The sequence below is a fragment of the Serratia sp. FGI94 genome (assembly GCF_000330865.1).
Lineage (GTDB): Bacteria > Pseudomonadota > Gammaproteobacteria > Enterobacterales > Enterobacteriaceae > Serratia_B > Serratia_B rubidaea.
The window spans coordinates 1,781,383-1,839,053 of record NC_020064.1 but is presented as its reverse complement, the minus strand read 5'-3'; the positions used below and the strand labels follow the sequence as shown (position 1 = coordinate 1,839,053).

The window sequence follows — 57,671 nt, the reverse complement described above, 5'->3', positions numbered from 1 at the left end:
CGTTCTTCCGACGGTGCCTTTCCAGATAATAAACCTTATCCATCGCTAAAATTCAGACAAAATTACTAGAATTAATCCCAACCATAACCGTTTACCCCATGAAATGTCAGTTAATGTCATTTTCGTGTATACTTCTCCGGCACTATTTTTCGGGCGTCCTGCGCCCATTTTCTCTGGAGTTGTTATTTCCAAGCAGTAGCTTTATCCCAAATAATTTGGACTTGCATCGCGACGGTAAGGGAGCGCATCTCAATAAATCAATCATTTGGGTGCAACCGTCGGTGACACAGATGCAGCTTCAAGCATAAAGGGGATATCACTCCCTAACGGACTAGAAGGTATTCTATGAGCCAAAACGACACTGAAAACGTGGCCCGTCGTAGCCATATCAATCCTCCGGTATTTTTCATTTCCGCCGCACTGATCATCGTCCTGGTGGCGTTTGCCGCGCTCTATCCCGAGCTGGCCGATCGTAAATTCAAAGCACTTCAACAGGGGATATTCACTAACGCCAGCTGGTTCTATATTCTGGCGGTCGCGCTGATCCTGCTCAGCGTCACCTATCTCGGCCTGTCGCGCTACGGCAACATCAAGCTGGGGCCGGATCACGCCCAGCCGGACTTCAGCTATGTCTCCTGGTTCGCCATGCTGTTTTCCGCCGGTATGGGCATCGGACTGATGTTCTTCGGCGTCGCCGAGCCGGTGATGCACTATCTTTCACCGCCGGTCGGCACGCCGGAAACGGTGGAAGCGGCCAAACAGGCGATGCGCCTGACCTTCTTCCACTGGGGCCTGCACGCCTGGGCGATTTACGCCATCGTGGCGCTGATCCTGGCGTTCTTCAGCTACCGTCACGGCCTGCCGTTAACGCTGCGCTCGGCGCTGTATCCGATTATCGGCGACCGCATCTACGGGCCGCTGGGCCATGCGGTGGATATCTTCGCCGTGATCGGCACCGTTTTCGGCGTCGCCACCTCGCTGGGCTACGGCGTGCTGCAGGTGAACGCCGGTCTGAACCATCTGTTCGGCCTGCCGATCAATGAAACGGTGCAGGTGGTGCTGATCGTGGTGATTACCGGGCTGGCGACGCTGTCGGTGGTGTCCGGTCTGGATAAGGGCATCCGCATTCTGTCCGAACTGAACCTCAGCCTGGCGATCCTGCTGCTGGTGCTGGTCGGCATCCTCGGCCCAACCGTGCTGCTGCTGAAATCCTTTGTGGAGAACACCGGCGGCTACCTGTCCGAGATCGTCAGTAAAACCTTTAACCTGTACGCCTACGAGCCGAAATCCAGCAACTGGCTGGGCGGCTGGACGCTGCTCTACTGGGGCTGGTGGCTCTCCTGGTCGCCGTTTGTCGGCATGTTTATCGCCCGCGTCTCCCGCGGCCGCACCATCCGCGAATTCGTCACCGGCGTGCTGTTTGTCCCGGCCGGCTTCACCCTGCTGTGGATGACCTTCTTCGGCAACAGCGCTATCAATCTGATTATGACCGAGGGCGCACGCGATCTGGCAACCACGGTGCAGACCGACGTTTCGCTGGCGCTGTTTAACTTCCTGGAGCACTTCCCGTTCGCCAATATTCTGTCGTTTATCGCCATGGCGATGGTGGTGGTGTTCTTCGTCACCTCGGCGGACTCCGGCGCCATGGTGGTGGATACGCTGGCCTCCGGCGGTTCCGACAAAACGCCGGTATGGCAGCGTATCTTCTGGGCTGCGCTGATGGGCGTGGTGGCGATCGCGCTGTTGATCGCCGGCGGCCTGAGCGCGCTGCAGACGGTCACCATCGCCAGCGCCCTGCCGTTCTCCGTGATTCTACTGATCTCGATTTACGGGCTGCTGAAAGCGCTACGGGTTGACGCCTATAAGCGCGACAGCCAGGTGATGACCACCATCGCACCGACCGCCGCACGCAATCCGATCTCCTGGCAGCGACGCCTGCGTAATATCGCCTACTTCCCGAAACGCTCGCACGTGAAGCGCTTTGTCAGCGAAGTGGTGCATCCGGCGATGACGCTGGTGGAAGCCGAGCTGATAAAGCAGGGAACCGAATCCACGATCGACGATTCGCAGGACGACCGTATCCGCTTTGAAGTGGATTTGGGCGATGACCTGAACTTCGTGTATGAAGTGCGCCTGCGCGCGTATATTCAGCCGGCCTTCGCCCTGGCGGGCCTGAACGATGAAGAGCGCGACGAAGAGCACAAGTACTACCGTGCGGAGATTCACCTGAAGGAAGGCGGCCAGGACTACGACGTGATGGGCTGGACGCAGGAACAGATCATCCACGATATTCTTGACCAGTACGAGAAGCACCTGCACTTCCTGCATCTGGTACGTTAAAACCGCTGCACTGACCGCCCTTCGGGGCGGTTTTTTTCGCCTCAACGCCTCTCTTTTATGTATCCCCCACAACACATCACCAATATCAATGTGTTGCATTGTTGTATTCATAACGCTGCGATAGGTTAAAAATACTGTAAATAAATACAGTGTTTTCTAACTTATTGAGGATACCACCATGCGTTTGAAACAGCTTTTCTCCCTGCTGGCCCTGCTCGTCAGCGCACAGAGCTTCGCCGTCGAGTCGATCGACAACTGCGCCGTCGGCTGTCCCACCGGCGGCAGCACCAACGTATCGATTGTCCGCCACGCCTACACGCTGAATAACAACAGCAGCACCAAGTTCGCCAACTGGGTGGCTTACCACATCACCAAAGATACGCTGGCCAGCGGTAAAACCCGCAGCTGGAAAACCGACCCGGTGCTGGATCCGCAGGATACCCTGGCTCCTGCCGACTACACCGGCGCCAATGCCGCCCTGCAGGTGGACCGCGGCCATCAGGCGCCGCTGGCCTCGCTGGCGAACGTGTCGGACTGGGAATCGCTGAACTATCTTTCCAACATCACGCCGCAAAAATCCGCGCTGAACCAAGGATCCTGGGCGGCGCTGGAAGATCAGGAGCGTAAACTTATCGCCCGCGCCGACGTCAGTTCGGTGTATACCGTTACCGGTCCGCTGTATGAGCGCGAGATCGGCAAACTGCCGGGCACCAGCAAGCCGCACACTATTCCCAGCGGCTACTGGAAGGTGATTTTTATCAACAGCAGTCCGGAGGTAAACCACTACGCCGCCTTTATCTTTGATCAAGATACCCCGCGTGACGCCGACTTCTGCCAGTTCCGCACCACCGTCAACGAGGTGGAAAAGCGCAGCGGCCTGATTCTGTGGGCCGGCCTGCCGGATGCGGTACAAGATAAACTGAAGAGTAAACCGGGCGTATTACCCGAGCTGATGGGCTGCCAAAACTAAGAATCACTGTACGACCCAGGCGGGGACAACGCTCCCCGCCTGACTGACCAATCGGCTAAATCTGGTAATCGATCGCTGCTTCAAGCTGTGCGGAAAACACCTTTTCTTTAATTTCCGTCAGCGTCAGCGTCGGATTGCACAGCTGAATAAAGCGCCAGGCGTAATTACGCTGCAGCTGGCTGCGTTTCAGCCCCAGCCAGACGGTATTCGGCTCGAACAGGTGTTCAGCATTCAGGCTGACCAGTCCGCGGTCACGCTCCTTCTCGTACGACATATCGGCCAGCACCCCCACGCCCAATCCCAGCTCCACATAGGTTTTAATCACGTCGGAGTCCTGCGCGCTGAGGGCAATGTCTGGCGTCAACCCCGCGGCCTTAAAGGCCGCATCCAGGCGCGACCGCCCGGTAATGCCCTGCCGGTAAGTGATCAACGGCTGGGTGCTCAGCTGCTCCAGCGTCAGCGGCCCGGCCTGCGTCAGCGGGTGGTTTTCTGGCACCAGAATCGCATGGTGCCAGCGATAGTAAGGAAACGCCGCCAGCGCGTCGTCGTTGATCAGCCGCTCGCTGGCGATGCCGATATCCGCCTCCCCAGAAGCCAGCATGGCGGCAATCTCCTCCGGCGTGCCCTGATTGAGCACCACTCGCACCCGCGGATACAGGGCGCGGAACTCCTTAATCACCCGCGGCAGACTGTAACGCGCCTGAGTATGGGTGGTGGCAATATGCAGCTGCCCGTCGTCATTGCTGCTGAACACATCCGCCAGCCGGCGAATATTGTTGGCATCGTTCAGAATGCGCTCGGCCACCACCAGCAGCTCTTTGCCGGGTTCAGTCATCCCCAGCAGGCGTTTACCGCGGCGAATAAATATTTCGATGCCCAGCTCTTCTTCCAGTTCGCGAATATGTCGGCTGACCCCCGACTGCGAAGTAAATAAGGTATTGGCTACTTCGGTCAGATTGTAATTACGACGGGCCGATTCCCGAATAATTTTTAATTGTTGGAAATTCATCCTGTCCCCCATTGCGCACAATTTCCTAATATTGATACGGGGACGATGGCAGGCTCACAAATAAAAAATAGCCTTTAGTTATGCTTTTTCACGATAAGACGTCGCCCAGGCGTCGCATTATGCCTACGCTCAGCGCGCTAGGAATTAAAATCAAATAAAAACAATAAGATGAATAACCACAAAACAAGAGCGGTTTATTTCCCGCCCTTGCTGACGGTTATTAAATAGAGGGATTGGGTATAACCATCGCGCTTTAGCCGGTAAGCGGCGCATGCTGCTGCAGCCATTGGCGCACGCTGCTGGCCAGCTCGCCGATAGCGTCATCATGCATGCCGTGGTTTCTCAATTCGCGGTCGAGCGCAAACAGATACTGGGCGTTGCTGCCCAGCGGGCCGCTGGCGCTGGCGATCAGCGGCGTCACCACCTGATGGCAGGTATCTTCCTCAAACAGCGGATGCTGCGCGTCCATCACAAACGCCAGCGCGGTGATGCGCCGGCCGCCGTCCAGCGTCAGCTCGCACCAGATCGGCAGGTAACAGCCGGTCACCATTTCGCGTTTCCACAGCAGCGCCAGCTCGTCTTCCAGCTGCGCCTGCGGCAGGCGAAAGGCCAGGCCGCGGGTCTGTCCGCCAGCTTTCAGCGCCAGCATGCGACCAGGCTGGTGCTGGGTGCCGCGCCCGGCGGTCAGGCGCAGGCAGAACGCCCGGTGCCAACCCTGCAGGGTGGCGGGCTGCACTTCTTCCGCTTCAAAAATCGGGTTCCACATCAGCGAGCCGTAGCCAAAGACCCAAACCGGGCCGCGGTCCGGCCGCTGCGCCAGTGTACTCGCCAGCGACGCCGCCCGCTGCTCCGGCGTCAGCAACAGCGTCTCTTCAATGGCACCAAATGCCGTTTTGCAATCTGCCTGCTGCAGAAAATCTCGCGTTAACACCGATCAACCTCCCGGGTAGCAGCGTCGCTGCTTCCCATCACCACTGATTTAAACCTATCACTCTCTGTAGCCTAATACTTCAAGGTACCGGCAGAATCCCGCTGAACTTACTCCGGTAACTGATTCATGCAGCCAACGCGCCTGTCACTTGAAGTATGACGGGTATATACGGAATTTTATTAGTTCACTATTTAACCGCCTAATGATGACACTATTCTTTTCCGCAGCGGCAATCAAGTCTCCGGCGCTTTTTAACCGGCAAAAGTATTTGTACCCAGCAGCAATAATATTTCCCTCTTTGTCAGCCGGACATATAAACCTTATATATTGGCTCACCCCAACCGGAGAAAATAACCACAATATTAGCCGGGAGATAAACCGCGACATTGGCAAACGGTGCGCCTTTAATTGGCAACGATTCTCATTATCAACCGACATGGTATACTGCCGCCACAACGACAACAGGAGAACGCCGTGACTACCGAAGCACCCCGTACCCGCGCCCCCTATTTAATCAGCGTTGCCCGCGTTGAGGACGTAACGCCGCACCTGCGTCGCATCACGTTTTATGCCGACGATTTACAGTACTACCCGGCCAACGCCGCCGCGGCGCATATCAAAGTCTTTCTGCCGCGCGCCGGGCAAAGCCAGCCTGACCTGCCGCGCCTGACGGAAAACGGCCCGGTCTGGGCGGCGGACGCCGTACGCCCGCTGGTGCGCACCTACTCCGTACGCGCCATTCGCCCGGAGCTGCGGGAAATCGACATCGAATTCGCCATGCACGATCATAACGGTCCGGCGGTCAGCTTCGCCCGCCACGCCAAAGCCGGCGACAAAATCGGCATCAGCAACCCCGGCGGGCCAAAACCGATGCTGCCGGACGCCGACTTTTACTGTCTGGCGGGCGATCCCTCATCGCTGCCGGCCATCGCCGCCCTGCTGGAAAACCTGCCGGCGCGCAGCGAAGGACACGCCTTTATCCGCGTCGACAGCAGCGCCGATGCCCTCGATCTGCGCAAGCCGGCCGGTTTTGAACTGAGCTGGATTATCGGCGGCACCGACAAAACCGCGGAGCTGGTCACCCAGTTTTGCGCGCAGCCGCTGCCCGCCGGCCGTACGCACTTCTGGCTGGCCGGCGAGGACCAGCTGGTGGTCACGCTGCGCCGCTACCTGCGTCGTGAACGTCAATGTGAGCGTAATCAGCTTTATGCGGTGCCTTACTGGCGTGAGGGGCTAAATGAAGAGGGTTATCATGAGACGCGCCATGAAATCATGGACAATATTGATTCCTGATCGACGCAAGCTGCGTGTATTCGCGAAGAAATTTGGCATTAACTGATTTTTTTAACGGGTTAATGATAAAAAATCGCTTAGCTGCGTAAAAGTAAGTAAAAAAAACCGCATCCCCTGCGGTTTTTTTGTTACTCTATGTCACATAAAGCAAGTTTTTTCTTGCTCATAACGCCACAACATCACCATTCCCAGGGTGCAATCCAGTCAGCATATCCTATGATTAAGTATCCTCCGCGATACGTGAAATCGTCGGTTATACAGGCGATTAGCGCTCAACCGGGAACCTGCAGTTCGAGAAAGGAGACGTACCATTCATGAAGTCGCAACACGATCCTGGCCGATCTAAATCCCGCCATACCGAATATTCCCTGATTTTCCCTATCGCTGCACTGGTTGTCCTGAACCTGTGGAGCGGCACCAGTAACTTTCCGTTGATCGTCGGCATCAATATTCTTGCGCTGTTCGGTATTCTGAGCAGCGCCTTCAGCGTCGTGCGCCATGCCGACGTGCTGGCCCACCGCCTGGGCGAACCCTACGGCTCGCTGATCCTCAGCCTGTCGGTGGTGATCCTGGAGGTCAGCCTGATCTCCGCACTGATGGCCACCGGCGACGCCGCGCCGGCCCTGATGCGCGACACTCTGTATTCCATCATTATGATCGTCACCGCCGGGCTGGTGGGCGTCGCCCTGCTGCTGGGCGGGCGCAAGTTCGCCACTCAGTACGTCAACCTCGGCGGCATCAAACAGTATCTGATGGCGATTTTCCCGCTGGCGGTGATCGTGCTGGTGCTGCCCAGCGCCCTGCCGGGCGGCAACTTCAGCACCGGTCAGTCACTGCTGGTCGCGATGATTTCCGCCGCCATGTACGGCGTTTTCCTGCTGATTCAGACCAAAACGCACCAAAATCTGTTTGTCTACGAACATGAAGACGACGATGGCGACCCGCACCACGGCAAGCCGTCCTCCCACAGCAGCCTGTGGCACGCCGCCTGGCTGGTGGTGCACCTGGTGGCGGTAATCGCGGTGACCAAATTCAACGCCGGCCCGCTGGAAGGCCTGCTGACCAAAGTGAACGCGCCGGCTCAGTTCACCGGCTTCCTGGTGGCGCTGCTGATCCTGTCGCCGGAAGGCCTGGGCGCCCTGCGCGCGGTGCTGAACAACCAGGTGCAGCGCGCCATGAACCTGTTCTTCGGTTCGGTGCTGGCGACCATTTCCCTGACGGTGCCGGCGGTAACCATTATCGCCACGCTGACCGGCCAGACGCTGATCTTCGGCCTGCAGGCGCCGCATATGGTGGTGATGCTGACGGTGCTGATCCTGTGCCAGATCTCCTTCTCCACCGGCCGCACCAACGTGCTGAACGGCACCGCCCACCTGGCGCTGTTCGCCGCCTATATGCTGACCATCTTCGCCTGATCCGGGCGGCAGCGGCATGAAAAAAGGGCTGAACCTGGGTTCAGCCCTTTTGTTTTCCGCCGGCTACAGGACGCAGAAAATCCCCACGGCGATACCGCCGAACAGCAGCCATTTGATAATGTAATACACCGTTTTATTCCAGGCCTTCAGCCGTTTCCCCACCCGGCGGACGGCGTAAATATACTTGAAGATCTTATTCACGCCGCCGGTACGGTCGCCTTCTTCATTCGGCGCGGTGGCGGCGCTCAGCAGATGGCGTCCCAACCAGTGGTTCACCCGCTGCGTCCAACGGTAGCGCATCGGCCGTTCAATATCGCAGAACAGAATCAGGCGGTTCTGCCCGCTTTGGTTCTCCGCATAGTGCAGATAGGTCTCGTCAAACAGCACGTCCTCGCCGTCGCGCCAGCTGTAGCGTTCACCGTCCACCTCGATAAAGCAGCGATCGTCATTCGGCGTAATCAGCCCCAGATGATAGCGCAGCGAACCGGCATACGGGTCGCGGTGACGCGGCAGGCGGCTGCCGTCCGGCAGTTCGGCAAACATCGCCGCCTTGACCGACGGCAGCGTGCGCAGCAGCGCGGTGGTCTGCGGGCACAGCGTCATTGCCGAAGGATGGCTGTCCTCATACCATTTCAGATAAAAGCGCTTCCAGCCGGTTTTAAAAAAGGAGTTAAATCCCGCATCGTTATAGGTATCGGACGCCTTGATCTGCCGGATCGCCATCAGCTGGCGCCCTTCGTCGCGAATCACCTGCCAGTTGTCGCGCAGCGCCTGTAATTCCGGGAACTGCGCCTGCGGCAGATACGGCGTGGTAGGCACGCGGGAAAAGAGATACATAAAGACGTTCAGCGGCGCGGTGAAGGTCGAATGGTCAGCCAGCTGGCGCCAGAAGCCGTAACGCACCCGACCGCGATAGTGCACATAAACCACGCATAAAATAAACAGAATTAAAACGATATATTTCATTGTTTTTCATCAGGATAATCATACATAGTCATCCCTGAGCCAGGCAGGCGCAGGACCCAGCGCCCCGCCGTGCGGCGGGGGTTACAGCAACCGATCATCAACAGTGTAGAAATGATTTTCTATACAATAAACCACAAAAACTTACACAAAAAGTCAACAAAGCGCAGATAGCATGCCGGCAATAAAAAAGGCCGCAGAGCGGCCTTTTCACACGGGTTTTACGGAAGGTTAACTGTAAGCGTGCAGCGTACGCTGACACAGTGCGGAACGTACGCAGTCCTGTTTATCAAAGCGAATAATGCCGACCATTTCGTCTTCCTCGAAACGCTGCAGCGCATCGTTCAGGCCCGATTCCACCCCGCGCGGCAAGTCGCACTGGGTGATATCGCCGTTGACGATCACCGTCACGTTCTCCCCCAGGCGGGTGAGGAACATTTTCATCTGGCTGGTGGTGACATTCTGCGCTTCGTCCAGAATCACCACCGCGTTTTCAAACGTCCGCCCGCGCATATAGGCAAAAGGCGCAATTTCGACCTTGCCGATTTCCGGCCGCAGACAATATTGCAGGAAGGACGATCCCAGCCGGCGCTGCAGAATGTCATAGACCGGGCGGAAATAAGGGGCAAACTTCTCGGAAATATCCCCCGGCAGGAAGCCGAGATCTTCATCCGCCTGCAGCACCGGACGGGTGACGATAATACGATCCACTTCTTTATGAATCAGCGCTTCCGCCGCTTTCGCCGCGCTGATAAAAGTTTTGCCGCACCCGGCTTCACCGGTGGCAAACACCAACTGTTTATTTTCTATGGCTAACAAATAATGACCCTGAGCCTCGGTTCGCGCCTCGATGGGTGAGCTATCGCGCTTATCCCGCGCCATGCCGATAGACTCAACGCCACCCATTTGCACCAGCGAAGTCACGCTTTCTTCTTCCAGCTGGCGATGACTGCGAGCGTCACGACGAATTACGCGTTTCGCTTCACGACGTGCTTTGATCACTGCTTTCTGTCTTCCCATAGTGGCACCTTACAGTTTGTTTCACCTACCGCAGCGTTATTCACGCGCGATGAATGTTTCACACACGTATTAGGTTCTGGCCTCCTTCAAGCCAATATATACCTCGGCGTTGCGGACGACGTTCCGCAAAACCTGGGGACAAGCCAATGGATAAAGTAAACCTGCGGCTGCGTTATTACGCCGAGATCCACCGGACGAAGAGACGAAATAAACGGAATCAGCGAGTATGGCGTTGCGCGTGACAGTGTAGAAAGTGGTGAGAAAAAGAGAGTCGGAGAGAGAACCCTCGTTACAACGAGAAATCAGGGAGGTGGTGTTATTTTTTCTTTGTAGCCCCAACCAGGACTTTACCATTAGCGATCCCCGCAGTGTTATTTACAGCCTCGGGCTGTGCACCGTGTGAAAACTACCGCCAGATGATTACAGTATAATGACAATGCGCCAGTCTGCGTTGCTTAAATGTAAAAAAATTTATTTTTTTACTTTCCTACGCGCTGCTCGCTTATTTTTTGAACTGGCACATTAATATAGCATGCCGGGCGCGCCGGCATGCCGTTGGTTATTATTCGAACGAATAGGCAACGCTGATGCCGCCGCCCCAATTGCGTCCCGGCGCCGGCTCATAGAAACGTCCGTTGCCCTCATTAACAATCACCGATCCTACGTAATCGCGGTCAAACAGGTTATCAACCCGGCCAAAAACGTTAACCAGCCAGTTGCCCAGCGGATAGCGGTAGCCGCTGTTCAGCCCGACGGTGGTGTAGGACGGCGCCTGGGCGCTGTTGGCGTCATTGACCTGAATATCGCTCATATAGCGCACCTCGGCGCCGGCATACCAGCCCTGCTCCGGCGCCCACGCCAGCGAGGCGTAGCCCATATTGCGGGCGATGCCCGGAATGCGGTTGCCGCGGCCGATAAACTTTTCCGCCGAACAGGCAACGTCGCCGCAAATATCGTCGCGATAGCGCGCGTCCAGCAGCGTCCAGGCCATATTTAACTGCCATGCCTCACCAAACTGCTGATCCAGCGCCAACTCAAGGCCACGACGCCGCGTCTGACCGGCGTTTTTGTAGCTACTGCGCCCATTATTGTTGTCAGCGGTAACAATCTCATTGCGGGTGTCGGTCTGGAACAGCGCCGCGGTCAGCAGCCCGTTGCCGATGCGCGTCTTACTGCCCACTTCCAGCGTATCGCTAACGGCCGGCTGCAGATCGAAGTTCATGCCGGCGCTGCCGTCCGGCCGGTAAGAGAGTTCGTTGATGGTTGGCGTCTCAAAGCCGCGTCCGGCGGCGGCGTAGATGTTCCAGCCATCCGCCAGCGCATAGCGCAGCGCGCCGGCAGGCAGCCACTGATGATAGCGGGCGTTGCCGCTGTCGTCACCGTTGCCGGCGGTAATAAAGTGGTCGTTGGAGTCAAAATTGACGGTGCTGAAGCGCACGCCGGCGTCCAGCGTCAGGCGCGGCGTCAGCTGCCAGGAAGTTTGCAGATACGGGTCAAGGTTCCACATCAGGTTACGCTCGTCACGACGCAGATTGCCCTTCACGCCCAGCTGCTGTTCGCCGTTCACCTCGGCAAAGTTTTCATAGCCCTTGCGCTTTTCCGTCATGGTTTCATAGTTCAGGCCGCCAGTCAGGGTATAGGGCACGGCGGCGATCGCGCCGCGGTGGGTCCAGCGCGTATCGACGCCCTGATAATGGCGCGCCAGCACAATCACACCGCCGGGCTGCTGGGGGCTGCGCTGCTGAACAAATACTGGGATCGACTGATACTGGGTGGTTTCCCGCTCGCCGGCGTACATCATCACGCTCAGATCGTCGCTGTCGCCAAACTGGCGCTGATAGTGCAGGCCGCCCTGGGTCTGCGACACGGTCTTGCGCGTGTTGAACTGTTCGGCGCGCGGCGACTGGCGCGGGTTATCCTGCCACTCCGCCCGCGTCAGACCGCCGGGATCGTCGGCATTGATATCGACGCTGTTAAACAGCAGCGTCAGGGTGCTGGCGTCATCCAGCCGCACGCCCAGTTTAGCGTTGCCCAGATTCTTACGCGCGCCGCTGTGGTCGCGGAAGCCTTCGGTGGTAAAGCGCGTCGCGGACACCGCGTAGTTGACGTCGCCGGCCTGGCTGCCGTCGCCGGTGGCGCCGCTGGCTTTGACGCCGTAACGCCAGGAACCATAGCTGCCGGCGTACATGCCCGCCTCCACGCGGTTCGGCTGACGGCCAGTCTGCGTTTCAACGTTGACCACCCCGCCCGAGGCGTTGCCATACAGCGCGGAAAACGGTCCGCGCAGCACTTCCACTTTATCCGCCGACGCCAGATCGATATTCGAGGTTTGCCCCTGTCCGTCCGGCATGGTAGCCGGAATGCCATCGACATAAATCCGCACGCCGCGCACGCCGTAAGTGGAGCGTGCGCCAAAACCGCGCACCGACAGCTGCAGATCCTGCGCGTAATTCTGGCGGTTTTGCACCTGCAGCCCGGGCACCACGCCAAGGCTCTCCGACAGGTTGATCTGCGGTTTGGCGTCGCGCAGCTGCTCACCGTTAACCACGCTGACCGCCGCCGGCGTACTCAGTTCAGACAGGCCGCTGCGTTTGGCGGTGACCACCACGGTCGCCTCGCCGTCAGCGCCTGGCGCCGCGCCGGCAAGCGCCGGCCATAAAACAGGCAGCAGCACCACCGCAGCGGCGCAGGTATTCCCGGATATAGGTTTCATAAACTTGATGCCGTTAAAAATAGAAGTAAGCCGTAACAATTAGACGCAAGCGGCAATATATACGAATATTGCCGCAAGCAGTGCACAAATCGTCTGGATCCCGCTATTTTCTGCCGACGCCGGCGCCTCAGCACTGATAGCCGCTACCGACGTCAAAATTCAGCACCACGCCCTGCCGCGGGTCGTAAGCCAACTGCAACAGCTGCGGCTTACGATGCTCCTCCAACCGCTGCAGCAGCTGGCGGGAAACCGTCGGCAAAATTTGCTGATTCAGCACGCTGTCGATATGGCGCACGCCGCCCTCCGCCTGCAGACCGACCGACACCAGCGCATCGCTCAGGCTGTCGTCGACCACGCAGCGCAGATCGTAACGCTGCCGCAGCCGCTGCATAATCTGCTGCAGCCTGCTGGCGACAATCCGCCGCAGCGCATCGACGTCCAGCGGACGGTAGATCAGCGCCTGCGCCTGAGCCAGCAGCGCCGGCTGAAAGCGTGCGCGCAGGATCGGCTGCAGCACGGCGTTTAGCTCGGCGTCCGTCGCGTCGGGCTGCGTGTCCAGCTGCTGCAGCAATCGCTCACGCCCCAGATCGCTGCTCATCAGGAACACCGTATGGTGAAAATCAATCAGCCGCCCTTTGCCATCGCGCAGCGAGCCGCGTTCAAACAGCCGGCAGAGCAGCTTCTGCACCTCGCCATGCGCCTTTTCCACCTCTTCCAGCAGCACCACGCTATACGGACGCAGGCGCACCGCTTCGGTTAGTGTCCCCTCCTCTTCCGCCTGCTCACCATGCCCGCCGATCAGATGCTTCACCGCGCACGCTTCCTGATACTCCGCCATATTCAGGGTCAGCAGTGAGGCGTCGTCCGCAAACAGGTTCTCGGCCAACGCCCGCGCGCTCGCCATTTTGCCGACGCCGGCCGGCCCCAGCAGCAAAAATACCCCCAGCGGCCCATTCTCTAGCCGCAACTGCATTGAGGCGGTATACAACCGCTGCGCCAACGCGCCCATCGCCGATTCCTGTCCAATAACCTGCTCGGTCAGGCGCTGCTCAAGCTGCAGCAAACAGCTGCGCTCATTCTTTAACAAACTGCTCAGCGCGATGCCGCGCCAGTCGGCAATAACCGTTGCGACCATGCGGGCGTCCACATCCAGCGACAGCAGAGGAACGGACGCCTGCAGCGCCGCCAATTGCTGCTGCAACGCCGCGCATTCATCGTCGCGCTCCGCCTGTCGGGCGCTCAGCAACCGCCGTGCCAGCTCCCGCTCCTGCTGCAGCTGCTGCTCCAGACTGACCCGCTGCTGCTGCAGCCACTGGCAGCGGTCACAGATATCCGCCAGCCGCGCCGGGTCGACCTCATCACTCTGCGCCTCATCCTGTTCAAGCGCCTGTTGCTCCATCGCCAGCGCCGCCAACTCCGCACGTATCTGCATTAATGGCTCGGGCTCAATTTCCAGGCTCATCCGCACCCGGGCGCTAGCAATATCCAACAGATCCACCGCCTTGTCGGGCAACTGACGGCCGCACAGATAGCGACGCGACAGCACCACCGCCGCCTTCAGCGCCGAGTCCTGGATATAGACGCCGTGGTGCTGGGCATAGCGCTCCTTGAGCGCCCGCAGCATCAGGCAGGCGGTCTCGTCATCCGGTTCATCGACGCAAACCTTCTGCAAGCAGTGCCCCAGCACCGTGTCCCACTCTACATGCTGCTGGTACTCCTGCCGGTTAGCGGTAATAATCAGGCGCAGTTCCCCGCGCATCAGCGCCGGCTTCAATACCTTGAGCACCTCCTCACTGCCGACCGACTCGCCGAGACCCAGCGGCGCGTACGCCTCGTCAAGCAGCAACAGTAGCGGCACCGGTGAACGGCGTATGGCGTCACCCACCTGCAACAGCCGCGCCACAAAAGCGCTACGGTCACTGCTCCCCGCCTGCAGCTGCGCCAAATCCAGCCTGCAGATACGCATATTTTTCAGGCCATCCGGCACATTGCCTTCCACAATACGCTGCGCCAACCCCTCCACCAGCGCACTTTTCCCGACGCCCGGCTCACCAACCAGGATCGGATTATTTTTACGCCGGCGAGAAAGCACATCCACGATCTGCCGCAGCTCGGCGTCACGCCCCAATACCGGATCGAGCTGTCTGGCCTGCGCTTTCGCGGTGATATCCAGGGTGAATTGATCCAACAGCGCTGAGAACTCACATTCCGTCATATCCGTAATCCTGGCAAAAGGTGACTGCATGGACGAAAAACCGCAGATCTGATCATCGCCCGCCGGCTCCTCCGGCCAAGGCGGCGCACACTTCAGCGGCATATCATCCAGACTCAACAGCGTCCCGGCAGCCGTCCGCATGCCGTCGGGGCTCAAGTGACTCAGCCAATAGGCTAAATGCGTTGTCATAATGTTCTTCCTTGTTTGCTGACGCCGGCCAGACCCCCTTACCAGCGCGTTTTGTTCGCGTAAATCCCATTCCATGGGGTACTCTCTGTATGGTTAAGCGGCGCTTCCCGCGGCTTAACCCAAGACATCGCAGGCCGAACGGTTGCCTGACCCGATAGGCCCAGCGTCTGCGGTCTGAAGTTTTGCGTGGGTAGGAGACATGAAGAGTAACAGCGGCCCAACGCCTGCTCGACGCCGTACACTCGGCCGCACGCGGCGCCCTGGCGAACAGAAAGCCATCCTGAGATAAAGCGGATGCATCAAGCCAATCACCTCTGGCAATAAACCGTACAACATGGGCGTATTTCCCCAATTCTGTATCTGATAAACTCGTCAGCCTGAGTGCAAACTGACTTATTACGCCAAAACGGCGCTCGCCCAAATACATTATTTATTTTTGCACGCCGGTGATAGCACCGATAAAGCTTTCATAAAAATTATGAATATCGGAAAATTGTTTCAGCCCGCGCGCAGAAGACAATTCAGACAAATACCTATAGACACAAGTTTAAAAAGCTATGACATATGAAAGGAATTGAAAATATGTAAGCAAGTATTTCACAACCGCCATTTTAACCGCAGGCATCAGTATTCTGATTATTAAGAATTTTCCCACACGGCAGCAGGCAGGGCGCATGGTGACAGGCGCCAAGAGCTTGTGTCAAGGTGGTAATAAACATTAACGGGCGCAGAAAAAAATGCCGAATGAGAACATTCCCATTTTTCCACCAGCCATCATTATGCGTTTTTATTGCCAGCTGAAAACTAAAAAAAACATTATATATTCCCTCACAAAATACACGAATTATATAAATCCGTTTTTTCTATAATTATGGCTAATACGCATTATCGATAATGCGTTAATAATTTATTGGCGCTACAAAAAACAGGAGGTTCGCCACGCCACTGATTGCCAACCAGGGGCCAAACGCTTGCGGCTGCGGTGTGCCGTCTTTATTCCAGCTACGCCGTAACAGCATATACGCCAGGCCGCCGCCTGCCGCCAGCAGCAGCAGGTTTGGCAGGCTTTGCCAGCCGCACCAGGCGCCCAGCGCCGCCGTCAGTTTAAAGTCGCCATAGCCCAGCGCCTCTTTGCCGCTGCCAAGCCTGAACAGCCAAAACAGCGCCCACAGCCCGACATAGCCGGCAACAGCGCCGATAACCGCCTGATCCAGCGGTACAAACCAGCCGTTCAGGTTGCACAGCAGGCCCAGCCACAGCAGAGGCAGCGTCAACGCATCCGGCAGCAGCATGGTGTTGAAATCAACCAGTGCCAGCGTTAACACCAGCGAGCAAAACAGCAGCAGCGCCAACAGCGGCAACCCCGGCGGCAGCCGCATCCCCGCCAGCAGAAATAGCAGCGCCAGCGCCGCCGACGGGTAGCGGTTCGCCGGCGCACGCGTAAACAGCGCCTGCCATTTTGTTGCATCCCCATCCGTCGCCGGCAGGTTCAGCTGCCGCTGCGCGGCGCGACGCCAGCGGCGCTCCAGCAGCGGCGGCAGCTGCAGCGCCACGCGGTGAAGCAGGCTGCCGACGGACCACCCCGCCAGCATCAGTAACCCTAGCCAACATGCCGGGTAGGCATCGACCAGGCGCATCAAGGCGTTCATCTGTTATCTCCCGTCAATCATCCTGCCTGCCATGCTGCCGCATTTTCCCCGCCGCCGGTACGGAGACAACTCAGCTCAGGCGCATCTTTTGCGGCAAATATCCTAGCCCCGACGCTGACGCCGGCCACACAATAGTGATTAATCAGGTAAACTGGTAGTTCAACGCAGCGCTGCGTGCCCGGTATCTGCAGCGCATTGTTAACCGACCGCGGCCGGGCCTGCGCCCCGCCGGATCAATATCACCACGGCAAGGAAGTCTGTATGGATTCGTCGTATCACCCTGCCCGCATGCCTTCCGGCGCGGCAGCACACGTGTGCCGCACGCTCGGCGCGCTGCAGCGCTCATCGCCGGACGGCGACGGGCTGTCCGCCTCTGCCTATCAACAGATCCTGCTGTACTGCGGCGTGCGGCCGGATCGCCCCGCCTGGCGTCGTTTTCTGCTGGCCGCGCTGACGCTGCTCGGCCTGCTGGCGCTGGTCAGCGGCGGTATTTTCTTTATCGCCTGGAACTGGGCAGCGATGCCCAAAATGGCCAAATTCGCCCTGGTGGAGGGCGGGATCCTGGCGCTGACGGTCGTCGTCTGGTGGCGCTGGCGACAGACGCTGGCGCGCATGGCGCTGCTGGCCATCGGCCTGAGCTTCGGCGGGTTGCTGGCGCTGTACGGGCAGACTTACCAGACCGGCGCCGACAGCTGGGAGCTATTCCGCGCCTGGACGCTGATACTGCTGCCGCTGGCGCTGCTGGGGCGGCAGAACGGCCTGTGGATCTGCACCTGGGCGGTCGCCAACCTGGCCTTTCAGTTCTATTACGCCAACCAGGCGCTGCTGCTGATGGGCGACGACGCCTGGCAGCCTTTCCCCTGGTCGGGCAACGGCCTGCTGTACGCCTACTTCGCCGCCCAGCTGCTGTGCCTGATGGTGCGCGAGGCGCTGGCGGACTACGCCTCCCGCCGGCAGCCGACGTCATGGCTGGCCAAACGCTGGCCGTCGCGCATCCTGGCCGGCTATCTGCTGCTGACCCTCACCGTCTGGGTGGCCGCCACGGTGCTGGACTGGAGCAACGCGGATGAGCGTCTGATTATCGTGCCCTGGGCGCTGTTGCTATTAATCGGCTACGGTGTTTACCGCCACCACCGACCGGATCTGTGCATGCTGACGCTCGGCATGAGCAGTCTGATGGTGGTGGGCTGCGTGGTGATTCTGCAGCTGCTGCATCTTTCCTGGGATGTCGGCAATCTGTTTTTGATCTGCAGCCTGATGGCGCTGTGGCTGGCGCTGTGCGGCGCGCGTCTGCTGCACTGGCGGCGTGAAATGTACCCGCAGCAGGCGCCGGACATCGCGCTGGATGAAGTCGGCGCACTGCTGCAGGCGCTGCAGCAGCGCCGGTTGCTGAACGACAGGCAGGCGGCGGCCGTGGCAAACTTCGACCATTCCGCACGGCTGCCGTGGTATTTACGCCTCGCGCTGACGCTGGGCGGCTGGCTGGCGGCGATGATTATCCTGACGTTGCTCGCTCTGGTGCTGTATGTGATCGGCCTGCTCGAATCGCTCAACGGCGTGTCGCTGGCATTCTATTCTGCCTTGCTGGCGGTGCCGGCCGCCCTGCTGCTGCGTAAGCCGACGCTCGGCCAGCAGCAGATCGGGCTGGCCTGGGCCATCGCCGCCACCTGCGGCTTTTACCTGGCGATTTTGCTGCTCGGCGACAATTATGCGCACTTCAGCATGATGCTGAGCGCGCTGTGTTTCCTGCCGGTGCTGGCGGTGATGGCATGGGCGATGCCGAACGCGCTGTATCGTCTGATGGCGGTCTGCGTCGGAGTCTTCCTGCTGGTGCAGTCGCTGGGCTACTTCAGCGGCCGCTATCTGCCGCCGACGCTGGCTATCGGCCTGACGGCGCTGCTGGTCGCACTGCTGCTGGCCGGCTGGCTACAGCAGGTTATCCGCAGCGCTGCGCAGCCGTCCACGGACGGCAACGCGTTGCGCTACGGCATTCCCGCCGGGCTGATGGCACTGTGTCTGGCCGCCATCCACCGCGGCCTGCTGAGCGATATTTTCGGTCCCTCTGCCGGCCACACTATGCTAGCGACCATGCTGGGCCTCGGCATCGCCGTCGGACTGGTCGGCAGCGCGCTGGCCTATACCCGGCGCACCGCCGCCGACGCGACGCCGGTTTACCTGCCCGCCGCCCTGTTCTGCGGCGTTATCGCCCTGTTCTCACCCGGGCTGGGACTGGGGCTGCTGCTGCTGCTCACCGCGCGCTATCTGGGCAGCCGCTCGCTGCTGGCGACGGCGGGCGCCTATCTGCTGCTCTACCTTGCCGACTGGTATTATTTCCTTGGCATCACGCTGCGGCACAAAGCGCTGCTGCTGATGCTCAGCGGCAGCGTGCTGTTGCTGCTGGCGCTGTGGGTCAAACAGTGGCAGACGCAGGGAGGCGACCATGCAGACTAATTCCGTGATCAAATGGCTGACCGGCGCGCTGGTGCTGGCAGCGCTGCTGCTGGTTAACCTGTCGATTTACCAAAAAGAGCAGCAGCTCACACAGGGCCGCGTGGCCATCCTGCAGCTGGCGCCGGTCGACCCGCGCTCGCTGATGCAGGGCGACTATATGGCGCTGGACTATGCGCTGGCCGCGCCGCTGCGGACGCAGATGCGCCAGCAACGGCAAGCCTGCCGGGCCGGTGACTGTCAGACGCCGGCGTCCCGCGGACAGCTGGTGATTGAACTGGATGCGCAGCAGCACGCGGTCAGCGCGCGCTTTTATCGCGGAGAACCGCTGAAGCCACAACAGATTCTGATGCAGTATCACCTGTCCGCCAGCGGGCTGCAGATCGGCACGCCAAGCTACTTTTTCCAGGAAGGGCACGCCGACAGGTTCGCCCGCGCGCGTTACGGCGAGTTCCGCGTCGCACAGGACGGCAGCGCGCTGCTGACCTATCTGCGCGATGCCGACGACCGGCGCATTCTGCCATAAGCCCATCCCTCTCCCGCGGCCGACGCCCCGTCAGCCGCGGGCCTAACATATAAACACCGCCAATAAAATACGCCTTAATATCCCTTCTTTTCCGGTCAATTCCCCACAAATCGTCAAGTTAATTAACGATTAGTTAACGTATTATCTCAAAAGCATACAACTCGATAAACTCAGCGCATTTTTTGCCCTGGCCGGCAGTGATGCCGGCATTTTTATTGACCAGGAAAATACCCAATGAACATCCAAATTAACGGACGGATGATACCGCTCGACGACAGTCTCCGAGATACCCCCCTGCTTTACATCCTGCGCAACGATCTGGCGCTGAACGGCCCGAAATACGGCTGCGGCCTCGGTGAATGCGGCGCCTGCACCGTGCTGATTGACGGCGTCGCCGCCCGCTCCTGCTCCGTCAACGCCGCCAGCGTCGTCGGTAAATCAGTTACCACGCTGGAAGGCATCGGCGACGCCGAGCATCTGCACCCGGTGCAGCAAGGCTTTATTGATGAACAGGCGGCCCAGTGCGGTTACTGCACCAACGGCATGATCATGACGCTGGTGGCGCTGTTTGAACGCGATCCGCAGGCCGACGAGCAGACCATCAAGCAGGAGCTGGCGTTCAACCTCTGCCGCTGCGGCACGCATATTGAGATCCTGCGGGCGGCGCAGCGCGCCAAACAGATTGTGGCCGAGCGGGGTAACGCGTGATGAACAGCCTTGAAATAACCCGCCGCCGTTTACTGCAGGCCGGCGGGCTGGTGATGGTCAGCAGCCTGTTGCCCCTGTCCTTCGACGCCCTGGCGACCGCGCCGGCCGGACGCCCGGCCTCGCCGCCGCCGGACCGCGTCGACAGTTTTATTGCGCTGTCCGCCGACGGCCAGGTCACCGCCTTTAACGGCCACGTCGATCTCGGCACCGGGGTGAAAACCGCCCTCAGCCAACTCGTCGCCGACGAGCTGGACGTCGATCTGGCCGCCGTCACCCTGATCCTCGGCGACACCCGCCGCACGCCGAATCAGGGGCCGACCATCGCCAGCGCCACCATTCAGGTCACCTCGATACCGCTGCGTCAGGCGGCGGCGCAGGTGCGTCAGCATCTGCTGCAGCTGGCGGCGCGGGCGTTCAACCTGCCGGAGAGCCGGCTGGCAACCGAAAACGGCTATGTGTTTGAGCGCGCCAACCGCGCACGTCGTCTGAGCTACGGCGAACTGGCGCGCGGCCAGGATCTGCATCTGCCGCTGAACAGCGCGGCGCCGCTGAAGACGCCGGCCCAAAGCCGCTATGTCGGCCGGCCCGTAGCGCGCGTGGATATCCCCGCCAAGGTCACCGGCGGCCTGAGCTACGTCCACGACGTGCGCGTGCCGGGTATGCTGCACGGCCGGGTGATCCGCCCACCCTATGCCGGCGCCGACAGCAGCGCGCCGCTGGGCAAGGCGCTGGTGGCCGTGGACGCCGCCTCCATCGCCCATCTGCCGGGCATCGTCAAACTGGTGGTGATTAACGATTTTATCGGCGTGGTCGCCGAGCGCGAAGAGCAGGCGATCGCGGCGATGAACCAGCTGCAGGTCACCTGGCGCGACTGGCAGGGGCTGCCCGATCTGGCCGCCGGACTGCACGATACGCTGGCGGCGCACCCGAAGCAGGACCGCATGCTGCAGGACGACGCCGAGATCGAACAAATTATCAGCGCGCTGCCCACGCCGGTTAACGCCGATTATCTGTGGCCTTTCCATCTGCACGCCTCCATCGGCCCCTCTTGCGCGGTCGCCGACGTACGCAGCGGCCAGGCGGAGATCTGGTCAGGCAGCCAGAACCCGCACGACCTGCGCAAAGACATCGCCAAACTGCTGGATCTGACGGAAGAGCAGGTGCATATCCAGCGGTTGGAAGCTTCCGGCTGCTATGGCCGCAACGGCGCCGACGACGTGTGCGCCGACGCCGCGCTGCTGTCGCAGGCAGTAGGCAAACCGGTGCGGGTGCAACTGATGCGCGAACAGGAAAACGGCTGGGAGCCGAAAGGCACCGCCCAGCTTATCCGGGTACGCGGCGGGCTGGACGCCGCCCGTCAGGTAGCCGCCTATGATTTTAAAACCTGCTACCCCTCCAACAACGCCGTGACGCTGGCACTGGTGCTGAGCGGCAAGGTTGCCAATCAGGCCGACGTGCAGCAAATGGGCGACCGCACCGCCATCCCGCAGTATCGCTACCCGCATATGCGCGTCGTGGCGCAGGACGCCGCGCCGATCGTGCGCGCCTCCTGGATGCGCGGCGTGTCGGCGCTGCCGAACGTGTTCGCCCATGAATCCTGGATCGATGAGTTGGCCTACCTGGCGGACGACGATCCCATCGCCTACCGTCTGCGCTATCTCGACGATCCGCGCGCGCTGACGCTGATCGAAGCGCTGAAAAAGCAGGCCGGCTGGCGGCCCGGGCGCGCGCACCGTCATCCGGCGCCCGCCTCGCAGGAGTGGGTCAGCGGCCGCGGCTTTGCCTACGCCCGTTATTTTCACAGTAAATTCCCCGGCTTCGGCGCCGCCTGGGCCGCCTGGGTGTGCGACTTAATGGTCAGCCGCCGCACCGGGCAGATAAAAGTGAAGAAGGTGTTCGTCGCCCATGACTGCGGCCGCATCGTCAACCCGGCCGGGGTGCGCCATCAGGTGCACGGCAACGTGATCCAGTCCACCAGCCGCGTGCTGAAGGAGTTCGCCACCTTTGACGCTGCGGGCACCACCTCGCTGGAATGGGGCGGCTACCCGATCCTGCGTTTTGACGAGCTGCCGGACGTCGATGTGCAATTGCTGGATAACCCCGATCGGCCGCCGATGGGCGCCGGCGAGTCCGCCTCGGTGCCCAGCGCCGCCGCCATCGGCAACGCGCTGTTTGACGCGCTGGGCGTCCGCCTGCGGGAAGTGCCGTTCACCCCTGAACGCATTCTGCAGGCCTTAACCTCCGCTCACTGACGCCCGACGGCAAGGAAACCACCATGAAGAGTAACCGTAAAAAAATTCTCGGCTGGAGCGCCGCGGCGGTCGCCGTCGCCCTGATCGGCGCCGGCATCGCCAGCTGGCAGCCGGCCATCGCCCCGCTGAGCGAGGCGGACCACCAGATCTTCAGTGCCGAGCAGATCGCCCGCGGCGCCAAGCTGGCCGCCCTCGGCGACTGCGCGGTTTGTCATACCCGCCCCGGCGGCGTGCGCAACACCGGCGGTCTGGCGATGGAGATCCCGTTCGGCACCCTCTATTCCACCAATATCACGCCGGACCGCGAAACCGGCATCGGCAGTTGGAGCTACCCGGCCTTTGAACGCGCCATGCGGCACGGCGTCGATCGCGAAGGTCACTACCTGTACCCGGCGTTCCCTTACACCTCCTTCACCCGCACCAGCGATGAGGATCTGCAGGCGCTGTACGCCTGGCTGATGTCGCAGCCGCCGGTGCGCTACCAGCCGCCGAAAACGGATTTGAACTTCCCGTTCAATATCCGTCAGGGGATCGCCGCCTGGAACTGGCTGGCGCTGCGGCCCGGCGCCATGCAGCCCGATCCGGCGCACGACGCGGTCTGGAACCGCGGCGCCTACCTGACCGAAGGGTTAGGCCACTGCAGCGCCTGCCACTCACCACGCAATATCCTGTTTGCCGAACAGGGCGGCAAGGCGCACCTGTCCGGCGGCGTCGCCGAAGGCTGGAGCGCGCCGGCGCTGACCGCGCACTCCAACGCGCCGATTAGCTGGAATTACGCCGATCTGCTGAGCTTTATGCGCAGCGGCTACGCCGCCAACCACGGCGTGGCCGCCGGTCCGATGGGGCCGGTGGTGAATGAGGGACTGTCACAGCTGCCGGAGGACGATCTGCGGGCGATGGCCGTCTATCTGGCCTCGTTCACCCCGCCGCAGCCGGACGACGAGGCGGCCGCGCTGAAACAGCGCCTGCTGCAGCGCGAAACGCAGGCGAAAACGCTGGCTTCGGAAGGCGCACGCCTCTATTCCGGCGCCTGCATGGCCTGCCATGCGCAGTCGGAAGGGCCGCAGCTGGCCGGGGTGCGTCCGGCGCTGGCGCTCAACAGCAACCTGAACGACGCCAGCCCCGACAACGCCATCCGCGTGGTGCTGAACGGCATCGCCGTCCCCGCCACGCCGGCGCTCGGCACCATGCCGCCGTTCGCCAACCACCTCAGCGACCGGCAAATCGCCGTGCTGCTGAACTACCTGCGCACCGAGCAGGCGGGCAAAGCCGCCTGGCCGGATCTGCAACAGCGCGTCACCGCGCTGCGCAGCGCGCAGTAAGCCGCCGTTCCCGGCCCGCTGCGGGCCGGGACGTTACTTTCCCTGCGCCAGATCCGTCACCACCTGACGGTAGGCGGCAATCGCCAGCGCCACATCCTGCGTCGTCACCGCTTCCGCCGGGTGATGGCTGACGCCCCCCTTGCAGCGCACAAACAGCATGCCGACCGGCCAGCGTTCCGCCATGGCGATGGCGTCATGCCCCGCGCCGCTCGGCAGCGACAGCGACCGCCCCTGCACCTGCTGCACCGCCTGCTCCAGCGCCGTCTGCAGCCGCGCGTCGCACGGCGTGGCGCCGATGTGGTAATACTCCTGCGCGTCAAACTGCAGCCGACGCCGCCCGGCGATCGCCTCGGCCTCGGCCAGCAGCGTCTGCAGCAGCGCCGCCAGCGGCGCATCCTGCGGCCCGCGAATATCCAGCGACAGCCTGACCTCGCCGGGGATAACGTTCACCGCGCCGGGCGCGCACTGCACGTCGCCGACCGTGGCCACCAGGTTGCCGCCCTGCCGGCCGGCGGTGCGCTCGACAAACACCATCCACTCGGCGGCGGCGGCCAGCGCGTCTTTACGGTGCTGCATCGGCACCGTACCCGCATGGCCGGCCTCGCCGGTAAAGCGGCAGTTGAGGCGGCGCGCGCCGTTGATCGCCTGCACCACCCCCAACGCCAGCCCCGCCTGCTCCAGGCAGGGGCCTTGTTCAATATGCAGCTCCAGATAGGCGGCAATCTCATCGGCGGCGCGCGCCGCCTGATGGATCTGCGCCGGATCCAGCCCGGCGTCACGCATCGCCTGCGCCACGCTGACGCCCTGCGCGTCGGTCTGCGCCAGCCACGTCTGCGGCCAACTGCCGGTCAGGCCGCGGCTGCCGAGCAGCGTAATGCCGAAACGCGTGCCCTCTTCGTCGCCAAAGCCGACCACCTCCAGCGCCAGCGGCAGACGCCGCCCCTGCTGCTGCAGCGCCTGCACCACTTCGATCGCCGTCAGCACCCCCAGCATGCCGTCGTAGCGCCCGGCGTTACGCACCGTGTCCAGGTGCGAACCGAGCAGCAGCGCCGGCGCGCCGGGCCGTTCGCCCTCGTAGCGCCCGCAGATATTGCCGACCGCATCCTGCCGCACCTGCATGCCCGCCTCCGCCATCCAGCTGCCCACCAGCCGGTTGGCCTGCAGATGCTGCGGCGACAGGTAGACGCGCGTCAGGCCGTCCGGCGTTTCGCTGAGCGCCGCCAGCTGGTCGGCGCGCGCCATAACGCGGGCGGCGGCCTGCTCGCTCGCCGCCTGCGGACTTAGCGTTTCACTCATGCCGCATCCCCGCTGCCGTAGTGATCCCACGCCGCCTGCAGCGCCGCGCCCTGAGTGGTGGCGAACTTCAGGTGGTTCAGCACCGACTCCAGCGCGCTCAGGGTGGTCATCACGCAGTCTTTGCGCGCGTTATAGCCCATGGTGCCGATGCGCCACACCTTGCCGTGCAGCGGCCCGAAGGAGGTGCCGATCTCGATGCCGAAGTCGTTAAGCAGCAGCTGACGCACCCGGTCGCCGTCAATCCCCGTCGGGATCACCACCCCCAGCACGTTATTCATCTTGTGGCGCAGGTCGCCGAAGGTCTCCAGCCCCATCGCCTGTACCCCCTTCAGCAGCGCATCGCCGTGCAGCTTGTGGCGGGCGATGCCGTTATCCAGCCCCTCCTCCAGAATCAGGCGGGCGCACTCGCGGGCGGCAAACAACGCCGAGGTGGCCTCGGTATGGTGGTTCAGCCGCTCCGGCCCCCAGTAATCCATCACCATGCCCAGATCAAAGTAGTTGGAGTAGATCATCTCCTCCTCGCCGTCCTGATGCGCCGCGGTGCGGATCCCCGCCTCGACGCACTTGCGGCGGCGGATCTCCGCCTCCATGCGCGCGCTGAGGGTGATCGGCGAGGTGCCGGACGGGCCGCCCAGGCATTTCTGCATCCCGGCCGACACCGCATCCAGCCCCCAGGCGTCACACTCCAGCGCATTGCCCGCCAGCGACGCGGTGGCGTCGGTATAGAACAGCACGTCGTAGCGGCGGCAGATGGCTCCCAGCTCCGCCAGAGGCTGCAGCATGGTGGTGGAGGTATCGCCCTGCACCGTCAGCAGCAGGCGCGGCCGCACGCGTTTGATGGCATCCTCAATCTGATCCGGCGTAAACACCTCGCCCCACGGCACCTCGATGGTGTGCACCTCGGCGCGGCAGCGGCGGGCGATTTCACACAGCAGATGGCCGAAACGACCGAACACCGGCACCAGCACTTTATCGCCGGGACGGATGGCCGACACCAGCAGCGCTTCGATCCCGGCGCGCGAGGTGCCGTCGACCAGCATCGTCCAGCGGTTTTCGGTGCGGAACACGCCGCGGTACAGCGCCATCACCTCATTCATATAGTGGGTCATCGCCGGATCGTACTGGCCAATCAGCTGGCTCGCCATGGCGCGCAGCACGCGCGGGTCGGCGTTGATCGGTCCCGGCCCCATCAGCAGGCGTTGCGGCGGGTTGATTTGCGGATATTGAGCGGTAGCCATCGTGTTTTCCTTTGGTTAGTTAAGACCGCGTACGGAGGAGATGAACTGTTTAAGTTCAGGAGTCTGCGGGTTGGCGAACAGGCTGTTGCCGTCGCCCTGCTCCCAGACGCGCCCCTGATGCATAAACACCACGCGGTCGCCCACTTCGCGGGCAAAATTCATTTCATGGGTCACCAGAATCAGCGTCATGCCTTCGGCCGCCAGCTGCTCCAGCACTTTCAGCACCTCGCCGACCAGCTCCGGATCCAGCGCTGAGGTAATTTCATCGCACAGCAGCACCTTCGGTGACATCGCCAGCGCGCGGGCGATCGCCACCCGCTGCTGCTGGCCGCCGGACAGGCTGGCGGGGGAGAAGTCCAGGCGGTCGCCCAGCCCGACCTTTTCCAACATGCGGGCGGCCAGTTCGCGGCACTCCACCGCGCTTTTCTTCAGCACCCGACGCGGTGCCAGCATCACGTTCTCCAGCGCCGTCATATGCGGGAACAGGTTGAAGCTCTGGAACACCATGCCCACCGAGCGGCTGATTTCCCGCGCCTGTGCATCGCGGTCGGTAATGGTCATGCCGCCCAGTTTGATGCTGCCCTCCTGGTAGCCCTCCAGCCCGTTGATGCAGCGCAGCAGCGTGCTTTTGCCGGAGCCGCTGCGGCCGATAATCGACACCACTTCCCCCATGGCGATATCCAGATCGACGCCCTTGAGCACGTGGTTGTCGCCGTAATACTTCTGCACCTGATTAATGGTGATGAGAGGCATTGAATTTATTCTCCAGATAGCGGCTGTAGCGCGACAGCGGGTAACACAAGACAAAGTAGCCCAGCGCCACCAGCGCAAAGACCTTGAACGGCTGATAGGTGACGTTGGTCAGCATGGTGCCGGCCTTGGTCAGCTCGACGAAGCCGATGATCGACGCCAGCGCCGTCCCCTTCACCACCTGCACGGCAAACCCCACCGTCGGCGCAATGGCGATGCGCAGCGCCTGCGGCGCCACCACCCGCCACAGCGTCTGGCCGAATGACAGGCCGAGACAGCGCGCGGCTTCCCACTGCCCCTTCGGCAGGGCGCGGATGCTGCCGTACCAGATATCCAGTAAAAACGCGCTGGTGTAAAACGTCAGCGCCAGCGACGCCGCCGTCCACGGCGACACGTCCACGCCGAACAGCGCGACGCCGAAGAACGCCAGAAACAGCTGCATCAGCAGCGGCGTGCCCTGAAACAGGGCGCTGTAGCCGCGGATCAGCATGCCGAGCCGGCGGCCGCCGTTCAGGCGCAGCAACAGCAGCGGCAGCGTCACCAGCGCGCCGCCGGCAAACGCCGTTAGCGACAGCAGCACCGTCCAGCGCCCGGCCAGCAGCAGGTTGCGCACAATATCCCAGTCGGTAAAAGAGGCCATCATGCCGTCACCCCCAGCCATTTACGCCCCGCCGCCATCATCAGCTGACGCATGGCGATGGACAGCAGCAGATAGATACCGGTTGTCACCAGATACACCTCAAAGCTGAGAAAAGTGCGCGACTGGATCAGACTGGCGGCGAAGGTCAGCTCTTCATACGAGACCTGCGACACCACCGATGAACCCAGCATCACGATAATGCACTGGCTGACCAGCGCCGGATAAATACGCTGCAGCGCCGGCGGCAGCACCACCCGCATAAAGGTCTGGCTGCGGCTCAGCCCCAGCACGCGCCCGGCCTCCCACTGCCCTTTCGCCGTCACCTGAATGCCGGCGCGGATAATCTCCGTGCTGTAAGCCCCCAGATTGACCACCATCGCCAGCAGCGCCGCCTCGCCCGCCGTCATTTTCAGCCCCAGGTTGGGCAGGCCGAAAACGATAAAGAACAGCTGCACCACAAACGGCGTATTGCGGATCAGCTCGACATAGGCGCCCCACAGGCGGCTCAGCCAGCCCGGTCGCCCGCTGCGGATCGCCGCGCCGACGATGCCGAGCACCAGCCCGCCGCAGGTCGCCAGCAGCGTCAGCTGCACGGTGACCCACAGCCCCGCCAGCAGCTCCGGCCAATACGGCCAGAGCGCGGAAAAATCCAGTTGTTGCGTCATGGCTGCGCGCCTTACAGCGCGAGGCTGGCTGGCAGCGGCGCTTTCAGCCACTTCTCGGACAGGGCGTTCAGCGTGCCGTCCTTGATGCCCTGTTCAATCAGCGCGTCAACCCTGGCCTTCAGCGCCGCTTCGCCCTTTCTCAGGCCGATAAAACAGGGCGAGTCTTTCAGCATAAAGCTCGCCACCGGCGCTTTGGCCGCGTTCTGTCGGCTGATGGCCGCCACCACCAGGTTGCCGGTGGCGACATACTGCACCTGGCCGGACAGATACGCCGACAGCGTGGTGTTGTTATCTTCGTAGCGCTTAATCTGCGCCGCCGCCGGTGCAATGGCGCTCAGCACCATGTCCTCCACCGCGCCGCGCGTCACGCCGACGCTGTGGCCGGCCAGCGCGGCCGCATCGCTCAGCGGCGCCGTTTTCGGCCCGAACACCCCGAGGAAGAACGGCGCATAGGCGCGGCTGAAGTCCATCACCTTTTCCCGCTCGGCATTTTTACCAAGGCTGGAAATCACCAGGTCGACCTTATCGGTCTGCAGATAAGGCACCCGGTTGGCGCTGCTGACCGGCACCAGCTGCAACTTCAGTTTCATCTGCTGCGCCAGATAGCGCGCCATATCGATGTCATAGCCCTGCGGTTGCAAATCGGTGCCCACCGAGCCGAACGGCGGAAAATCCTGCGGCACCGCAATGCGGATGACGCCGCGCTGCTCAATGCGCTGCCACTGGTCGGCCTGCGCCGCAGTCATGTTGGCCAACAGGCAGACGACGCCGGCCAGTGCGATGATGATTCTTCTCATTAGCGTTTCCCCGTAAAATTAGCATGAAACAAAAGGTTCCATAAAACCAATTCTGCAACTAATGTGCCAAATGCAGGCGGCGCAACGCCGACGCCGCAAAGAAACGGCGTCCGGGCGGTAACCGGCTGATTTTCAGTAAATCGGCAATATTATGGCAACGCGGTGGCGGCGACCGACGCGTCAGTCGCGCGCCGGGTGCGCACCAAAACAAGGCAAAGCACCATTCTGGCGCCCCGTCAGCGCTGTTCCAGCTCGTCCAGCTGCTGGTAAAGGGTGGCGATGTGATGGATGCGCGGCCGCCCGCTGTCCAGCAGCTGATGCAGCAGCGCGTTGGCCAGCAGATTAATCAGGCTGTTGGCCGCGGCGTAGCTGTCATAGGCGGAGACGCTGTCCAGCGGCGCGCACAGCTGCCAGCGCGCCAGCGGAAACAGCGCCTGCGCCTGCGGCTCGCACAGCAGCAGCACCGGCACGCCGTCCGCCTGCAGCTGCTGCAGCAGCGGGCGCACAATGCGCGGACGGCGACGGAACGCCACCATCACCACCAGATCCTCCGCCGAGGCGTCCACCAGCTCTTCGCTCAGGCTCTGCCCCGGCTGCGGCAGCAGCAGCACCTGTCCGCGCGCCTGCAGCAGCTGCTGACGCAGGTGCAAGGCGACGGGATAGGCATTGCGCATACCGATAATAATGATGCGCCGCGCGTTCGCCAGGCCGTCGATCGCCGCGGCAAACTGCTGCGCATCGATGGCGTTGACCCACTGGGTCAGGTTGGCCATTTCCTGCTTATAGTGGCGCGCCAGCAGCGTATTGCCCTGCACCGCATCGCGGTTGTCGGTCAGCGGCATGCCGCTCTGGCGCAGGGTGCGCAGCTCGTCGCGCATGTCTTTGTATTTGTCGTAGCCGAGCCGCTTGAACAGCCGGCTGACCGTCGCCTTCGACACCCCGCTCAGCCGCGCCAGCTCCGCGCTGTTATAGCTGATCAGGTCGTTGAAATGGTCGAAGATAAAATCCGCCACCCGCTGTTCCTGCGGCGACAGCGCGGCATACTGCGCCTTCAGGCGTTCATCAAGCTGTTGCATTACGGCCCCTGTAACTTTCGTTTCACCGGACTATAGCGTCAAACCCCGTCATCGTGCACACCGGCAGGCAAAAAATTTCGCGGACGCTGCCCGTCGGCAGATTTGGAACAACTTTTGCAACCTCGTCGGCAAGCGATAACCACGAGGACGATCCATGCAGAGTAATGTAGCGACCCACGGGATGGCGGTCACGCCGCACCACCTGGCCAGCCAGAGCGCGCTGGCGGTACTGCGGGAAGGCGGCAGCGCCATCGAAGCGATGGTGGCCGCCGCCGCCACCGTCGCGGTGGTCTACCCGCATATGAACGGTCTGGGGGGCGACGGTTTCTGGCTGATCGTGCCGCCGGACGGTGAACCGCTGGCCATCGACGCCAGCGGCGCAGCCGGCTCGCTCGCCACGCCGGCGGCCTATGCCGACCTGACGCAGATCCCGCACCGCGGCCCGCGTGCGGCGCTGACCGTCGCCGGCACCGTCAGCGGCTGGGATGAGGCGCTGCGCGTCTCCGCCGAGCTGTGCGGGCGTGCGCTGCCGCTGCCGCGCCTGCTGGCGGACGCCATCGACTACGCCGAAACGGGCATTCCCGTCACCGCCTCGCAGGCCGCCGCCAGCGCGGCCAAATACGCCGAACTGTGCGACCTGCCGGGCTTTGCCGCCGCCTTTCTGCCGGACGGCGCGCCGCCGCAGGCCGGCAGCCGTTTCTGCCAGCCGGCGCTGGCGGCTACCCTGCGGCAGCTGGCGCAGGAGGGGCTGGACAGTTTTTATCGCGGCCCGCTGGCCGAACGGCTGGCGGCCGGCATGGCGCAGCTGGACATGCCCGTCACGCTGGTGGATTTACAGCGGCACCGCGCGCGCCGCACCGTACCGCTGCGGCTGCAGCACCGGCAGGGCGAAGTCTGGAACCTGGCGCCGCCGACCCAGGGGCTGGCGTCGCTGGCGATCCTCGGCATCAGCGATCGGCTGGCGATGGCCGAGGCGGACGAGACGGAAACGGTGCACCGGCTGGTGGAGGCGACCAAACTGGCCTTTGGCCTGCGCGATGCGCATATCACCGACCCCGCCTGTCTGGCAGGCGACAGCCAGGCGCTGCTCGAACCGGCGGCGCTGCAGGCGCTGGCGGCGCGGGTGGATGAACGACGTGCTGCACCGTGGGGCGCGGGCAAAGGCCCGGGCGATACGGTGTGGATGGGCGTGATCGACAGCAGCGGCCTCGCCGTTTCATTTATTCAGAGCATCTATCATGAATTTGGCAGCGGCGTGGTGCTGCCGGACAGCGGCATCGTCTGGCAGAACCGCGGCGCCGCCTTCAGTCTGGATCCGGCGCATCTGCTGGCGCTGGCGCCGGGCAAACAGCCGTTCCACACCCTCAATCCCGCCGCCGCGCGCCTGCACGACGGCCGCGTGATGGTGTACGGCTCGATGGGCGGTGACGGCCAGCCGCAGACCCAGGCGGCCCTGTTCACCCGCTACGTGCTGCAAAACGCGCCGCTGCAGGAGAGCATCAGCCGCCCGCGCTGGCTGCTGGGACGCACCTGGGGACAAAGCTCAGAGTCGCTCAAACTGGAGGGCCGCTTTGCCCCGGAAACTATCGCGCGCCTGCGTGCGCTGGGCCATGAGGTGGAAGTCCTGGCCGACTTCACCGAGGCCATGGGACACGCCGGCGCAATTGTCCGCCACCCTGACGGCCTGCTGGAAGGGGCGTTTGACCCGCGCAGCAACGGCAGCGCCGCCGGTTTTTAAGGAGAACAGCATGACCCATTTACCCCCGGACTGGCGCGCCTACCTCGCCCAGATGGAGCAAATTCTGTCGCTGGAGCTGGACGACGCCCGGCGTGCCGAACTGCAGCGCCAGTTTATCCGCATCGCCGCGCTGGCGGAGCCGCTGATGGCGTTTCCGCTGGATGAGCGGCTGGAAGTGGCAGGAGTGTATCAGGCATGAAATTACATCAGTTAAGCATCCGCGCTATCCAGCGGGCGCTCGGCAACGGCGAACTCAGCGCCCAGGAGATCGCCCGCCGCACGCTGGAGGAGATCGCCCGCGTCAACCCGCAGATCAACGCCTGGACCGCGATCACCGAGCAGCGGATGCTGGCGGAAGCGGCGCAGATCGATACGCTGCGTCGGCAACGCCAGCCGCTGCCGCCGCTGGCGGGCGTGCCCTACGCGGTGAAAAACCTGTTTGACGTGGCCGGGCACACCACGCTGGCCGGCGCCCAGCTGTTCAGCGAGCGTCCGCCGGCCGCCGTCGACAGCTGGGCGGTGCGTCAGCTGCAGCAGGCCGGCGGCCTGTTGTCCGGCATGCTGAATATGGATGCCTACGCCTACGGCTTCACCACCGAGAACAGCCACTACGGCGCCACCCGCAATCCGCACGATCTGCAGCGTATCGCCGGCGGCTCCTCCGGCGGCTCTGCGGCGGCGGTCGCCGCCGGTACGGTGCACTTTTCTCTCGGCTCCGACACCAACGGCTCCATCCGCGTGCCGGCGTCGCTGTGCGGCATTTTCGGCCTGAAGCCGACCTTCGGCCGGCTGTCGCGCGCGGGCACCCAGCCGTTTGTCGCCAGCCTGGATCATATCGGCCCCTTTGCCCGCCGCTGCGGCGATCTGGCGACGGTGTACGACGCGCTGCAGGGCAGCGATCCGCAGGACGCCTTCCAGGCGGATCGCCCCGCCCAGCCGACCGCCATGCAGCTGCCGCGCGGCATGGCGGGCCTGCGCTGCGCGGTGCTCGGTGGCTATTTCACCACCTGGTGCGATGACGATGCCCGCGCCGCGCTGCAGCGCGCCGCCCGGGCGCTGGAGGCGCAGGAGGAGCTGATATTCCCCGAGGCCGAGCTGGCCCGCTCCGCAGCCTTTATTCTCAGCGCCTCCGAGGGCGGCAACCAGTATCTGCCCGCCCTGCGGCGCGAACCGGCGCGTTTTGAGCCGCACTCGCGCGAGCGCCTGCTGGCCGGCGCGATGATCCCCGCCGCCTGGTACGTGCAGGCGCAGCGCTTCCGCCGCCATGCGCAGCAGCAGTTTCTGGCGCTGTTCCGCCATGCCGACGTGCTGCTGGCGCCGGCGACGCCGTGCAGCGCAACGCCGATCGGCGCGCAGGAGATGGAGATTAACGGCCAGCCGCTGCCGATACGCGCCAGTATGGGCATGCTGACGCAGCCGATATCGTTTCTCGGGCTGCCGGTGGCGACCGCGCCGCTGCGCACCGCCGCCGGACGCCCGATCGGTCTGCAGCTGATTGCCGCGCCGTTTAACGAGCAGGCCTGCCTGCGCGCCGCCGCCGCGCTGGAACAGATGGGCATTGCGGTGGCCGACGCCGCGGAGGTGGCCGCATGATCGCTCCCCAGGAAATTAACCATCCCCTGACGCTGGCCGAAGTGACCGCTGCGTTTGACCGCTACGAACAGGCGCTGGTCAGCAACGATATCGCCGTGCTGGACGAGCTGTTCTGGCACAGCGAACGCACGGTGCGGCTGGGGGCCGGCGAGAACCTGTACGGCATCGGCGACATCCGCGCCTTTCGCGCGGCGCGTCCCGCCGCCGGGCTTTCTCGCCGACTGCAGAATACCCGGATCGTCACCTTCGGTGAGGATTACGCCGTCTGCAGCACCGAGTTCACCCGCGACGGCAGCACGCGCATCGGCCGTCAGCAGCAAACCTGGGTGCGCTTCCCCTGCGGCTGGCGGATCGTCGCGGCACAGGTGAGCTTAATGGAATAACGGGGGGAAACCTGTCGGTAAAATTTGATGGGAATTTATGCAAGAGCGGTGTAAATCGAATTGCCGTAAACGTGCGGTATTTCTCTGTCACTGAGGTGAACGGCAATTGCAGGGGCCGTAGGCGCGGCCCCTGCACCCGCGCCCGCGCTTAGGCACGTTCTGCCCGCTACGCGGGTGCCCTCTCTGCGTCACCGTCGCCGGGCGGGTCGGCTCTACAGGCATCCCTGCCTGTGCCGCCTCAACCGGACATCCCTGTCCGGTTGCCCCTGGCTCAGGTTCCTTGTTCGGCAGCCCGTGATGCGCGCTAAAGGTCAACACCCGAATCTGTCATCACCGGGCCATTTAGCTACGGCGTTGACATTCGTCATCCCCGGCTTTACCTCCCCTGCCAGGGATGCACCCGCCGCCAGTGGTCGGCGATCTGCTGCCGGGTGCAGACCCACACCCGGTCGTGCTGCTGGATATAATCCAGAAAACGCTGCAGCGCACGGAAACGCCCCGGACGCCCCAGCAGACGGCAGTGCATGCCGATCGACATCATCTTCGGCGCGCTCTCCCCCTCGGCATACAGCACGTCGAAACTGTCGCGCAGATAGGTGTAAAACTGCTCGGCGGTGTTAAAGCCCTGCGCGGTGGCAAAGCGCATATCGTTGGCGTCCAGCGTATACGGCACGATCAGGTGTGGCTTGCGCTCGCCGTCGCCGCACGTCACCTCGGTCCAGAACGGCAGATCGTCGCCGTAATAGTCGCTGTCGTAATCAAAGCCGCCGTGCTCCGCCACCAGCCGGCGGGTATTGGGGCTATCGCGGCCGGTATACCAGCCGGTGGGCGCTTTGCCGAACAGCTCGGTCAATACCTGCACCGCCTGCTGCAGATGACGCCGCTCCTCGTCGATCGCCATATCCTGATAGTGGATCCAGCGCCAGCCGTGGCTGACCACGTCGTAGTCGGCGGCCTTGATCGCCGCGACAATCTCCGGGTTGCGCGCCAGCGCCATCGCCACGCCGAACACGCTGAGCGGCAGCCCGCGGCGGCTGAACTCCTGATGAATGCGCCAGAACCCGGCGCGGCTGCCGTACTCATACAGCGAATCCATCGACATATGACGGTCCGGGTAGCTGGCGGCGCCGATAATATCGGACAGGAACTGCTCGGAACCCGCGTCGCCGTGCAGCACGTGGTTTTCCGCCCCCTCTTCAAAGTTCAGCACAAACTGAACGGCGATACGCGCCTCTCCCGGCCAGGCGGCATGCGGCGGCCGGCCGGCGTAGCCGCGCATCTCGCGCGGGTAGTCCGGGTTAATGGTGTCTGGCTGTTGATCCATACGCTGACCTGGTGCCTCCTGAGTAATTAACATGGATATAAGGACTGAAATTTTCCGCTGAGCGCCTTGCGCTCCGGCCAGGCCAGATCGCCGTGCTTGCTGGTCGACAGCCCCAGCGCCGCCAGCGATTCGACCATTTTCACCGCCGCGCCGACGCCGTCGATCACCGGTATGCGCAGCTCCTGCGTCAGCTCCCGCGCCAGGCTGGCCATGCCGCCGCAGCCCAGCACAATCGCGCCGCTGCCGTCCTGTCGCATAGCCTGAATGCAGCGTTCACGCACCATTTGCTGCGCCCGCCCGCTGCCGTCCTCCAGCGCCAGCACCGGCAGGTCGATGGCGTGCAGCGCGGCGCAGTGCTCGCTAAAGCCGTACTGACGCAGCAGATGGCGGGCGATAATCAGCGTGCGCGGCAGCGTGGTGACGATGGAAAAGCGCGTAGCCACCAGCGTCGCCATATGCATCGCGGCCTCGGCAATGCCGATCACCGGCGCCTGCGCCAGTTCGCGCGCCGCCAGCAGGCCGGGGTCGCCGAAGCAGGCGATCACGTGCCCGTCAACGCCCTGCTCGCGGCCGGCCCGCACCTGCTCCAGCACCCCGATGGCGGCGACCGCCTCATCAAAATGCCCCTCAATCGACGGCACGCCCTCCGCCGGGCATACCGCCAGAATCTCGCTGCCCGGCGCCGCCGCGGCGCGGGCGGCCGCGCCAATGGTTTCGGTCATGCCGGGATCGGTATTGGGATTGATCACTTGTATACGAACGGCGGACATCATTGCTCCTTATCGGCGGCAAACAGCCGGGCAAAATCGGGGTGGCCAAGCTCCTCACGCTCGAAGCGCAGGCTGGCGACAATATGGGAAAAATGGTGTTCGATGGCGGCGCTCAGCGCCGGCAGATCCCGCTGCCGCAGCAGTGCGATCAGCCGCTCATGATCGTGGCAGCGGCAGCCCTGCCGCCACGGCGCGCCCCAGACGGCGATCGCCAGCGAGGAGCGCTGGCACAGCCGGGTCACCATCTCGGTCAGCACGCTATTGCCGGAGATGGCCTGCAGCTGAATATGGAACGCGGCGGAAAGCCGGATCGCCGCCGGGCCGTCATGCGCCTCGTGCGCCTGCTGCTCGTCGCGGATAATCGTCTCCAGCGCCGCCAGATGCGGCGGCTGGCAGCGCGCCAGCACCTCCGGCAGGTTCGCCACCTCCAGCAGGGTGCGGGTGCGGAAAATATCCTGCGCTTCCTCCGCCGTCGGGCTGGCGACGTATGCACCGCGCTTGGGCGTCAGCTGCACCATCTGCACCACGGCGAGCCGCTGCAGCGCCCTGCGGATGCCGGTGCGGCTGACGCCGAACACCTCGGACAGCGCCTCTTCCGGCAGTTTGCTGCCCGGCGGCAGCTGATGTTCGACGATGGCGCTCAGCAGCGCCTGATAGATGGATTCATCCTTGTCAGGCCGGCCGGACGCCGTTTCCAGGCGGTTTTCGCTTTTCATCACCTCACTCCCAATTAACTCTTGCGCATCAAATCGTATACATAAAAATAATTTTTTGTATACAAATTTGCACATTCTGGCCTGGATCCTGCTTCAGCCTGTCTATCCCCGCGACAGGGTTTTCATCAGAGGAGCAGGTTTCATGCCAAACAGACAAACTACGCGTCAGGCGTACAGCCCGCGGCTGTGCAATGAGGATCTGGCGCCGACCCGCGATCAGAACTGGAGCTGGTACAATATCTTTTCATTCTGGATGTCGGACGTGCACAGCATGGGCGGCTACGTGGTCGCCGCCAGCTTCTTTACCCTCGGGCTGGCCAGTTGGCAGGTGCTGCTGTGTCTGCTGGCGGGCATCGGCATCGTGCAGCAGTGCGCCAACCTGGTAGCGAAGCCCAGCCAGATGGCGGGCGTGCCCTATGCGGTAATCTGCCGCCAGGCGTTCGGCGTGTTCGGCGCCAATATCCCGGCGGTGATCCGCGGGCTGATCGCCTTTGCCTGGTACGGCATTCAGACCTATCTGGCGGCCAACGCGCTGATGCTGGTGGCGCTGAAGTTCTGGCCGTCACTGGCGGCGCTGACCGCCGGCTCACTGCTCGGCCTCTCTTACCTCGGCTGGATCTGCTTTGCGCTGATGTGGCTGCTGCAGGCGATGGTGTTCTGGCACGGCATGAACGCCATCAAGCGCTTTATCGATATTGCCGGCCCGGCGGTGTACGTGGTGATGCTGGCGCTGGCGGGCTGGATTGTGTACCAGACCGGCCCGGACGGCATCTCCTTTACCCTGGCCGGCAAATCCCTGAGCGCCGGTGAGCAGGCGTGGCAGATGATCACCGCCACCGCGCTGGTGGTCTCTTACTTCTCCGGCCCGCTGCTCAACTTCGGCGACTTCTCGCGCTACGCGAAGAATATGAACGAAGTGCGCCGCGGCAACCGCTGGGGGCTGCCGTTCAACTTTGTGCTGTTTTCGCTGGTGACGGTGGTGATCGTTTCCGGCACCCAGTCGCTGTTCGGCCACATGATCACCGACCCGATTGAAACGGTCAGCCGCGTCGGCAACGACCTGGCGGTGGCGATCGGCCTGCTGACCATGATTACCGCCACCATCGGCATCAATATCGTGGCCAACTTCGTCTCGCCGGCGTTCGATTTCTCCAACTGTGCGCCGCAGAAAATCAGCTTCCGCACCGGCGGCATGATCGCCGCGGTGGGCTCGGTGCTGCTGACCCCGTGGAATCTGTTTAACTCGCCGGAGCTGATCCACTACACGCTGGACGTGCTGGGCGCGTTTGTCGGCCCGCTGTTCGGCATTCTGCTGGCGGATTTCTACCTGATTAAACGCCAGCAGCTGTCGGTGGACGATCTGTTCAATGACACGCCGGCGGGTAAATACTGGTATCGCCACGGCTTTAACCCGAAGGCCATCGCCGCCCTGCTGCCCTCCGTCGCCGTCGGCGTTACGATCAGCTTTATTCCAGCGCTGCATGCGGTGGCCAACTTCAGCTGGTTTATCGGCGTGGCGCTGGGGGCGCTGGCCTACCGCTGGCTGGCGCGCGATGAGCAGCAGGCCGCCGCGCCGCGCTTCAGTGCCAAGGCGCTGCTGCCGAAGGAGTAAGGAGTACGCCAGAACGTCAAAAGGCCGCTTGCGCGGCCTTTTTTTATCTGTCCATTTTATTGCTGACGCTCAGCTGCCGCGGTAGGTCGACCAACCGCCGGGGGCGATTAAAAACGGCAGGTGGTAGTGCTGTTCCTCGCTGAGCTGCAGCTCAATCTGCGCGTGCACATAGGGCGTTTCGCGCCCGGCGGCGCTAAACCAGGCGCCGATCTCCGCCGTCAGACGATAGCGCCCCGCCGGCAGCGCCGCCGGGGTAAACGCGCCGATGCGGCCGTTGGCGTCGGTATGGCAGCTCGCCAGCGGTTGATAGTCGCCCTGTTGATAGCGCGCCAGATGCACGGCGACGCCGGAGGCCGGACGGCCGGTAGAAATATCCAGAATATGGCTGCTCAGATTGCTCATGCGCCGATCACTCCTTCCAGTCTGAGTAAGGTAATTTCACGCAGCTGCGCCAGCGAAGCCTGCCGCTCCTGCGCCTCGTCATTGTGCAGGCGCTGGCGCAGCGCCTGCAAAATCTCCGCGCCGCTGCGCCCTTTGGCGCGGATCAGAAATACCCGACCAAAGCGCGCCTCATACTGCGCATTGGCGGTGCGCAGCGCCTCGGCAAGCTGCGCGTCATCGCGATCCACCGACGACTGCTCCTGCCGCGACAGCGCGGCGTGCGTCTGGTTGCCCGCCGGCCGTTCACCGATGCGCGGGTGGGCGCTCATCGCCTGCTGCAGTTCGGCCTCGCCCCAGCGCTGCATCAGCGCCTGCGCCCGCGCCAGCAGCGCGGCGCGATCGGCATAGGGCCGCGTCTGCGCCAGCGCCGGCGCCCAGGCCGGGATCGCCACGCAGGGGCTGAGCAGCGCGATGGCCTCATCAAGCGGTAAACGGTTAAAGCGTTCGAGCGCGTTCATCGTGACTCCTGTTGCTAACGACTGCGTCATGTTTCTCTTCCGGCATAATCAGGTTAAGGATAACCGCCACCAGACCGCCGCTGGTGGCCGCCGAGCCGAACAGATTGCCGACCAGCGGTGGGAAATGGGTCAGAAACGCCGGCACCGCCTCAATGCCGAGGCCGATGCCGAACGCCAGCCCGACGATCAGCATGGTGCGCCGCGTCAGCGGGGTCTGGGTAATGATACGGATGCCGGCGGCAACCACGCAGCCGAACATCACCATCGTCGCCCCGCCCAGCACCGGCGTCGGGATCTGCCGCAGCATTTCGCCAAACGGTGGGAACAGCCCCAGCAGGATCAGAATGACGCCCATATAGCGCCCGACATAGCGGCTGGCGACGCCGGTCATCTGAATCACACCGTTGTTCTGCGCAAAGGTGGTGTTCGGAAAGGCGCACAGCATGGCGGCGATCATACAGCTCACGCCGTCGGCCAGAATGCCGCCTTTCAGCCGGGCGCGGAAGGCGGCGTTATCGATCGGCTGCTGCGAGATCAGACTGTTGGCCGTCAGATCGCCCACCGCCTCCAGAATACACACCAGCGACACCAGGGCAATCGGCAAAAAGATTGCGCTGTTAAACTGGAAGCCGAACGGGAACAACGCCGGCAGCCGGAACCAGGTATCCCCCAGCGACACCGGGTGGAAGTTACCGGTCAGCGCCGCCGCCAGGCAGCCCGCGGCGATACCCACCACGATCGATGCCAGCCGCAGCCAGCGGTTGCCGGCGCAGCTCAACAGCACAATCACCCCCAGCGTCAGCCCGCCCAGGCCGATATTGCTGATGCTGCCGAAATCTTTCGCTCCTTCGCCACCGCACCAGTTGATCACGCTCACCTTAATCAGGCTGATGCCGATCAGCGCGATCACGCTGCCGGTGATCACCGGGGTAAAGATTTTCTTCAGCGGCTCAATAAAGCGGCTGACGACCACCGGCACCAGCGCGGCGACAAAGTTGACGCCGAACAGCATGGCCATAATGTCCTCCGGCCCGCCGCCCTGCTGCTTCACCCACAGCCCGCCGGCCACCGACACGCCAAGAAAGGCGAAGCTGGTGCCCTGCATGCAGATCATACCGGCGCCGATGCCCCACAGCCGGTTAGACTGTAAAAAGGTGCCGATGCCGGAGGCCAGCAGCGACATGCTGATCAGGTAAGGCATCCACGGCCCCAGCCCCAGCGTGGCGCCGATCAGCAGCGGCGGCGTAATAATGCTCACCAGCCCGGCCAGCACGTGCTGCAACGCGCTAAAAAATGCCGGCAGCGGCGGAATGCGTTGTTCAAGACCATAAAGCAGCGTGCTGTTTTTCTCGTCTGACATGCCATTATTCCTCAGTAAATGCGCTTTCCCCTGAGGCGTGCACAAAACAGGCCAGATCGTCGCCGGCGCGGCACATCAGGCGCAATAACACCAATTTTCCATTTATTATCAATTCATTAGCATCACCCCCGATCGATAACCCGCTTTTTCACCGCCGCTGAAACGTTGGATTCACAAAACAACATCAAGAAACTAATGATTCATAAAAAGGCAAAGCGGCCGCCGGAATGCTGCTTTATGGTGCAACACCGCCGCGCCTGCGTCGTCAACACGCCGCCGTGGCGGCAAATGCCGATGTGGTACGCAAATTGCTCGGGCCTATGACCAGATCCCTACAGGAGAGCATAATGAAAGCATTGGTCATCGGCGCCGGCATCGGCGGACTCAGCGCGGCGGTCGCACTGAAACAGGCAGGTATTGAGTGTGAGGTTTTTGAAGCGGTAGAGGAGATCAAACCGGTGGGGGCGGCCATTTCCATCTGGCCCAACGGGGTGAAATGCATGCAGCATCTGGGCATGGGAGAGATTATGGAGACCTACGGCGGCCCGATGCGCTCGATGGCCTATCAGGAATACCGCAGCGGCGCGATTATGACGCGCTTTAGCCTGGCGCCGCTGATTGAGCGCGTCGCCGGCCGCCCCTGTCCGGTGTCGCGCGCCGAACTGCAGCGGGAGATGCTGGATTTTTGGGGCCGCGACGGCGTGCAGTTCGGCAAACGCGTCACCGAAGCGCAGGAACACGCCGACGGCGTGACCGTCAGCTTCAGCGACGGCACCACGGCGCGCGGTGACGTGCTGATTGCCGCCGACGGCAGCCGTTCCGCGCTGCGCCCGGCGGTGCTGGGCTATACGCCGGAGCGGCGCTACGCCGGCTATGTCAACTGGAACGGCCTGGTGGAGATTGATGAAGCCATTGCGCCGGCCGACCAGTGGACGACCTTTGTCGGTGAGGGGAAGCGGGTATCGCTGATGCCGGTGGCCGACGGGCGCTTCTATTTCTTCTTTGACGTGCCGCTGCCGGCCGGGCTGGCGGAGGACCGCAGTACGCTGCGCGCCGATCTGCAGCGCTACTTCAGCGGCTGGGCGCCGCAGGTGCAGCGGCTGATCGCCGCGCTGGATCCGGCCACCACCAACCGCATTGAGATCCACGACATCGAGCCGTTCGAGCGGCTGACGCGCGGCAGAATCGTACTGCTGGGAGATGCCGCCCACAGCACCACGCCGGATATCGGCCAGGGCGGCTGCGCCGCCATGGAAGATGCGGTGGTGCTGGGCGACGCGTTCCGCACCCACGACGATATCGGTGCGGCGCTGCAGCAGTACGAGAGCCGGCGCTGTGAACGGGTGCGGGATCTGGTGCTCAAAGCGCGCAAACGCTGCGATATCACCCACGGCAAAGATATGGCGCTGACGCAGGCGTGGTATCAGGAGCTGCAGCAGGAGAGCGGCGAACACATTATCAACGGCCTGTGCGACACCATTCAGGGCGGGCCGCTCGGCTGAACTACCGCTGACGGCGGTGCACCACGCTGCCCGCCGTCAGCTCCCGCCGTTCCCAGACGTGCTTCTTCCTCGCCCGCCCTCAACAAAAAATAGCGTTTTTGTAGCTGTGCCAACGCCATTTCCGCCTGTTTCCGCTGCATCTCCGGCGCATCCGCCGAGTAACGACGCAGCAGTTCTGCGACGGGAGGCGCACGGTTAAACGTCTGCATAATGGCAAACACTTCCGACTTCAACTCGCTGACGGTCAGGTACTTGCCGCGCTTTTCATCCAGCGCATTTAACCGGTCGGTTAAGCGTTGTAGCTTTGTCATCCCGTCATGCCAGGCGCTTAACGCCGCCGGTGACAACGCATTCATATCCAGCTGCCGCCGCCACGCTTGCTGCAGCTGCGCCAGCGCGGGATCATCCGGCCGCTGCGCCCGCGCCTGCCCGATCAAACGCCAGGCATGCTGCAACGGCCAATCCGGCGGCAGCGCCGTCAGCCATTGCAACTGCTCACTGGCGCCTTCAGCCTGCGGCGGCAACGGTCGCAGCACGCCCAACTGCGTCTCTTGCCGCTCGCCAGACTGCAACTGCCGCTGTTCCGCCGCCGATGGCTGCGCCATGCGGCTCCAGCCCCACAACAGGGCGCCGCCGAGCAGCAGCGCGCTGCAGGCGCCGGCGATAAACCCGCCCAGTATGGAGCGCGTAGCGCGCGGCGGCGCATCGGCCGCCTGCGGCTTCTGCGAGGCGACGGCCGGCGGACGCTCCGGCGGCCCGGCTGATGCAACGGCGAGCGCCAGCGCCGGCAGCGTCACCGGTGCTGGCGGTGCTTCAGCATCAGGCATATTTTCCAGCCGGGTAATCGCCTGACGGATCCGCTGCTGTACGCCTTCCGTGCGGCTGACCTGCTGCAGCTCGTGGCGCGCTAGCGTCTCCGCCAGCCGCTTCAGGCTTTTTTCCAGCTGATACAGCCGTTCCAGCTCATCGCGATCGTCCAGCGCCAGCGTGCGCAACACGTTCTGCAGCCGCTGGTTAAGGCCGATAATAATCTCCATCCGCGTATGAACGCTGGCCGGCCACATCACCGACCACTGGTAGGCCGTCAGCGCATTGACCAGCGCCAGCCCCTCCTGGATGCCCGTCAGCCCGGCAAGATGCCCCCGCGCCAGCGTATACCAGGCCGCCGTCTGCAGATCGACGCCGTTATGTTCGAACAGCCGCAGGCACAGCGTCTCTACCGTGCGCCACTCAACGTCCGGCCGCGCCGGGTGCGACAATTTCAGCAGTTCATCGCGCAGCACGGCATAGTCCGGCAGCGCGCGCGGGTCGCCGCCGATTTTTAATTTACGTTCAGATAGGGATCCCATGGCGATAACTCATAGCAATGAAAAGATATGCGAGTCACATGTATGCAATGACCGAACGGTGAAATATCTCAGTCAGTGACAACTCGCCCGGTAGCGCGGTCTAAACAACGTTCGCTCGTCGTTTCCCAGTACGCATTGATGTTGTTGCTATTCATGCATCGCTCACGCATATCAGACGGCGATACGGCAGAGCGTAATGTGGAATCAGTACTCTTTCTTTCTGCCGTCGCTCTCCCGCCACCGGTTTTTTTCACCCCATTCATGGTTCTGCCCGTTCGGGATTGCGAAGCGCTATCGGCCGGAACAGATGCGGCTTTCTTTACCGGCCGCGCCTGCTCAATAGGCGGTACTCGCCGACTTTTTGTCCCATGGCAGTGATACTCGCCAGTTTTACGGTTGGTATGGCAGCCATTCGCATCAGTTCTGCCAGGATGCGCCATTGCAGACATGCTGACGCCGACGCAAAGTAATAGTGTTAATTTGATACTCGTTCGCCATTTCATTCCAAATGCCCTTATCAAGAACCAACATGATAATAATATTATTGATTATCCAGGTAGCGTTGCTGCTGCATATGCCGCAGCAGGACTTTGCCCTCCGGCATAAATTCGGTGCCGTAGCGCACCAGCCCGACGTCTTTCAGCTCGGCGTCGATGGCGTAGCGCAGTTCGCCGGGCGTCGCCTGCTCCAGCATCACCACGCTGATGCCTTTCAGGCGCGGCTCATACTTCAGCAGCACCTCAGAGAGCGTGGTCATCAGCTGGTGCGCCGTGCCGGGCATGCCCTGCAGAATTTTGCTCATATCCGGCAGGCCGTAGTCCGGCAGATGGGCCAGCGTACCGGCCCGGGCGTTGAGGATGCGCTGCAGATTATCCAGCACCGACAAAATCACCTGGTTTTCTTCGCTGACCAGGGGCAGATCGAGGCCGCCGCTAAAGTTGCCGTAGAGCATGTCGTATAACGAGGGGGCGTGGTGAAGGTGCGCCATTGCTTATCCTTACGGGTGACAAATCAGGTGAAGTAAAATCTGACAAGGTGAAAAAATACCGGCGCGGCGAAGCACAAAGAGTCGATGCGATCCATCATGCCGCCGTGGCCTTCTATCATTGCGCCGAAATCCTTGACGCCGCGGTCGCGCTTGATCGCCGACATACACAGCCCGCCGGCAAAGCCCAGCAGCGTGATCGCCAGCGAAATCAGCGCGGCCTGCCAGGGGGCAAACGGCGTGATCCACCACAGCAGCGTGCCCACCAGCGTCGCGCTGGCAATGCCGCCGACAAAGCCTTCCACCGTTTTGTTCGGACTCAGACGCGGTACAATCGCCCTTTTGCCCAACAGCTTACCGAACACGTACTGCAGCACGTCCGAAATCTGCACCACGATCATCAGAAACAGCAGCAGCTTGATGTTCTGATTCTCAAAGCCGGGAATCGACAGCATCAGCAGCGCCGGCGCGTGGCTGATGCAGTAGACCGCCACCATCATGCTCCACTGGATTTTGGCGCTGCGCTCCAGAAAGTGCCGGGTATCGCCCGCCAGCGCCATGCGCGTAGAGATAAACAGGAAGGCATATACCGGAATAAAGATGGCGAAAGTGCCGTACCACTGGACGCCCACCAGCAGATACTGCAGCGGCAGCAGCACAAAGAAGCACCAGAACAGCGCCTCATGGTCGCCCCGCCGCGTCGGCGTCAGGGTGACGCACTCCCGCAGCGCCAAAAATGACATCACGGCGAACAGCAGCACCGAACCCACCGGGCCGAACCACATCGCCGCCACGGAGATCATGCACATCCCCCACCAGGCGCGGATGCGCGCGTTCAGGTTTTCCACCACCGGCGTATTGCCCTTAAAGCGCGCAATCAGCAGGCCCGACACCGAGGCGACCAGCAGCAGGCCAAACAGAGCGCACAGCAGCATTACCAACGCCTTATCCTGAAAATTCATGGTTTCAACGCCTCCAATGCGTCTTTGAGCCGTGACAAAAAGGCCTGTTTATCCTCGTTTTCTCCCAGCGGTTCGACGGGCGCGCCAAATACGGCGGAGCACAGTATCGGCACCACCAGACGGGAACCTTTCGGCAGTACGCGGTTGAGATTTTCCAGATAAACGGGCACCAGCTCCGCCTGCGGGTTCATGCGCGCCAGATGCCAGATACCGCTTTTAAAGTCGGCAATCGCCTCGCCGCTGCCACGGGTACCTTCCGGAAAGAGAATCAGCGACTGTCCCTGCTCCAGCGGTTCGCTCATCAGCGTCAGGGCGTTATTCGGCGCGCCCGCCTCCTGACCTGCAGTACGGCGCGCGATCAGCACCGCGTTAAACACCCGTCGGGCGATATAGCGGCGCAGCCCGGTGGTCAGCCAGTAGTCCGCCGCAGCGACGGGACGCACCTGAGTGCGCAGACGCGGCGGCAGGCTGGCCCACACCACCATACCGTCGAGGTGGCTGGAGTGATTGGCGTAATAGATTCTGACCTGTGCTTCCGGCAGCGGCGCCAGCCAGCGGGCGCGAATCCCCGTCAGTAAACGGCACAGGCGCACCAAAAAACCCGCGGCCAGACGGCGGTCCAGCGACATGCTGCGATTAGGATTCATGGCGCTCTCCCTGACTTTCCGCCCGGCTATTTAACTGCTGCAGAATGCGCTTGCCGCGTCGCCAGCAGGTAAGCGCCGTCCCGACGTTGATCGCCATCAGGCACAGCCACAGCAGCTGCTGGCCCCGCTCCGCCGGCAACGCCATCGCCAGCAGCGCCCCGCCGCACAGCAGCGCCATGCGGTGCTGCTTCGCCATCGGCCCTAGGAACTGCTGCTCCAGACCGCAGACGCCGCCCAGCAGGCGCAGATAGGCGGTCATCAGCGCCAGCAGCGCCGCACACCAGCCGAGCGTGGCGCCATACGGCAGCAGCGTCAGCCCGTAGCCTGCGCCGAGCAGGATCAGCGAATCGGAGATGCGGTCCGGCAGCTCATTCCACACCGGACCGGCGGGGCCTGCCATCCCCCCCTCAACGGCCACCATGCCGTCCAGCAGGTTGCACAGCAGCCGCCCCTGAATCATCATCACCGCCAGCAGCAGCGCGGCGGCGCGTCCCCACGGGGAGGAACAGGCAAAAGCGAACAGCAGCGCGGCCCCGGCCAGCAGCGCAAAGACCATGCTGGCAAAAGAGATTTGATTCGGCGTGACGCCCCGCAGTTTCAACCAGCGGGCGCTGTTCTTCGCCCAGGCTTTATCGCGCGTCGCAATGGGACGACGCTCCTTGATATTGATTTCCATGATGTTTCTCAGTATTCCAAAGACTTAATCACACAGCATGATAGCCGCTCCATGCGGCTATCACCGTTATTACTCCCGCTCCGGCAACAGCGTCAGGCTGTTGCCATCCGCCTCTATAACGCGCACCGTATCCGGGTTTAACGCTTCGCGCGCCACCACCAGCCGCCAGCTGTTTTTCTCCATCTCCGGCTGGCGAAACAGCCCGACGGCGGCCACAAATTTCGCCTCGGCATCCATCGGCATATCCAGAATGGCGGCATTGCCCGGCTTGAGCACCACATCGCGGCTGGCAAGCAGATCGCCGGTCAGCAGCGTTTCATCCTCCTTCAGCAGTTGCTGATAGACCAGCGTGTCAAAGGCCTTACGATCCCGTAGCTGATAAATGCGAATCACCAGCGGCTGTGATGCGGAACTGCTCTCGCGCGCATCGGTGTTCAACATTTCCCGGGCAACAAAATCCAGATGCAATACCTTTATTTTTTTATAAAAAGCCGCTCTCACGGTCGATTTGGCGCCGTCAGCGACGCTCTGGGTCAGGCCGCACCCTGTCAGGGCGAAGGCCATGACGGGCAGCAAAAGCAAAGCGGTTTTAGTCAAATTTGTACGCAACACGTCGGTTTCCTTGTCTCGTGACTGCCGGCTGCAGGCCGCTGTAACAGCCAAGCTCCGTGGTAAAAGTTTGGGGGATATCGGCAGCGGACGCGCCCTCCTCTGCGCCGAGCACGCCATTCATTCCCAGCCAGAGCGGCGCGTCGCCCAGCGCCGGCGCTGCCAGTAGCCCGGTCGTGACGGTAAGGCGGATGCGGGCCTTAAAGCGCCAGCCCAGATAAACCCGCAGCATCACCAAAAAATCCTGATAAAGCCGGCCGTCCGGCATCCAGCCCCGGACTTCTCGTTCGCAGTCGGTGGCCAGCTCAATCAGCAACTGGCTGCTGGTATCCATCGCTTCTTCCCCCAGCACCTGATTACCGTCCAGCAAAAAATCCTCATCATCCACAAACCCGAGCGGCCGGCCGGCCGCCACCGCCCGCAGGCAATACGGGCTGACGCGCACGCTCGTGTGCGGCGCCAGCAGCTGCACCAGCGCCTGCAGCCCTTGCGCGGTTTTTCCTGGCAGACGCAGCACGCCCAGCAGCGCCAGAAAGCGCGAAACCGGGGTGGCGATATGGTTTGCCGTACCCGGGATCCCCAGCCCCACCAGCCCCAGCAACGACTGAGAAATGGCGTCGCCGCCGCCGGACTCAAAGGTGGCCGGGTAGGAGTATTTGCGCCAGATGCGGTAAAACTGGGTCAGGATGCGGTGGTTGAAAATATCAAGAAACCCCTGCAGCGCCTCGTGCCCCTCCCTGCGCTGCGCAATATCATCCAGATAAACGGTCGGCAGCGGTGAATCAACGCCGTACAGCCCCATAAAGGTCGTGCGCACCTTCGGCGACGCATGCGCGTCCTCTTCGTTATATTCAACGGCCTTCAGCTCGCTGGCCGGGAAGCCCATGCCCGGATGGGGCACCAGCCGCAGCGGGTCATCGCCCGGTTTGCTGGTCGCCCCCAGCGGCGGACGCTGCGGGTGGCGCTTTTCCAGCAGCTGGCAGAAGCGGTAAAAGTTGATTCGCGTCAGCTCGGCTTCCAGACGCGGCGTCAGCCGGGAATACGGCGGTTGTGTTTCTCTTCCCATTCCAGACGTTCTCCGGTCGGTTGCAGGATGATGATCAGGCGGTTAAACAGATAGATATCGGTATAAAGGGCAAAAAAGCGGCTCAGCATTTCACCGAACAGGCAGATATCTCCGTGGCCGGCAAAGCCCCGGCTGTCGAGCGTGACCTCAATCTGTACGCCCCGCAGCAGGTGCCCCTGCTCAAAACGCTCCGTTTCGCCGTGGCGCACATCGACAATCGCCTCCAGCCGGCGGCGGTTCATCTCGCTGTCGCTCCACTCATACAGCGCCAGGGTGCCGCGCAGCACCTCGGCGTTATCCATCATCGACAGGAAGTTGCTGCCCAGATGGCTCAGCACCCGCCAGTGAAAGCGGTCCCGATCCGGCGGGTAACAGGGCTGCGTCGGCGCACAAAGGTTACGCACCCGAACGCTGGCCGCGGTGGTTTTCATCAACGTATCCAGCACCGTGCTCTGCAGCGCGCGCCGCGGCAGCTGGCCGTTGGTGCCGGTAAGCGCCAGCGACAGGCTCTCATTGGCCGGCACCGTATGGTTATCAAACGCCTCGCCGCCCAGAATCAGCCAGGTGTTATACAACCCGGACGGCCCCCGGCGCACCCGGGTGTGGTAATAGTATTCCGGCGCCTCATGGCGCAGCATGCCGCCCTTATGGCGAAAGCTGGCAAACGGCACATAGGTATGGTTGCCGGACGACACCACCGCATCCACCGAATAAATTTCAGTATGGCCGTCCTGCACCCGCATCGGCCGCAGCAGATATTCGGTCTGCAGCGAATCGAGCGTCAGCGGATCGGACTCCAGCGGGAACAGGTTGATCACCGGCACGCAATGCAACCGCAGGTGCTTTTCCGTAAAGGTAAAATCGTGTTCCCAGCGCTCAGCCAGCACCACCTCGATCTCGAACCACGCCAGCTGTGCCGGAAACGCCACGGCGTCCAGCCCCTTCAGGCCGGTGAACATAAACTTCTCACGGAAGGTAAAATACTCCAGCAGCAGCTGATAGCCGCTGAAGCTGCTGTTGCCCGTCGGCCACAGGGTGTCATCATCGCCAAAGCCCAGCGCCGTAAAGTGCCCCGCCAGCGGCCGGCTGTCGCTCTCCCCCGGCAGACGCAGCCGCATGCCGGCGACATTCATGGTGAAAGCCTGATGCATGGCGCAGGCCAGCGGCGCGTCGGCGTTCAGGTAGAGCGGGAGGCAAGCGAGATCGATACGGCTCCAGTCCGCCAGACTGCTGCAGTCAAAGCGCAGCCGCACCAGCGAACGGCCATCCCGATCCGTGGTCAGCGTTGCCTTTGCCAGCGACAGCGGCTGCAGGCTGAGATCCTGCGTGGTGGTGTAGCGACAGCGCGTGCCCTTTTCGCCAATCGGCCGGGAGAGCACCTCAAAGCCTTTGGCAATGCCCATCTTCTCTTTCATTTCCCGCCATTCCGGGGTGAACTCCACTATCGACATCGACGGGATAGTGCGCAGATAATGCGGCCACAGCAGGCTGACCAGCCCCTCGGTCAGCTCCGGCAGGTCGTCATCCAGCTTCTCGCGCAGACGCCCCATCAAAAAGGCAAAGCCCTCAAACAGGCGCTCGACGTAAGGGTCGCGCGCGCCCGCCCGGTCCAGGCCAAGCATCGCCGCGCGTTCGGGGTGGGCCTGGGCAAACTCTTCGCCGGCCTCCAGCAGGTAGCGCATTTCAGCGTCGTAATAACGCAGGGTTAAATCATCCATAAAAACCTGATTATCTGAGGTGAGTGTGATTGCAAAAAAGCGTTCAGCCGCACAGTACCGCGGCGCGCGCCGGGTCGATGGCGATCAGGCCGGCCAGCAGCGCGTCCATCTCCGGCTGCTGACGGACTTTATCCGCCTCGCTACGCGCGGCCTTCTGGCGCAGCAGCTTCAGACGCCGGGCTTTTACCTCAAAGGCCATTTCCGGCGACCACTGGCTCAGCGTCAGCGCCTGAGCGCTGTTGTCCAGCTCCCCCAGCAGATGCAGCGCCATCTCGTTTTTGCCGTACTGCTCCGTGACTCTGGCCATCAGCAGGCGCTGCAGCCAACGATCGCGCGGCGAAGTGACGCCCGGCCGCGTCTGCAGCCAGCCCAGCGCGGCTTCAATGCCGTCGCTGTCGGCTCTGGCCAGCACTTCCGGCTCCAGCGTCAGCAGGTCATCATCCGCCACCGCGACGCTGAGCGGCTCCTCACGCCAGGCGGCGGGATCGTCCAGCACCTGTTGGCCAATCCACCCCAGCGTCACTTCATCGGCAAAGGGGGTGCCGTCATTAAACGCCAGCGACTCCAGCCCCGGCAGGCGGGTAAGCAGCCCCCGCAGATCGCGGCCGATTATGTCCGCCCGCACCGCGTCCGCATCGGTTTTCTGCAGCGCCTGCCAGATGTACCACTGTACATCCAGCCACAGATGGTTAACCCCCTGAGCAAAAAGGTTGTCCGCCAGTTCCAGCAGCTCTGCCCAGCTCTGCTGAAGGTACAGCCGCTTGAGGTGCGCGCGGTGATCCGGCTTGGGCGCGGCAAGGCGCGTGCGACCGCTGGCGTCCAGCGGCGGCAGCGCCGTTAAGGTATCCCAGCGGACGCTTTTCATCAGGTGATGACCGGCCAGCCAGCCCCCTTCGCAATCGCGCAGATACTTCGCCAGCATTTTTGCCTGATCAAGCAGATCGCGCCCTGAATTCACGGCATGCGCCGTCGGCAGCGCCGCGCCGGCGGACGCCGGCTCCGCGTTCTCTTCACGGCTGGTCTGCGGCACCAGCGTGCCGGCGCCGCCATTTTGCGCCAGCCGCGTTTCCAACGCCTGATACAGCGCCGACAGCCGGGGGCGGTTCGCCTCATCCCACGCTTCCATGGCTTGCTCGACCAGCAGCAGCGCCCCCGTTACGCGCCGCATCATGGCCGGGTCGACCTCCGGGTACAGGGACAGACTGTCGAGCACCCGGCCGCTGCCCAGCCACTCCAGCGCGCTTTTGCGGCTACGCTCACGCTGCGGGTGCAGCCCGCCAGCAAACTGCTGCAGCATAGCGGCCAGCAGCTCCAGCCCCTGCGCCAGCCCGGCCTCGCCATCCTGATGCAGACGCGCCCAGATGTAGAAGGTTACGACGCGAATATCCTTGCAGCGCTGCGTCAGCAGCTTTTCCGCCAGAGCGCAAATCAGCCCGGTATCGATGCCGGACAGCTGATTGACCTCCTCGCGGATACGTTGAAAATCGTCGTCGTAGCCCGGATCTTCCCCCGTAGGATTTTCGGCAGAGAGCGGCAGCAGCCAGCTTTGCCAGTTCGCGCAGCGTGTCCTGGCCTGGACCAGTAAGGTTTTTTCATCTACCCCACAGGCGTGGAGTATGTTCTGTAATACACCCATTATTTCATCCATGGCTTAATACTCGGTATCGAACGCGCCCTTTTTAATTCTGTCCGTAACTATATACCTGAATAGACTGACTATGAGGTTCATTAATACTAATGCTGACCACCTCCCACCAAAAGCGATCATCACATATCTAACTTGAACCATTAGAGACATCACCAAGTCGCCTTATGTAAAAATGACATGCCGAAAGGTTAACGCTTGATACTCCTCAGCATGAGCCCATAATATGAACCAGAATCCATCATCTGTGATTTAATGGAAATTTTTGTTCCTTTATCCATTAACTCTTTCGACACTCCTCTTTCCAGTCGTTTCGCCATCGCTGACTCAGGATAGTTGCCTCCACGTAATACCCTGATAGTTCCATAGTCCAAACTAATATCCATCGACTCAAAAGTCATTCCATTAATAACCGGAGCGTACAATCTGATCCCCCCCGCGCCCGGACGAACATTTTTCACATAAATTTTTCTTTGCTTAAACCGCTCGCTATTACTATGGTATGTAATAGTGACATAGATTGCGGAATTTTCATCGCTGAATAAATCCTCGGATTGAATGTCAACATATCCTAAACTCGGTGCAACCATGGTAGCTTGATAGTTTTTTTCAATATAACCTGAATTAATAGCACACCCCACCAACGCCAACGATATAAACCCGATTATAATAACGTTAATTCTTTTCATTTCATGCCCTTTAAGTATAAAAACAAAAGCCAATATCGTTTAATCAAAGCAATGCACTGCCTGAGAAAATAACAGTATATTTAACCACCCTCTTCGCCCCTCCCCAAAATACGCCTATTGATGTTTTTAATCTGTACTGAAATAAAACAGCCTAATTTATCCCTTATCACCAACAGTGTTGGCTACTCTGGTAATTCGCCAGAAACCAAGGCGTATCAAGTTGAATGTTCAGCTGATGGCCTTTATGTTCCTATTATTCAATTCCATTCATAACCGGATCATCGCTAGAACTCAGCGCTTGTGTTGCCGCTGTGGCATCCACACTGAATATCTGCTCTGGAAGCGTGAAACCGCGTAACGCCAGCAGCGCCAGCGGGCCAATGCCCAGCTGTGAACGCAGCACCCACTGCAGCGTGCGGCCACCCGGCGCGCTGAAGCTCATCATCCACTGGCTGCGATCGAGCTGGCGCCGCTTGCCCTGCTCCAGCCAGCGGATAAAGCCCCAGGTGCCGCCGTAGTCGCCAAACAATCGGGCGCCGGCGTTGGTGGCGCTCCAGGTCAGCATGGTGCCCGGCTTAAAGGTCTCTCCCGGCCAGCGGAAAGTCTGCCATTCCGCCATCTGGTTGAAGTAACGCAGTTTCTGGCCGTCAATGGTCAGCGTGGTTTCCACCACCTGAGGCGTCGGACGCGCCTGCAGTTCAAAGCCGATCCCCTGGCTGCCGTCGGTAAACAGAATGTCCGACAGCTGGCTGAGCTGGTTGACGGCCTTCAGAAACGCCGGGTTAACGTTCAGCCCCTGGCTGTTGGTTTTATCCACCACCCACCGGCTGCCCTCTTTGTGCAGCACGCCGCCCAGCTCCTGCGCCAGAAAACGTTCAATGCGGCCGGTATCCTTGCGGATAAACTCCGCCAGCATCGGCAGCGAAGCCTCACTTTTACTGGCGGCGAACGGATAGCGGCCGTCGAAGGCGCTCTGCCAGTTGCTGACCACCGCCCTGCGCCACTTGCCGTTCAGGCTGGCGGCGGACGGCTGCAGCACGGTTTCCCAGGCTTGCGTCAGCGGCTGGACGAACATCGTCTGCCCAAAGCCGCTCCACTCCTCGCCGAGGCTGGCGGCCATCAGGCTGCCGTACTGCTGGGTGTCGGTCAGATCGACGCTTTTGCCCTGAAATACCGTCTGCGCCAGCGTCTGCATTTTTTCCTGCGGGTCTGAAGCGCTGGCCACCTGCTGCAGCCGTAACCGTACGCGGGTAATGCGGGTCAGGTAGATTTGCAGGCTGAGGGTACTGTTGGCCGCCATCACCTGACCGGCCGGATTTTTGCCCATCAGGGTCAGCAGCGGGCCGAAAGCCTCATCCAGCGGGCCAACCGGCCCGGCCGCGCTCTGATCGATGGCCGGCCGGCTGTCGCTGTGGAGCAGCTCTTTCGCCGATTTGAGCAGCGAATCGGACAGCGCCTTGCCCTTCTGCCCGGTTTGCCCCTGCCAGGCCAGCGTATTCATCAGGGCAATCAGCGGCGACTGCCGTACGTCGCTCATCAGCGTCAGCTGGTCGGTCACATCGGCAATGTTGTTGGCCGGCTGCCAGTGCAGACCGTTGAGGAAACCGAGCCAGCTGCCGGCAAAATCCGTGAAGTAACGCTGCGTCAGGCGGGCCTTCAGCGCTTCCGGCGAGATATCCGCCGCGACGCCCTGGCTGCTGTCGCTCAGCACCCAGTCGATCTCATCGCGCCGGGCGTTGGCCGCCTTCTCTATCGCCTGCTGAATGCCCCCTTCCCAGGCCTGACGGGTGAACATTCCCGGCACCACCTCCCGGCTGTCGAACAGCCGCCGGGCATCGGTGCCGCCGGTCATATCTTCCAGCCGCAGATCGGCAAAGTTACGGCGCACCGATTTGAGCATATTCTCATACAGCGTACTTTCAGCGTTGCGACGCCCGATCTGCTGCAACAGCACCTGACGGCTCTGGCTGACCAGCGCCGCATCCGGGGTAATTTTCCAGCCGGGCTGCTGAGCCAGCTCGGCGATATAGAACGCCCACAGGTCCGGCGCCAGGCTCTGCCACAGCCCGGGGGAGATGCCCCGGGGCGCAGGCTGCACCGCCTGCAGGGTTTGCGCATAGAAAGCGGCGTCAACCTTATCCGGGCGCGCCATCATCAGCCAGGCTTTCAGCCGATCGTAACCGGGTTTGGCCAGCGCGATGCGCTGTGGGCTGTTGGGCGGCGAATTCACCAGTTGGGTCAGCGTTTGCCGCAGCGCCTCGCCGGCCGGATCGCGGATCAAACGGTTATTCGCCACGCCGTACCAGGGCAGCATCGCGGCCAGCAGCTGCGGATTGTGATCCAGCCCGAAACGCTGATACCAGGGCGCGCCTGCGCGGCTATGCTGCTGCAGACGGCCGGCGTCGTTGCGCAGCGCATGCAGAGCGCCGAGCTGCGCATCCGTCACCGCCGGCCGGGCGACCAGCGCCTGCGCCTTGTCCGCCACCGCGACAATTTGCTGGCGGTTGGCGACGAAGGAGATCGTCATCCCCACGGCCCACAGCCCGATGCCGGCCATCACCGCCAGCGCCAGCGTCTGTTCCCAGGCCATGCCGACCCGGCGGCCGCGGACGCGGTCATCAAAGATGCCCTGCCAGGCGTCCGAGAAGGTAACGGCATGCGGATGCCTCGCCGCTGCGGCACTCTCTTTGCTCCCTTGAACCTGTGCGTCAGCCGCACCCGGCAGGCTGAACATCAGGCCGCGCAGCGGCACGCGCCGCTGGGCGCCGTACAGCCACGGCGTCAGCGCATTTTTCCAGCGCGCGCCGTCGCCCTGCTCCAACCGCTGCGCCAGACGCAGCAGAAAATCAAAGGCCCGGTTTTCCGCCACCTGAGCAAGCCCCTGTGCACGCAGCTGCGGCAGCAACTCGCCGAGCCGGGCCGCCGCCTCGTCCGCGCTGCCCCGCGCCGGCAGCGTAATACCTACCGCCTGGGGCTGCCGACCCGCCTGCGGCCAATCGCTGCTGCACAACTGCCACAGCCAGACCGCCGGCTGGTAACGCAACAGGTCGCCGATTTTTTCCAGCCCCCGCAGATCGCTATCACTCAGCTGCGGCGTCAGCGACTGGTCTGTATTCAGCACGCGGACAACCCCGTCCAGCGGGCGGCCGCGGCGCAGCCTGCGCAGGGCGGAGAGTTGTTCGCGGTCGGGATCCGATGCCAGGCCACCGCCGTAAATCAGCACGGTGCGGCTGCCCTCGAGCCAGCGCTGAGCCTGCAGGCCGGGAACCAGTTGTTCAATAGCGGCAGCATCGCCGACAACCAGCAGCAGATGCACTTTGCGCCGCCAGAAAGGGCCGTAGCGGGTACGGAGATGTTTTTTCAGCGCGACATATGCGGTTTCTCGCCCACTTGCCGTTGTCGGTTGACGCTTACGGGATGTCGACGGGCTAACCTTGTCCTTAATCAGCAAGCGGAAAGCCATAAAACCCAGCATCAGCAGGCTGAGCGCCGTTCCCCAGACGATAAAACCGGCAACGATCAGCGGACGCAACGCATCCCATTGCGTAGCACGTTCGCTCCCCCACAGCCACCATGCCAGCCCGCCTAACAGGACCAGCAGCGTGGTCACAGCAATACAGACGGCGGCCGTGGCTGCCACAGAGATGACAGCAGGTTTATTGACGTTGTCCATCAGGTTTTACAATTCCAAGTGCGAGGGTGTTCATCGGATCGCGGGCAACCCAGCCACACGGTTGTTGGTGATGCGCGGCGTAAATTGCCGCCAGCGATAAAACGATCAGAGCGTCCATATCGCCGATATCTCCCCAGTTAGCATCCTGCAGATGCTGGCTGACGTCCCAGCCGCTGGACGCCAGCACCTCCAGACCGGGGTGGGAAAACAGCGGGCAGGCTTCGGGGGGAGCTTTCAGTTCACTCTGTTCCAGCGCCCGGGTACAGACCGCAGGCAAAGCATCCCCCTTCTCGGCCGAGAAGGCTTCGCCACGCGTCAGTTGCACCGGGCCGTACCGCCCGGCCAGCCACAGGACGGCGGACTCCCCGGCGGGACGTTTGCTTCCGGGCTGCACGGCGACCACCTGACAGCCGGCGATCAGCACCGTGTCTTCCGGCCCGGCGTCGGCGAGACAGCTGGCGATCGCCGTCAGGCTGGCTTCCCCTTGCCAGGGGGCTGGCCGCGCCGGCAGCTGGAGCGCCGGGAAAGCGGCAGCCATTTGGGTGCGGAATGTCTGCCAGGCAGCGTCGGCTCCCTGCCAGTAGCAGCGCAGCGGCGCGGTGAGCGTGCTTTCGCCACGCTGCCTTTGCCACTCAATAACCAGCAGTTCCGCCAGCCGCTTTTCACGCATACCGGCGTCAGCGGCAAAAATTTGCGGCAGTCTCAAGGTGTTACCGCCACCTTCTCTTTTTTCTTCCGGAGGACGCTGCTCACGATTAAGCACCCGCAACCAGTCGGTTGTGCGCGTACCCGCAGGCCCCAGCAATACGCCTTCCCTTAACCAGAACGGCTGGCGATGCTGCGCCCACCACCGCTGCCGTTCATAGTCCACCAGTTGGTCGTAGAAAGCGGCGTTATGCACGCTGATACGATAGTACAGCAACCGGGCCAGCCAGCCGGTACCTGCCAGCAGCAGTGCCAGCAGGATACCGGTGGCGACCAGTAAACGGTTCCCTTGCGCAGATGCCAGCAGTGCGCTGGCGCTGCCGCACAGCAGCACCAACAGCGCCGCAGCCGACAGCCAGCGGCCGGTACTGGGCGGACGCGCCATTTTGTACTGCGGATAGTCAGGAGCGCACCTCACTGGTCAATACCGCAGTCGGGAAACGAGCTGACCAGCGTACAGCCGCAGGCGCAGCGGTGGCCGTGCAGCGCCACCGGCTGCCCATCGATCGTGGTGCGCGAGCTGCCTTCCGCAATGGTGGTCATACCGTGTTTATTACAGCTCACCGGATCGCCCTTACAGGCAAACCCCTGACCAAAGCACTGATAACGCCCCGCCAACACCCTG

General features: G+C 62.3%; 47 protein-coding genes and 2 pseudogenes (1 of these 49 running past the window's edge). 15 read left to right on the top strand and 34 right to left on the bottom strand.

All coding sequences use genetic code 11. The features are described 5' to 3' along the window. Positions 1–345: 345 nt before the first annotated feature. Both betT and D781_RS08355 read left to right on the top strand, forming a co-directional pair. Entirely contained in the window at positions 346–2,340 is a 1,995-nt protein-coding gene (gene betT / locus D781_RS08360) for a choline BCCT transporter BetT (protein ID WP_015671876.1), read from the top strand. 178 nt (positions 2,341–2,518) lie between these two features. Further along, positions 2,519–3,310, top strand: coding sequence for a DNA/RNA non-specific endonuclease (locus D781_RS08355; protein ID WP_015671875.1), 792 nt, complete (start codon positions 2,519–2,521; stop codon positions 3,308–3,310). Between the two features lie 55 nt (positions 3,311–3,365). Here D781_RS08355 and cbl read toward each other — a convergent pair whose 3' ends face one another. Continuing rightward, on the bottom strand, positions 3,366–4,319 hold the full coding sequence (gene cbl / locus D781_RS08350) for an HTH-type transcriptional regulator Cbl (protein WP_041411764.1): 954 nt from the start codon (positions 4,317–4,319) through the stop codon (positions 3,366–3,368). Positions 4,320–4,572: 253 nt separating this feature from the next. Continuing rightward, the gene (locus D781_RS08345; RefSeq protein ID WP_015671873.1) at positions 4,573–5,250 is read right to left on the bottom strand and encodes a gamma-glutamylcyclotransferase; all 678 of its coding nucleotides are present in this window, start codon (positions 5,248–5,250) and stop codon (positions 4,573–4,575) included. 474 nt (positions 5,251–5,724) lie between these two features. On the opposite strand from D781_RS08345, the gene D781_RS08340 reads away from it, so the two are divergent. Then, complete coding sequence (locus D781_RS08340; protein ID WP_015671872.1) at positions 5,725–6,543, top strand: siderophore-interacting protein; 819 nt, start codon at positions 5,725–5,727, stop codon at positions 6,541–6,543. Between the two features lie 314 nt (positions 6,544–6,857). Then, complete coding sequence (gene chaA / locus D781_RS08335; protein WP_015671871.1) at positions 6,858–7,958, top strand: sodium-potassium/proton antiporter ChaA; 1,101 nt, start codon at positions 6,858–6,860, stop codon at positions 7,956–7,958. Positions 7,959–8,021: 63 nt separating this feature from the next. On the opposite strand, the gene lpxO is transcribed toward chaA, so the two are convergent. The 5 genes from lpxO to D781_RS08310 all read right to left on the bottom strand — a co-directional run bounded on the left by lpxO (position 8,022) and on the right by D781_RS08310 (position 16,707). Continuing rightward, on the bottom strand, positions 8,022–8,924 hold the full coding sequence (lpxO, locus tag D781_RS08330) for a lipid A hydroxylase LpxO (RefSeq protein WP_015671870.1): 903 nt from the start codon (positions 8,922–8,924) through the stop codon (positions 8,022–8,024). 228 nt (positions 8,925–9,152) lie between these two features. Next, positions 9,153–9,941 (bottom strand): phosphate starvation-inducible protein PhoH, encoded by a 789-nt coding sequence (gene phoH, locus D781_RS08325; protein WP_015671869.1) that lies wholly within the window; start codon positions 9,939–9,941, stop codon positions 9,153–9,155. A gap of 562 nt (positions 9,942–10,503) precedes the next feature. Then, positions 10,504–12,654 (bottom strand): TonB-dependent receptor PqqU, encoded by a 2,151-nt coding sequence (pqqU, locus tag D781_RS08320; protein WP_015671868.1) that lies wholly within the window; start codon positions 12,652–12,654, stop codon positions 10,504–10,506. Positions 12,655–12,781: 127 nt separating this feature from the next. Continuing rightward, entirely contained in the window at positions 12,782–15,058 is a 2,277-nt protein-coding gene (locus D781_RS08315; protein ID WP_015671867.1) for an AAA family ATPase, read from the bottom strand. An 899-nt stretch (positions 15,059–15,957) separates the two neighbouring features. Then, positions 15,958–16,707 (bottom strand): A24 family peptidase, encoded by a 750-nt coding sequence (locus tag D781_RS08310; protein ID WP_015671866.1) that lies wholly within the window; start codon positions 16,705–16,707, stop codon positions 15,958–15,960. A gap of 261 nt (positions 16,708–16,968) precedes the next feature. Between D781_RS08310 and D781_RS08305 the strand changes: the two genes are divergently transcribed. From D781_RS08305 to D781_RS08285, 5 genes are all read left to right on the top strand, one after another. Further along, the gene (locus D781_RS08305; RefSeq protein ID WP_015671865.1) at positions 16,969–19,158 is read left to right on the top strand and encodes a DUF2157 domain-containing protein; all 2,190 of its coding nucleotides are present in this window, start codon (positions 16,969–16,971) and stop codon (positions 19,156–19,158) included. Further along, complete coding sequence (locus tag D781_RS08300; RefSeq protein ID WP_015671864.1) at positions 19,148–19,681, top strand: GDYXXLXY domain-containing protein; 534 nt, start codon at positions 19,148–19,150, stop codon at positions 19,679–19,681. Before D781_RS08305 ends, D781_RS08300 begins: the two co-directional genes overlap by 11 nt. A 234-nt stretch (positions 19,682–19,915) precedes the next feature. Further along, positions 19,916–20,389: a (2Fe-2S)-binding protein gene (locus tag D781_RS08295; protein ID WP_015671863.1), complete on the top strand. Its 474-nt coding sequence runs from the start codon at positions 19,916–19,918 to the stop codon at positions 20,387–20,389. Continuing rightward, positions 20,389–22,641 (top strand): molybdopterin cofactor-binding domain-containing protein, encoded by a 2,253-nt coding sequence (locus D781_RS08290; RefSeq protein ID WP_015671862.1) that lies wholly within the window; start codon positions 20,389–20,391, stop codon positions 22,639–22,641. The genes D781_RS08295 and D781_RS08290 overlap by 1 nt, the downstream gene beginning before the upstream one ends. Positions 22,642–22,664: 23 nt before the next feature. Further along, positions 22,665–23,963 (top strand): cytochrome c, encoded by a 1,299-nt coding sequence (locus D781_RS08285; RefSeq protein ID WP_015671861.1) that lies wholly within the window; start codon positions 22,665–22,667, stop codon positions 23,961–23,963. Positions 23,964–23,996: 33 nt separating this feature from the next. Here the strand turns inward: D781_RS08285 and hpxK are convergent, their stop codons facing one another. The 7 genes from hpxK to hpxU all read right to left on the bottom strand — a co-directional run bounded on the left by hpxK (position 23,997) and on the right by hpxU (position 30,425). Beyond that, positions 23,997–25,259: an allantoate amidohydrolase gene (gene hpxK / locus D781_RS08280; protein ID WP_015671860.1), complete on the bottom strand. Its 1,263-nt coding sequence runs from the start codon at positions 25,257–25,259 to the stop codon at positions 23,997–23,999. After that, a complete protein-coding gene (locus tag D781_RS08275; RefSeq protein ID WP_015671859.1) occupies positions 25,256–26,497 on the bottom strand; it encodes an alanine--glyoxylate aminotransferase family protein in 1,242 nt (413 codons plus the stop codon). Before D781_RS08275 ends, hpxK begins: the two co-directional genes overlap by 4 nt. 15 nt (positions 26,498–26,512) lie before the next feature. After that, positions 26,513–27,250: an amino acid ABC transporter ATP-binding protein gene (locus tag D781_RS08270; RefSeq protein WP_015671858.1), complete on the bottom strand. Its 738-nt coding sequence runs from the start codon at positions 27,248–27,250 to the stop codon at positions 26,513–26,515. Then, on the bottom strand, positions 27,231–27,887 hold the full coding sequence (locus D781_RS08265; RefSeq protein WP_162492780.1) for an amino acid ABC transporter permease: 657 nt from the start codon (positions 27,885–27,887) through the stop codon (positions 27,231–27,233). Before D781_RS08265 ends, D781_RS08270 begins: the two co-directional genes overlap by 20 nt. Then, complete coding sequence (locus D781_RS08260; protein ID WP_015671856.1) at positions 27,887–28,552, bottom strand: amino acid ABC transporter permease; 666 nt, start codon at positions 28,550–28,552, stop codon at positions 27,887–27,889. Before D781_RS08260 ends, D781_RS08265 begins: the two co-directional genes overlap by 1 nt. A gap of 11 nt (positions 28,553–28,563) precedes the next feature. Next, positions 28,564–29,349, bottom strand: a complete 786-nt coding sequence (locus D781_RS08255; protein WP_015671855.1) for a transporter substrate-binding domain-containing protein — start codon at positions 29,347–29,349, stop codon at positions 28,564–28,566. Positions 29,350–29,585: 236 nt separating this feature from the next. Beyond that, a complete protein-coding gene (gene hpxU, locus D781_RS08250; protein WP_015671854.1) occupies positions 29,586–30,425 on the bottom strand; it encodes a MurR/RpiR family transcriptional regulator HpxU in 840 nt (279 codons plus the stop codon). Between the two features lie 154 nt (positions 30,426–30,579). On the opposite strand from hpxU, the gene hpxW reads away from it, so the two are divergent. The 4 genes from hpxW to hpxZ are packed head-to-tail and all read left to right on the top strand — an operon-like array spanning position 30,580 to position 34,139. Continuing rightward, positions 30,580–32,163: an oxamate amidohydrolase gene (hpxW, locus tag D781_RS08245; protein ID WP_015671853.1), complete on the top strand. Its 1,584-nt coding sequence runs from the start codon at positions 30,580–30,582 to the stop codon at positions 32,161–32,163. 10 nt (positions 32,164–32,173) lie between these two features. Then, positions 32,174–32,362 carry an oxalurate catabolism protein HpxX gene (gene hpxX, locus D781_RS08240; protein ID WP_015671852.1) on the top strand — a complete coding sequence of 63 codons (189 nt, stop codon included), beginning with the start codon at positions 32,174–32,176 and terminating at the stop codon, positions 32,360–32,362. Continuing rightward, positions 32,359–33,756 (top strand): AtzE family amidohydrolase, encoded by a 1,398-nt coding sequence (locus tag D781_RS08235; RefSeq protein WP_015671851.1) that lies wholly within the window; start codon positions 32,359–32,361, stop codon positions 33,754–33,756. The genes hpxX and D781_RS08235 overlap by 4 nt, the downstream gene beginning before the upstream one ends. Further along, entirely contained in the window at positions 33,753–34,139 is a 387-nt protein-coding gene (gene hpxZ, locus D781_RS08230; protein ID WP_015671850.1) for an oxalurate catabolism protein HpxZ, read from the top strand. Before D781_RS08235 ends, hpxZ begins: the two co-directional genes overlap by 4 nt. A 376-nt stretch (positions 34,140–34,515) precedes the next feature. On the opposite strand, the gene puuE is transcribed toward hpxZ, so the two are convergent. From puuE to D781_RS08215, 3 genes and pseudogenes are all read right to left on the bottom strand, one after another. Then, a complete protein-coding gene (gene puuE, locus D781_RS08225) occupies positions 34,516–35,463 on the bottom strand; it encodes an allantoinase PuuE (protein WP_015671849.1) in 948 nt (315 codons plus the stop codon). A 27-nt stretch (positions 35,464–35,490) separates the two neighbouring features. Beyond that, positions 35,491–36,233 (bottom strand): annotated as a pseudogene (locus tag D781_RS08220) (aspartate/glutamate racemase family protein); the annotation flags it as partial. Continuing rightward, positions 36,233–36,949 (bottom strand): GntR family transcriptional regulator, encoded by a 717-nt coding sequence (locus D781_RS08215; protein WP_015671847.1) that lies wholly within the window; start codon positions 36,947–36,949, stop codon positions 36,233–36,235. The pseudogene D781_RS08220 and the gene D781_RS08215, both read right to left, overlap by 1 nt. Positions 36,950–37,091: 142 nt before the next feature. On the opposite strand from D781_RS08215, the gene D781_RS08210 reads away from it, so the two are divergent. After that, positions 37,092–38,561 (top strand): NCS1 family nucleobase:cation symporter-1, encoded by a 1,470-nt coding sequence (locus D781_RS08210; protein WP_015671846.1) that lies wholly within the window; start codon positions 37,092–37,094, stop codon positions 38,559–38,561. A 69-nt stretch (positions 38,562–38,630) separates the two neighbouring features. On the opposite strand, the gene uraH is transcribed toward D781_RS08210, so the two are convergent. Genes uraH through D781_RS08195 form a run of 3 tightly spaced genes read right to left on the bottom strand, consistent with a single transcriptional unit; the run spans position 38,631 to position 40,820 of the window. Further along, the gene (gene uraH, locus D781_RS08205) at positions 38,631–38,963 is read right to left on the bottom strand and encodes a hydroxyisourate hydrolase (RefSeq protein ID WP_015671845.1); all 333 of its coding nucleotides are present in this window, start codon (positions 38,961–38,963) and stop codon (positions 38,631–38,633) included. Beyond that, complete coding sequence (gene uraD / locus D781_RS08200; protein ID WP_015671844.1) at positions 38,960–39,460, bottom strand: 2-oxo-4-hydroxy-4-carboxy-5-ureidoimidazoline decarboxylase; 501 nt, start codon at positions 39,458–39,460, stop codon at positions 38,960–38,962. The genes uraH and uraD overlap by 4 nt, the downstream gene beginning before the upstream one ends. Next, positions 39,438–40,820 carry a nucleobase:cation symporter-2 family protein gene (locus tag D781_RS08195; RefSeq protein WP_015671843.1) on the bottom strand — a complete coding sequence of 461 codons (1,383 nt, stop codon included), beginning with the start codon at positions 40,818–40,820 and terminating at the stop codon, positions 39,438–39,440. The genes uraD and D781_RS08195 overlap by 23 nt, the downstream gene beginning before the upstream one ends. A gap of 347 nt (positions 40,821–41,167) precedes the next feature. Between D781_RS08195 and hpxO the strand changes: the two genes are divergently transcribed. Continuing rightward, on the top strand, positions 41,168–42,322 hold the full coding sequence (hpxO, locus tag D781_RS08190) for an FAD-dependent urate hydroxylase HpxO (protein ID WP_015671842.1): 1,155 nt from the start codon (positions 41,168–41,170) through the stop codon (positions 42,320–42,322). On the opposite strand, the gene D781_RS08185 is transcribed toward hpxO, so the two are convergent. From D781_RS08185 to D781_RS08125, 14 genes and pseudogenes are all read right to left on the bottom strand, one after another. Further along, positions 42,301–43,671 carry a VasL domain-containing protein gene (locus tag D781_RS08185; protein ID WP_015671841.1) on the bottom strand — a complete coding sequence of 457 codons (1,371 nt, stop codon included), beginning with the start codon at positions 43,669–43,671 and terminating at the stop codon, positions 42,301–42,303. The genes hpxO and D781_RS08185 overlap by 22 nt on opposite strands. A gap of 68 nt (positions 43,672–43,739) precedes the next feature. Next, a pseudogene (locus tag D781_RS24095) lies at positions 43,740–43,844 on the bottom strand (DUF1283 domain-containing protein); the annotation flags it as partial. A gap of 368 nt (positions 43,845–44,212) precedes the next feature. Beyond that, positions 44,213–44,659 carry a type VI secretion system baseplate subunit TssE gene (tssE, locus tag D781_RS08180; protein WP_015671840.1) on the bottom strand — a complete coding sequence of 149 codons (447 nt, stop codon included), beginning with the start codon at positions 44,657–44,659 and terminating at the stop codon, positions 44,213–44,215. A gap of 23 nt (positions 44,660–44,682) precedes the next feature. Further along, the gene (locus D781_RS08175; protein ID WP_015671839.1) at positions 44,683–45,618 is read right to left on the bottom strand and encodes a phosphatidate cytidylyltransferase; all 936 of its coding nucleotides are present in this window, start codon (positions 45,616–45,618) and stop codon (positions 44,683–44,685) included. Continuing rightward, positions 45,615–46,265: a lysophospholipid acyltransferase family protein gene (locus D781_RS08170; protein WP_015671838.1), complete on the bottom strand. Its 651-nt coding sequence runs from the start codon at positions 46,263–46,265 to the stop codon at positions 45,615–45,617. The genes D781_RS08175 and D781_RS08170 overlap by 4 nt, the downstream gene beginning before the upstream one ends. Beyond that, entirely contained in the window at positions 46,255–46,941 is a 687-nt protein-coding gene (locus D781_RS08165; RefSeq protein ID WP_015671837.1) for a CDP-alcohol phosphatidyltransferase family protein, read from the bottom strand. The genes D781_RS08170 and D781_RS08165 overlap by 11 nt, the downstream gene beginning before the upstream one ends. A 69-nt stretch (positions 46,942–47,010) precedes the next feature. Then, entirely contained in the window at positions 47,011–47,553 is a 543-nt protein-coding gene (gene tssJ / locus D781_RS08160; protein WP_015671836.1) for a type VI secretion system lipoprotein TssJ, read from the bottom strand. Further along, positions 47,531–48,616: a type VI secretion system baseplate subunit TssG gene (gene tssG, locus D781_RS08155; RefSeq protein WP_015671835.1), complete on the bottom strand. Its 1,086-nt coding sequence runs from the start codon at positions 48,614–48,616 to the stop codon at positions 47,531–47,533. Before tssG ends, tssJ begins: the two co-directional genes overlap by 23 nt. Next, on the bottom strand, positions 48,580–50,334 hold the full coding sequence (gene tssF / locus D781_RS08150) for a type VI secretion system baseplate subunit TssF (RefSeq protein WP_015671834.1): 1,755 nt from the start codon (positions 50,332–50,334) through the stop codon (positions 48,580–48,582). Before tssF ends, tssG begins: the two co-directional genes overlap by 37 nt. Positions 50,335–50,377: 43 nt before the next feature. Next, a complete protein-coding gene (tssA, locus tag D781_RS08145) occupies positions 50,378–51,970 on the bottom strand; it encodes a type VI secretion system protein TssA (protein ID WP_041411763.1) in 1,593 nt (530 codons plus the stop codon). Positions 51,971–52,170: 200 nt separating this feature from the next. After that, entirely contained in the window at positions 52,171–52,668 is a 498-nt protein-coding gene (locus D781_RS08140) for a hypothetical protein (RefSeq protein ID WP_124014439.1), read from the bottom strand. Between the two features lie 253 nt (positions 52,669–52,921). Continuing rightward, positions 52,922–56,341, bottom strand: a complete 3,420-nt coding sequence (locus D781_RS08135; protein ID WP_015671832.1) for an ImcF-related family protein — start codon at positions 56,339–56,341, stop codon at positions 52,922–52,924. Further along, positions 56,325–57,464: a hypothetical protein gene (locus D781_RS08130; RefSeq protein ID WP_041411761.1), complete on the bottom strand. Its 1,140-nt coding sequence runs from the start codon at positions 57,462–57,464 to the stop codon at positions 56,325–56,327. Before D781_RS08130 ends, D781_RS08135 begins: the two co-directional genes overlap by 17 nt. Beyond that, on the bottom strand, positions 57,461–57,671 hold the 3' portion of the coding sequence (locus D781_RS08125) for a PAAR domain-containing protein (RefSeq protein WP_015671830.1). The gene runs 47 nt beyond the window's last position; only the last 211 of its 258 coding nucleotides appear in the window; its start codon lies off the right edge, out of view; the stop codon is at positions 57,461–57,463. The genes D781_RS08130 and D781_RS08125 overlap by 4 nt, the downstream gene beginning before the upstream one ends.

Bases quoted from the DNA above. Each gene is read 5' to 3' on its own strand.
- betT (WP_015671876.1), top strand. From the start codon at position 346: ATGAGCCAAAACGACACTGAAAACGTGGCCCGTCGTAGCCATATCAAT.
- D781_RS08355 (WP_015671875.1), top strand. From the start codon at position 2,519: ATGCGTTTGAAACAGCTTTTCTCCCTGCTGGCCCTGCTCGTCAGCGCA.
- cbl (WP_041411764.1), bottom strand. From the start codon at position 4,319: ATGAATTTCCAACAATTAAAAATTATTCGGGAATCGGCCCGTCGTAAT.
- chaA (WP_015671871.1), top strand. From the start codon at position 6,858: ATGAAGTCGCAACACGATCCTGGCCGATCTAAATCCCGCCATACCGAA.
- lpxO (WP_015671870.1), bottom strand. From the start codon at position 8,924: ATGAAATATATCGTTTTAATTCTGTTTATTTTATGCGTGGTTTATGTG.
- phoH (WP_015671869.1), bottom strand. From the start codon at position 9,941: ATGGGAAGACAGAAAGCAGTGATCAAAGCACGTCGTGAAGCGAAACGC.
- pqqU (WP_015671868.1), bottom strand. From the start codon at position 12,654: ATGAAACCTATATCCGGGAATACCTGCGCCGCTGCGGTGGTGCTGCTG.
- D781_RS08315 (WP_015671867.1), bottom strand. From the start codon at position 15,058: ATGACAACGCATTTAGCCTATTGGCTGAGTCACTTGAGCCCCGACGGC.
- D781_RS08310 (WP_015671866.1), bottom strand. From the start codon at position 16,707: ATGAACGCCTTGATGCGCCTGGTCGATGCCTACCCGGCATGTTGGCTA.
- D781_RS08305 (WP_015671865.1), top strand. From the start codon at position 16,969: ATGGATTCGTCGTATCACCCTGCCCGCATGCCTTCCGGCGCGGCAGCA.
- D781_RS08300 (WP_015671864.1), top strand. From the start codon at position 19,148: ATGCAGACTAATTCCGTGATCAAATGGCTGACCGGCGCGCTGGTGCTG.
- D781_RS08295 (WP_015671863.1), top strand. From the start codon at position 19,916: ATGAACATCCAAATTAACGGACGGATGATACCGCTCGACGACAGTCTC.
- D781_RS08290 (WP_015671862.1), top strand. From the start codon at position 20,389: ATGAACAGCCTTGAAATAACCCGCCGCCGTTTACTGCAGGCCGGCGGG.
- D781_RS08285 (WP_015671861.1), top strand. From the start codon at position 22,665: ATGAAGAGTAACCGTAAAAAAATTCTCGGCTGGAGCGCCGCGGCGGTC.
- hpxK (WP_015671860.1), bottom strand. From the start codon at position 25,259: ATGAGTGAAACGCTAAGTCCGCAGGCGGCGAGCGAGCAGGCCGCCGCC.
- D781_RS08275 (WP_015671859.1), bottom strand. From the start codon at position 26,497: ATGGCTACCGCTCAATATCCGCAAATCAACCCGCCGCAACGCCTGCTG.
- D781_RS08270 (WP_015671858.1), bottom strand. From the start codon at position 27,250: ATGCCTCTCATCACCATTAATCAGGTGCAGAAGTATTACGGCGACAAC.
- D781_RS08265 (WP_162492780.1), bottom strand. From the start codon at position 27,887: ATGGCCTCTTTTACCGACTGGGATATTGTGCGCAACCTGCTGCTGGCC.
- D781_RS08260 (WP_015671856.1), bottom strand. From the start codon at position 28,552: ATGACGCAACAACTGGATTTTTCCGCGCTCTGGCCGTATTGGCCGGAG.
- D781_RS08255 (WP_015671855.1), bottom strand. From the start codon at position 29,349: ATGAGAAGAATCATCATCGCACTGGCCGGCGTCGTCTGCCTGTTGGCC.
- hpxU (WP_015671854.1), bottom strand. From the start codon at position 30,425: ATGCAACAGCTTGATGAACGCCTGAAGGCGCAGTATGCCGCGCTGTCG.
- hpxW (WP_015671853.1), top strand. From the start codon at position 30,580: ATGCAGAGTAATGTAGCGACCCACGGGATGGCGGTCACGCCGCACCAC.
- hpxX (WP_015671852.1), top strand. From the start codon at position 32,174: ATGACCCATTTACCCCCGGACTGGCGCGCCTACCTCGCCCAGATGGAG.
- D781_RS08235 (WP_015671851.1), top strand. From the start codon at position 32,359: ATGAAATTACATCAGTTAAGCATCCGCGCTATCCAGCGGGCGCTCGGC.
- hpxZ (WP_015671850.1), top strand. From the start codon at position 33,753: ATGATCGCTCCCCAGGAAATTAACCATCCCCTGACGCTGGCCGAAGTG.
- puuE (WP_015671849.1), bottom strand. From the start codon at position 35,463: ATGGATCAACAGCCAGACACCATTAACCCGGACTACCCGCGCGAGATG.
- D781_RS08215 (WP_015671847.1), bottom strand. From the start codon at position 36,949: ATGAAAAGCGAAAACCGCCTGGAAACGGCGTCCGGCCGGCCTGACAAG.
- D781_RS08210 (WP_015671846.1), top strand. From the start codon at position 37,092: ATGCCAAACAGACAAACTACGCGTCAGGCGTACAGCCCGCGGCTGTGC.
- uraH (WP_015671845.1), bottom strand. From the start codon at position 38,963: ATGAGCAATCTGAGCAGCCATATTCTGGATATTTCTACCGGCCGTCCG.
- uraD (WP_015671844.1), bottom strand. From the start codon at position 39,460: ATGAACGCGCTCGAACGCTTTAACCGTTTACCGCTTGATGAGGCCATC.
- D781_RS08195 (WP_015671843.1), bottom strand. From the start codon at position 40,820: ATGTCAGACGAGAAAAACAGCACGCTGCTTTATGGTCTTGAACAACGC.
- hpxO (WP_015671842.1), top strand. From the start codon at position 41,168: ATGAAAGCATTGGTCATCGGCGCCGGCATCGGCGGACTCAGCGCGGCG.
- D781_RS08185 (WP_015671841.1), bottom strand. From the start codon at position 43,671: ATGGGATCCCTATCTGAACGTAAATTAAAAATCGGCGGCGACCCGCGC.
- tssE (WP_015671840.1), bottom strand. From the start codon at position 44,659: ATGGCGCACCTTCACCACGCCCCCTCGTTATACGACATGCTCTACGGC.
- D781_RS08175 (WP_015671839.1), bottom strand. From the start codon at position 45,618: ATGAATTTTCAGGATAAGGCGTTGGTAATGCTGCTGTGCGCTCTGTTT.
- D781_RS08170 (WP_015671838.1), bottom strand. From the start codon at position 46,265: ATGAATCCTAATCGCAGCATGTCGCTGGACCGCCGTCTGGCCGCGGGT.
- D781_RS08165 (WP_015671837.1), bottom strand. From the start codon at position 46,941: ATGGAAATCAATATCAAGGAGCGTCGTCCCATTGCGACGCGCGATAAA.
- tssG (WP_015671835.1), bottom strand. From the start codon at position 48,616: ATGGGAAGAGAAACACAACCGCCGTATTCCCGGCTGACGCCGCGTCTG.
- tssF (WP_015671834.1), bottom strand. From the start codon at position 50,334: ATGGATGATTTAACCCTGCGTTATTACGACGCTGAAATGCGCTACCTG.
- tssA (WP_041411763.1), bottom strand. From the start codon at position 51,970: ATGGGTGTATTACAGAACATACTCCACGCCTGTGGGGTAGATGAAAAA.
- D781_RS08140 (WP_124014439.1), bottom strand. From the start codon at position 52,668: ATGAAAAGAATTAACGTTATTATAATCGGGTTTATATCGTTGGCGTTG.
- D781_RS08135 (WP_015671832.1), bottom strand. From the start codon at position 56,341: ATGGACAACGTCAATAAACCTGCTGTCATCTCTGTGGCAGCCACGGCC.